General features: G+C 59.3%; 41 protein-coding genes, 2 tRNA genes and 1 pseudogene (1 of these 44 running past the window's edge). 17 read left to right on the top strand and 27 right to left on the bottom strand.

Annotated features, from left to right (window positions below; genetic code table 11):
- Positions 1-214: 214 nt before the first annotated feature.
- From JJD74_RS17830 to JJD74_RS17820, 3 genes are read left to right on the top strand one after another with little or no spacing between them, the layout of a single operon-like run.
- Entirely contained in the window at positions 215-874 is a 660-nt protein-coding gene (locus JJD74_RS17830; protein WP_042561077.1) for a paraquat-inducible protein A, read from the top strand.
- Positions 861-1,484 carry a paraquat-inducible protein A gene (locus JJD74_RS17825; protein ID WP_047303177.1) on the top strand — a complete coding sequence of 208 codons (624 nt, stop codon included), beginning with the start codon at positions 861-863 and terminating at the stop codon, positions 1,482-1,484. Before JJD74_RS17830 ends, JJD74_RS17825 begins: the two co-directional genes overlap by 14 nt.
- Positions 1,477-3,780, top strand: coding sequence for a PqiB family protein (locus JJD74_RS17820; protein ID WP_200616251.1), 2,304 nt, complete (start codon positions 1,477-1,479; stop codon positions 3,778-3,780). Before JJD74_RS17825 ends, JJD74_RS17820 begins: the two co-directional genes overlap by 8 nt.
- Before the next feature lie 218 nt (positions 3,781-3,998).
- Here the strand turns inward: JJD74_RS17820 and mksF are convergent, their stop codons facing one another.
- From mksF to mksB, 3 genes are read right to left on the bottom strand one after another with little or no spacing between them, the layout of a single operon-like run.
- Entirely contained in the window at positions 3,999-6,839 is a 2,841-nt protein-coding gene (gene mksF, locus JJD74_RS17815; protein WP_042561075.1) for an Mks condensin complex protein MksF, read from the bottom strand.
- A complete protein-coding gene (gene mksE, locus JJD74_RS17810; RefSeq protein ID WP_042561074.1) occupies positions 6,836-7,537 on the bottom strand; it encodes an Mks condensin complex protein MksE in 702 nt (233 codons plus the stop codon). The genes mksF and mksE overlap by 4 nt, the downstream gene beginning before the upstream one ends.
- The gene (gene mksB / locus JJD74_RS17805; protein WP_162184590.1) at positions 7,527-8,807 is read right to left on the bottom strand and encodes an Mks condensin complex protein MksB; all 1,281 of its coding nucleotides are present in this window, start codon (positions 8,805-8,807) and stop codon (positions 7,527-7,529) included. The genes mksE and mksB overlap by 11 nt, the downstream gene beginning before the upstream one ends.
- A gap of 245 nt (positions 8,808-9,052) precedes the next feature.
- Here mksB and JJD74_RS17800 point away from each other — a divergent pair, with 245 nt between their 5' ends.
- Both JJD74_RS17800 and rimI read left to right on the top strand, forming a co-directional pair.
- Entirely contained in the window at positions 9,053-9,799 is a 747-nt protein-coding gene (locus JJD74_RS17800; protein WP_200616255.1) for an energy transducer TonB, read from the top strand.
- The gene (gene rimI / locus JJD74_RS17795) at positions 9,792-10,244 is read left to right on the top strand and encodes a ribosomal protein S18-alanine N-acetyltransferase (protein ID WP_042561071.1); all 453 of its coding nucleotides are present in this window, start codon (positions 9,792-9,794) and stop codon (positions 10,242-10,244) included. Before JJD74_RS17800 ends, rimI begins: the two co-directional genes overlap by 8 nt.
- A gap of 139 nt (positions 10,245-10,383) precedes the next feature.
- Here the strand turns inward: rimI and JJD74_RS17790 are convergent, their stop codons facing one another.
- Positions 10,384-10,788, bottom strand: a complete 405-nt coding sequence (locus JJD74_RS17790) for a hypothetical protein (protein WP_047303171.1) — start codon at positions 10,786-10,788, stop codon at positions 10,384-10,386.
- A gap of 141 nt (positions 10,789-10,929) precedes the next feature.
- Here JJD74_RS17790 and can point away from each other — a divergent pair, with 141 nt between their 5' ends.
- Complete coding sequence (gene can / locus JJD74_RS17785; RefSeq protein ID WP_042561069.1) at positions 10,930-11,574, top strand: carbonate dehydratase; 645 nt, start codon at positions 10,930-10,932, stop codon at positions 11,572-11,574.
- A 22-nt stretch (positions 11,575-11,596) separates the two neighbouring features.
- Here the strand turns inward: can and JJD74_RS17780 are convergent, their stop codons facing one another.
- The 3 genes from JJD74_RS17780 to JJD74_RS17770 form a co-directional block, all read right to left on the bottom strand.
- Entirely contained in the window at positions 11,597-12,121 is a 525-nt protein-coding gene (locus JJD74_RS17780) for an SET domain-containing protein-lysine N-methyltransferase (RefSeq protein ID WP_047303168.1), read from the bottom strand.
- A 182-nt stretch (positions 12,122-12,303) separates the two neighbouring features.
- Positions 12,304-13,476 (bottom strand): hypothetical protein, encoded by a 1,173-nt coding sequence (locus tag JJD74_RS17775; RefSeq protein WP_200616246.1) that lies wholly within the window; start codon positions 13,474-13,476, stop codon positions 12,304-12,306.
- A gap of 182 nt (positions 13,477-13,658) precedes the next feature.
- On the bottom strand, positions 13,659-15,077 hold the full coding sequence (locus JJD74_RS17770; protein WP_042561066.1) for a short-chain fatty acid transporter: 1,419 nt from the start codon (positions 15,075-15,077) through the stop codon (positions 13,659-13,661).
- A gap of 349 nt (positions 15,078-15,426) precedes the next feature.
- Between JJD74_RS17770 and JJD74_RS17765 the strand changes: the two genes are divergently transcribed.
- The 4 genes and pseudogenes from JJD74_RS17765 to JJD74_RS17755 all read left to right on the top strand — a co-directional run bounded on the left by JJD74_RS17765 (position 15,427) and on the right by JJD74_RS17755 (position 18,939).
- Positions 15,427-16,740: an MFS transporter gene (locus JJD74_RS17765; RefSeq protein WP_042561065.1), complete on the top strand. Its 1,314-nt coding sequence runs from the start codon at positions 15,427-15,429 to the stop codon at positions 16,738-16,740.
- Positions 16,741-16,808: 68 nt separating this feature from the next.
- A pseudogene (locus JJD74_RS31490) lies at positions 16,809-17,633 on the top strand (PAS domain-containing protein); the annotation flags it as partial.
- Positions 17,613-18,173: a methyl-accepting chemotaxis protein gene (locus JJD74_RS31485; protein ID WP_442793285.1), complete on the top strand. Its 561-nt coding sequence runs from the start codon at positions 17,613-17,615 to the stop codon at positions 18,171-18,173. The pseudogene JJD74_RS31490 and the gene JJD74_RS31485, both read left to right, overlap by 21 nt.
- A gap of 166 nt (positions 18,174-18,339) precedes the next feature.
- Positions 18,340-18,939, top strand: coding sequence for a flavin reductase family protein (locus JJD74_RS17755; protein WP_200616243.1), 600 nt, complete (start codon positions 18,340-18,342; stop codon positions 18,937-18,939).
- A 12-nt stretch (positions 18,940-18,951) separates the two neighbouring features.
- On the opposite strand, the gene ggt is transcribed toward JJD74_RS17755, so the two are convergent.
- From ggt to JJD74_RS17740, 3 genes are all read right to left on the bottom strand, one after another.
- Positions 18,952-20,784, bottom strand: coding sequence for a gamma-glutamyltransferase (ggt, locus tag JJD74_RS17750; RefSeq protein WP_200616241.1), 1,833 nt, complete (start codon positions 20,782-20,784; stop codon positions 18,952-18,954).
- A 625-nt stretch (positions 20,785-21,409) separates the two neighbouring features.
- Positions 21,410-21,486 (bottom strand) — tRNA-Met (locus JJD74_RS17745).
- A gap of 114 nt (positions 21,487-21,600) precedes the next feature.
- On the bottom strand, positions 21,601-23,658 hold the full coding sequence (locus JJD74_RS17740) for a methyl-accepting chemotaxis protein (protein WP_200616238.1): 2,058 nt from the start codon (positions 23,656-23,658) through the stop codon (positions 21,601-21,603).
- A 333-nt stretch (positions 23,659-23,991) separates the two neighbouring features.
- On the opposite strand from JJD74_RS17740, the gene JJD74_RS17735 reads away from it, so the two are divergent.
- Entirely contained in the window at positions 23,992-25,209 is a 1,218-nt protein-coding gene (locus JJD74_RS17735; RefSeq protein ID WP_042561060.1) for an MFS transporter, read from the top strand.
- A 94-nt stretch (positions 25,210-25,303) separates the two neighbouring features.
- On the opposite strand, the gene ychF is transcribed toward JJD74_RS17735, so the two are convergent.
- From ychF to JJD74_RS17695, 8 genes are all read right to left on the bottom strand, one after another.
- A complete protein-coding gene (gene ychF / locus JJD74_RS17730) occupies positions 25,304-26,404 on the bottom strand; it encodes a redox-regulated ATPase YchF (protein ID WP_042561059.1) in 1,101 nt (366 codons plus the stop codon).
- Positions 26,405-26,426: 22 nt separating this feature from the next.
- Positions 26,427-27,011, bottom strand: coding sequence for an aminoacyl-tRNA hydrolase (pth, locus tag JJD74_RS17725; protein WP_003228164.1), 585 nt, complete (start codon positions 27,009-27,011; stop codon positions 26,427-26,429).
- A gap of 171 nt (positions 27,012-27,182) precedes the next feature.
- A complete protein-coding gene (locus JJD74_RS17720; protein ID WP_042561057.1) occupies positions 27,183-27,785 on the bottom strand; it encodes a 50S ribosomal protein L25/general stress protein Ctc in 603 nt (200 codons plus the stop codon).
- A gap of 141 nt (positions 27,786-27,926) precedes the next feature.
- Positions 27,927-28,868, bottom strand: coding sequence for a ribose-phosphate pyrophosphokinase (locus JJD74_RS17715; protein WP_003171603.1), 942 nt, complete (start codon positions 28,866-28,868; stop codon positions 27,927-27,929).
- Positions 28,869-28,913: 45 nt separating this feature from the next.
- Positions 28,914-28,988: transfer RNA gene (locus tag JJD74_RS17710), tRNA-Gln, on the bottom strand.
- A 36-nt stretch (positions 28,989-29,024) separates the two neighbouring features.
- Positions 29,025-29,876 (bottom strand): 4-(cytidine 5'-diphospho)-2-C-methyl-D-erythritol kinase, encoded by an 852-nt coding sequence (gene ispE / locus JJD74_RS17705; RefSeq protein WP_042561056.1) that lies wholly within the window; start codon positions 29,874-29,876, stop codon positions 29,025-29,027.
- A 3-nt stretch (positions 29,877-29,879) separates the two neighbouring features.
- Positions 29,880-30,497, bottom strand: coding sequence for a lipoprotein insertase outer membrane protein LolB (lolB, locus tag JJD74_RS17700; RefSeq protein ID WP_200616231.1), 618 nt, complete (start codon positions 30,495-30,497; stop codon positions 29,880-29,882).
- A 3-nt stretch (positions 30,498-30,500) separates the two neighbouring features.
- On the bottom strand, positions 30,501-32,225 hold the full coding sequence (locus JJD74_RS17695; protein WP_115148149.1) for a tetratricopeptide repeat protein: 1,725 nt from the start codon (positions 32,223-32,225) through the stop codon (positions 30,501-30,503).
- Between the two features lie 182 nt (positions 32,226-32,407).
- On the opposite strand from JJD74_RS17695, the gene hemA reads away from it, so the two are divergent.
- The 6 genes from hemA to JJD74_RS17665 all read left to right on the top strand — a co-directional run bounded on the left by hemA (position 32,408) and on the right by JJD74_RS17665 (position 37,767).
- Positions 32,408-33,694: a glutamyl-tRNA reductase gene (gene hemA / locus JJD74_RS17690; RefSeq protein WP_042561053.1), complete on the top strand. Its 1,287-nt coding sequence runs from the start codon at positions 32,408-32,410 to the stop codon at positions 33,692-33,694.
- Positions 33,691-34,773, top strand: coding sequence for a peptide chain release factor 1 (gene prfA / locus JJD74_RS17685; RefSeq protein ID WP_042561052.1), 1,083 nt, complete (start codon positions 33,691-33,693; stop codon positions 34,771-34,773). The genes hemA and prfA overlap by 4 nt, the downstream gene beginning before the upstream one ends.
- On the top strand, positions 34,774-35,604 hold the full coding sequence (gene prmC, locus JJD74_RS17680; protein ID WP_200616228.1) for a peptide chain release factor N(5)-glutamine methyltransferase: 831 nt from the start codon (positions 34,774-34,776) through the stop codon (positions 35,602-35,604). It begins immediately after the preceding gene.
- Positions 35,598-36,353 carry a molybdopterin-synthase adenylyltransferase MoeB gene (locus JJD74_RS17675; protein ID WP_042561050.1) on the top strand — a complete coding sequence of 252 codons (756 nt, stop codon included), beginning with the start codon at positions 35,598-35,600 and terminating at the stop codon, positions 36,351-36,353. The genes prmC and JJD74_RS17675 overlap by 7 nt, the downstream gene beginning before the upstream one ends.
- Complete coding sequence (murI, locus tag JJD74_RS17670; protein WP_200616226.1) at positions 36,346-37,137, top strand: glutamate racemase; 792 nt, start codon at positions 36,346-36,348, stop codon at positions 37,135-37,137. Before JJD74_RS17675 ends, murI begins: the two co-directional genes overlap by 8 nt.
- 111 nt (positions 37,138-37,248) lie before the next feature.
- Complete coding sequence (locus JJD74_RS17665) at positions 37,249-37,767, top strand: acyloxyacyl hydrolase (RefSeq protein WP_042561048.1); 519 nt, start codon at positions 37,249-37,251, stop codon at positions 37,765-37,767.
- 120 nt (positions 37,768-37,887) lie between these two features.
- Here JJD74_RS17665 and JJD74_RS17660 read toward each other — a convergent pair whose 3' ends face one another.
- From JJD74_RS17660 to phrB, 9 genes are all read right to left on the bottom strand, one after another.
- Positions 37,888-40,632, bottom strand: a complete 2,745-nt coding sequence (locus JJD74_RS17660; RefSeq protein ID WP_200616222.1) for a leucine-rich repeat domain-containing protein — start codon at positions 40,630-40,632, stop codon at positions 37,888-37,890.
- Between the two features lie 415 nt (positions 40,633-41,047).
- Positions 41,048-41,353: a YkgJ family cysteine cluster protein gene (locus JJD74_RS17655; protein ID WP_200616219.1), complete on the bottom strand. Its 306-nt coding sequence runs from the start codon at positions 41,351-41,353 to the stop codon at positions 41,048-41,050.
- A 53-nt stretch (positions 41,354-41,406) separates the two neighbouring features.
- Positions 41,407-41,898 (bottom strand): DUF2878 domain-containing protein, encoded by a 492-nt coding sequence (locus JJD74_RS17650; protein WP_200616217.1) that lies wholly within the window; start codon positions 41,896-41,898, stop codon positions 41,407-41,409.
- The gene (locus tag JJD74_RS17645; protein ID WP_115148156.1) at positions 41,891-43,156 is read right to left on the bottom strand and encodes an SAM-dependent methyltransferase; all 1,266 of its coding nucleotides are present in this window, start codon (positions 43,154-43,156) and stop codon (positions 41,891-41,893) included. Before JJD74_RS17645 ends, JJD74_RS17650 begins: the two co-directional genes overlap by 8 nt.
- Positions 43,143-43,958, bottom strand: coding sequence for a DUF1365 domain-containing protein (locus tag JJD74_RS17640; protein WP_115148157.1), 816 nt, complete (start codon positions 43,956-43,958; stop codon positions 43,143-43,145). The genes JJD74_RS17645 and JJD74_RS17640 overlap by 14 nt, the downstream gene beginning before the upstream one ends.
- On the bottom strand, positions 43,955-45,202 hold the full coding sequence (locus JJD74_RS17635) for an NAD(P)/FAD-dependent oxidoreductase (RefSeq protein ID WP_047303142.1): 1,248 nt from the start codon (positions 45,200-45,202) through the stop codon (positions 43,955-43,957). Before JJD74_RS17635 ends, JJD74_RS17640 begins: the two co-directional genes overlap by 4 nt.
- The gene (locus JJD74_RS17630) at positions 45,199-45,981 is read right to left on the bottom strand and encodes an SDR family NAD(P)-dependent oxidoreductase (protein WP_042561041.1); all 783 of its coding nucleotides are present in this window, start codon (positions 45,979-45,981) and stop codon (positions 45,199-45,201) included. The genes JJD74_RS17635 and JJD74_RS17630 overlap by 4 nt, the downstream gene beginning before the upstream one ends.
- Positions 45,978-46,400 carry a nuclear transport factor 2 family protein gene (locus JJD74_RS17625; RefSeq protein WP_042561040.1) on the bottom strand — a complete coding sequence of 141 codons (423 nt, stop codon included), beginning with the start codon at positions 46,398-46,400 and terminating at the stop codon, positions 45,978-45,980. Before JJD74_RS17625 ends, JJD74_RS17630 begins: the two co-directional genes overlap by 4 nt.
- On the bottom strand, positions 46,393-46,607 hold the 3' portion of the coding sequence (gene phrB / locus JJD74_RS17620; protein ID WP_200616212.1) for a deoxyribodipyrimidine photo-lyase. The gene runs 1,231 nt beyond the window's last position; 215 of the gene's 1,446 nt are visible here — the last part of the coding sequence; its start codon lies off the right edge, out of view; it ends in the stop codon at positions 46,393-46,395. Before phrB ends, JJD74_RS17625 begins: the two co-directional genes overlap by 8 nt.

Genomic DNA, 46,607 nt, shown 5'->3' with positions numbered 1-46,607 from the left:
AGTGAAACGATGCATCGCCGATGGTAGTGTGGGGTTTCCCCATGTGAGAGTAGGTCATCGTCAAGATTAAATTCCGAAACCCCAATTGCGAAAGCAGTTGGGGTTTTGTTTTGCCCGCAGGAAAGTTTTTGTTCGCACCACCGAACAAATTTGCACAGTTATTTTCGTATCAGAACACTAGAATAGCCCCATCTTTTTCGGAGCCAGAGCCTTTATGTCAGATCCGGTTGACGCCCCAGGGCTGTCAGATTTACCACTGGAAGACCTGGTGGCCTGTCATGAGTGCGACTTGCTGATGCGCAAGCCGAAGCTTGCACACGGCGAAAAGGCCCTGTGCCCACGCTGCGGTTACGAGTTGTACGCCCACCGCCACAATGTGGTGCAGCGCAGCCTTGCCTTGGTCATAGCGGCACTCTTGCTCTACGTGCCAGCGAACTTTTTACCCATCATGCAGCTCAATCTTCTCGGGCAGTCGTCGCACGACACTGTCTGGAGCGGTGTTGTGGGTTTGTTCAACACCGGCATGCAAGGTGTTTCGATCGTCGTATTCCTGTGCAGCATGGCTATTCCGTTAATCAAGTTGCTGTGCCAATTGGCGGTATTGCTGACGATCCGCTTGAACCTTGGGCGCAGCTACGGCCTGCTGCTCTATCGCATTTACCACCACCTCAAAGACTGGGGAATGCTCGAGGTCTACCTCATGGGCGTACTGGTGGCGATCGTTAAACTGGCGGACATGGCGGCCATTACCGTCGGCCTCGGTCTGGCGTGTTTCATCGGCTTGCTGTTGATTCAGGTCTGGCTGGAGGTGGTGATGTCGCCGCATCAGATCTGGCAGGCGTTATCTGGAGAGGATGCTCATGCGGGCGATTGATGCGGGCATTCTGACTTGTACCGAATGCCACGAGTTGAACAGGCAAGAAACGGACACCGACGAGCAAACCTGCACGCGCTGCGGCGCACTTGTTCACCCACGCCGTCCGAACAGCCTGGCCAGAACCTGGGCACTGCTGATCACTGCAGCGATTATCTATATCCCGGCCAATGTGCTGCCGATCATGACTGTCAGTTCTTTGGGGCAGGGGGATCCGAGCACCATCATGTCCGGGGTGATCCAGTTGGTGCAGCACGGCATGATCCCTATTGCTGCGGTCGTTTTCATCGCCAGTATTCTGGTGCCGACTTTCAAACTGGTGGGCATCGCACTGTTGCTGTTTTCGGTGCAACGACGTCAGCCGTTGTCCGCGCGTCAGCGCATCTGGATGTACCGTTTTATCGAGTTCATTGGCCGCTGGTCGATGCTCGATATTTTTGTGATCGCCATCCTCGTGGCGGTCATCAACTTCGGCCGGCTTGCCAGTGTCGAAGCCAATCTTGGCGCCGTCGCCTTCGCCACTGTGGTGATTCTGACGATGCTTGCTGCAGTAACTTTTGATCCCCGACTGATTTGGGATAACACGGAGTCGGATGACGACCATGACTGATTTGCCTGTAGCGAAAACCCGACCGGCCTCGAACTGGTCTGCCATTTGGGTACTGCCTTTGATTGCGCTGATCATCGGCGGCTGGCTCGGCTGGCGTGCTTACTCCGAAACCGGTATCGAGATCCAGATTCGCTTCGAGAGCGGCGAAGGCATCCAGGCCAACAAGACCGAGGTCATGTACAAAGGTATGTCGGTCGGTAAGGTCAAGACGCTCAAGCTCGACGATGAAGGGAGCTCCAAAGGAGTGATCGCCACGGTCGAGATGAATAAAGACGTCGAGCCATACCTCAAGACCAGCACCCGTTTCTGGCTGATCAAACCAAGCGTGACCTTGGCCGGTATTACCGGGCTGGAAACACTGGTCTCCGGTAATTACATCGCCATCAGTCCCGGCGAAGGCGAGCCTTTGCGCAAGTTCAAGGCGCTGGCTGAAGAGCCTCCACTGTCTGATGCCAAGCCTGGTCTGCACCTGACCATCAAGGCTGATCGGCTCGGCTCGCTGAGCCGCGGCAGCCCGGTGTTCTACAAGCAGATCAAGGTCGGTCAGGTCAAAAGCTATCTGCTTTCGGAAGACCAGAGTACCGTCGAGCTCAAAGTTTTTATCGAGCCGACCTACGCCAAACTGGTGCGTAAACACACACGTTTCTGGAACGCCAGCGGCATCAGCATCGACGCCAACCTGTCTGGGGTAAAGGTGCGCAGTGAATCGCTGGCGAGTATTGTCGCCGGCGGTATTGCCTTCGCCACGCCAGAGAATCGCAAGGACAGTCCGGCGACCGATCCAAGCTTGCCGTTCCGTCTTTATGAAGACTTCGACGCCGCCGCTGCCGGAATCCGCGTGAAGGTCAAACTCAGCGACTTTGAAGGTCTGCAGGCCGGTCGTACGCCGGTGATGTACAAAGGTATTCAGGTCGGCAATCTGAAGGCGCTGAAGGTCGATGCGGATCTGAACAGCGCCACTGCCGAACTCACCCTTGATCCATTGGCCGAAGACTATCTCGTCGAAGGCACGCAATTCTGGGTGGTCAAACCGTCGATTTCCCTGGCCGGTATCACTGGGTTGGAAGCACTGGTGAAAGGTAACTACATCGCCGTGCGCCCCGGTGACAAAGGGGCTGCCCCGAAACGTGAATTCGAGGCCAGGCCAAAGGCACCGCCGCTGGACCTGCGTTCGCCGGGCCTGCACCTGGTGTTGTTCACCGATGCTCTTGGTTCGATTGAAGTCGGCAGTCCGATTCTTTACAAACAGGTCAAGGTTGGTTCGGTTCAGAGCTACCAGTTTTCCAAAACCCGAAAGCAGGTGGTTATCGGTGTTCACATCGAGAAGGAATACGAAAATCTGGTTAACGCCTCGACCCGTTTCTGGAATGTCAGCGGTATTACATTGACCGGTGGCCTGACGGGCGGCATTCAAGTGAAGAGTGAATCACTGCAGACGCTGATGGCCGGCGGTATTGCCTTCGAAACGCCACAGCCCAAGGCGCCATTGCAGAAACGTATTCCGCGCTTCCGCCTGTTTGCCAGCCATGACGACGCCAATCAAAAGGGCGATGTTGTGACGATAAAGGTTGATCGTGCCGATGGTTTGCGCAGCGGCACGCCAGTTCGCTTCAAGGGGCTGGATGTCGGCAAGATTGAAAGTGTCGATCTGACCGACGATCTGCAAGCGGTCATCCTCACCGCACGCATCACGCAAGTGCCGGAGAAAATTGCCCGGGTTGGCAGTCAGTTCTGGGTGGTCAAACCGGAGTTGGGGCTGATCAAGACTTCCAATCTGGAAACCCTGGTCACCGGGCAATACATCGAAGTGCAACCGGCGGCGAAGAACCTCGGGCCGCAAAAGAACTTTGTCGCGCTGGCTAATGCACCGGAAGTGACCAGGCAAGAGACGGGTTTGAGTCTGGTATTGAGCGCGGCTCGTCGTGGCTCGCTGAAACCGGGTGTGCCAGTGACCTACCGTGAAATCACCGTGGGCAAAGTTACCGGTTATGAACTGGGCCAGAGCGCTGATCGCGTGTTGGTGCACATTCTGATCGAGCCGAAATATGCGCCGTTGGTACGCAGTGGCAGCCGCTTCTGGAACACCAGTGGTGTGGGTTTCGATATCGGCTTGTTCAACGGCTTGACGCTTCGCACGGAATCGCTTGAAACGGCGATTCAGGGCGGGATTGCTTTTGCTACGCCGGATGGCGAGCGCATGGGTAATCCGGCGCGGCCTGAGCAGACGTTCCCGCTGTTCGATAAGTTCGAGGATGAGTGGCTGACGTGGGCGCCGAAGATTTCGCTCGGTAAATAACCCGTATTTGATGTGGCGTCTGAAAAGATGCTTTTGCGAGCAGGCTCGCTCCTACAGTGGATCGGCGGTAGACACAGATTCTGTGCCAACCATAAATCCCGGTGGGAGCGAGCCTGCTCGCGAAAAGGCCTCAGCGTTCAGCACACATCCCAAGCCATAAAAAAGGGCCGCGATCCAATCAGATCGCGGCCCTTTTTATTGCCTTCAGTTAACGCCGATCAAACCGCATCCAGCTCCGGCTCATCCGCTTCAACATTCACCGTGGCTTTGACCACATCATGGCGGCGGATGTACTTCCAGTCCGCCTCGTCGATGTAGATCCCCGCCGGGCCGCTGCCGCCTTCCAGGTCGATGGCGACACTGGCGCAGACCTGCGGCTTCACGCTCGCCAGAATCGGTACGAAGCCCAGTTGCAGGCTGGTTTCCAGCAAGGCTGCCTGGTTCTTCTCGTCAATGTCCGCCGCCTCATCGAGGTAGTACGGCAGGCGTACACGACCGGCCTGATCGCGGTCCATCAAGTGCAGCAACAAGTACATGTTGGTCAGCGCCTTGATGGTCATGGTGGTGCCGTTGGACGCCGCGCCGTCGATGTCGGTGTGGATAACCGGTTGGCCGTTGACCTTGGTGATCTCGAACGCCAGTTCGAACAAGTCCTTGAGGCCGAGCTGGTTGTGGTTTGCCGCCACCAACCGCGCCAGGTATTCCTTGGCCTCTTCGTTCTTGTTGTCCTGTTCGGCGCTCTGGCTGAGGTCGAACACCGACAGGGTTTCGCCTTCTTCGTACTGACCGGCGCTGTGGATGATCTGGTCGATGTGTTTGAGCGCTTCCTTGTTCGGCGCGAGGACGATACGGAAGCTCTGCAGGTTGGACACCTGACGCTTGTTGATCTCGCGGTTGAACAGCGCCAGTTGGTGCTCGAGGCTGTCGTAGTCGCTACGAATGTTGCGCAGGGTCCGGGCGATGTCGGTGACTGCCGCACGCCGCGCCTTGCCGAGGGTCAGCGCCTCGTCGGTACGGTGTGCGTAGGCGTTGATCAGCAGTGACAGGCGGCGCTCCATGTCGTCTTCGCTGTCGAACTTGGCCACGCCTTTGAGGCGCACTTGCGCGTACAACGCTTCGATCTGGCCATCGGCGCGCAGCAGACCCTGCCAGCTGTCCTGATAGTCGTTGAGCAGCGGCAGCAGGTTGTCCATCGAATCGTCGACCGGATCCATGAACGGCGTGCCGAACGGCAGGTCCGCCGGCAGCAACTGGCGGCGGCGCAGGGCGTCGTCGAGGGTCCGTTGCTTGGCTTCCATGTCGGCGATCTGCCGGCCAACCAGTTGCAGCTTGGCCGACAGTTGCTGGACGCGCTCGGTGAACGCGTCGCTGGAGCGTTTGAGTTCGTCCTGCGCGCCTTCCATCTGCGCCAGTTGCTCAAGCTTGTCGCCTTCTTCGGCGCTCAGGGTCTGGCAGCGACGGAAGTCTTCCAGCGCCTTTTGCGCATCCAGCACCTGCTGATACAGCGCTTCGGTCTGGGTCTTGCTCGCGGCGCGGTCGGCGGCCACGGCTTGCTGGGTTTTCAGTTGCTTGAGCTCTTTATCAAGACGCTCTTTCTGATCGCGCAGCGCGGCACGGTCGGCCAAGGCTTGCAGGGCCGGTGGCTCGATGTGCGAGAGGTCGATCGACAGGCCCGGCACCTCGAAGCGCTCGCCTTTGAAGCCATCGAGAATCAGCTCAACCGATTTGACCCACTCGCCATTGTCGTCGAGGGTGATGCCGTGCTCGCCCAGCGGCAAGCTGAACAGCGCGCTGTTGAACAGACGCATCAAACGCTCGACGTCGGGCTGCGAGAACTCTTCGCGCAGACGGGCGTAGCTGTTGTTGTCGGCGTGATCGAGTTGCTGCTTCACCGACTTCAGGCGTTTTTCCAGATCGCGCAGACGCTCTTCCAGATCTTCGGCGCTGAACTGACGCGATTGCGCCAAGGCACCGGCCAACTCGTCGTGAGCGTCTTTGGCGGCGAGCAATTGTTGCTCCAGCACTTTGACGTCATCGACCAGCGCAAAGCGATTTTTCAACACCGACAATTCACCGAGCCAGCGCTGGATGCCGGAAATTTCCCGTTCCAGACGCATCAGTTCTTGTGTACCGCCACGCTGATTGTTTTGCAGTGCATCCTGCTCGCCGCGGTAGTGATCGGCCTGAATCGTCAGCTCTTCCTTGCGCGCACCGGCGTAATCCGACCAGGTGCCGAGCAGCGAATCGAGCAGCGGCGACAGGCGGTGCAGTTTGCCGCGCAGCACGTCGCGCTGTTTCACGCCATTGGCCAAGGCTTCGACCAAGGGACCAGCGGCGACCAGCGAGTTGTAGTCCTGTTCCATGCGGCGTACGTCGCGGAACGCTTCTTCGCACGCAGCAATGTAATCAACGCTACCCGAACGCAAGCTGTGCTCAAACGCATCGAGGAACAGTTGCTTGAGTTTGGCCGCGGTGATTTCGCGCATGTGCAGCAGGTTGATGAACAGTGCGCGGAACGTCTTCAGGCTCTGCTCACTGGTGGAGCGCAGCGGGATCAGGGTCAGGTCCAGCGGGATCGACGTGTGACCGCCAACCAGCAAGCGACGCAGTTCGTCAGGCTTGAGTTCGTAGGCTTTCAGGCCTTCTTTCTCAAGGTTGCTGAACAGCTCTTTCTGGCGCAGGCAAGTGTCGTTTTTCTGGTAGTGGGCCAGATCGAGTTTGCCGGCGTAGGCAAAGAACTGGTGACCGAAACCACCGCCCGGGCCGCGACCGACCACGCCGATAACGTGCGGGCCGTGGGGCAGGCTTACTTCGACAAGGATGTAACTGGTGTCGGTCGCGAAGTAGAAGCGCCGCGATTGTTCCAGGCTGTATTTGCCGAAACTCATGTCCGACATGCGCGCCAGAATCGGGAACTGCAAGGCGTTGATCGACGCCGATTTACCGAGGTTGTTCGCGCCATAAACCGACAGCGGTTCTTCCAGCGGGAACAGGCCGAGGCTGTAACCGGCGGTGTTCAAAAGGGCAAAGCGGCGGATGCCGTAGCGTTCCTGGCTCATGCGTCGGACTCCTGTTCTTCGGCAATGGCGCGGGCCAGTGCGTCTTCTTCACTCTCTTCGTCAAATTCCGAGAGATCGAGCGGATCGTCGGTTTCGAGGAATTTGGCTTCGGCAGCTTCGTCGATCAGCACTGGCGCTGGCAGCGGCAGAACGCTGTGCACGCTGGCGGCCAGGTCGCGGTCTTGCTGAACCGACAGGCACACATCGAGGAATCGGTGCATCGGCGGCAGGAAACGGTACACACCGTTCTCTTCGCCGGCGAAGCCGAGCTGGGTCATGCGGCGCATGATCTTTTCTTCCAGCTCTTCAACGGTCTGTACTTCGGCCTGAATAAACAGATCGCGGTACTTCTCCAGCAACGATGGCAGCTCTTCGCGGCCGAGGCTGCCACCATCAAGCACAGCAATCGGGTCGCGGCCCTGATCGGCCAGATGCTCGACGAGGATGAAGGTAAACAGGGCCAGACGCTGGGCCGTCTTGTTCACCGCCGCAGCAGCCAGGTCCGGTACGAAATAGTAGAAACCACGGGTGTCGCAGACCAGTTCAAAGCCCAGGGCCTTGAACAGCGTGCGGTACTGATCCTGAAAGTTCGACAGTTGCGCGTACAGCTCCGGATCACGGCGGCTGACGTGGTAGCCCTTGAACAGTTCGCGGAAGATCGGCGCGAGTTGAGACAGTTCGGAGAGATCAAGATGCATTTGGGATGCTCGCAGAATCCTCGGCGGCGGTGTCGCGGGCCGAGAGCAGGGCGAAGGAGCGCAGGCTGACCTGGTGCTCGTGAGTGTGGTATTCGCGGCGTTCCAGACGTTCGCGCTTGAAGCGTTTTTCCCGCGACAGGCGCGAGAACCAGTAAAGCAATTCGTCGGTGGCGCCGTCCGGTTCCTGCTCCAGCAGCCAGACCATAAGGTCCGGCATCGGCAGGGCGTCTTCGCAGCGATCGAGCATTTCGCGCACCGTGCGAGGCGCACGTGGAGCTTCGCCACCTTTTTGGGTTTTGTGGGCCTTGGGGAAACGCGCCGGCTTGGGCTCGAAACGCGCCAATGCATAAACGTAGGCTTCGACCTGACTGGCGCTGCCGAGGAAGGTGCTTTGCGGCCGGGTGAACAGCGGCATCGCCGCTTGCGGCACCGCATCGATACCTTTGCGGCGGATCGCGGCCAGCGCCAGTGCGGCGCCACGGGTCACGGCGTTGTGCCGTCGCGCTTCTTCACGCAGCGGCAGCAGCAGTTCGCGGGCATGACGCAGGGTCAGTTGGGCGCTGGTCTGCATTTCGAGGATGCGCGCGTGGGTGCGCAGCAGCATGTCGTCATCGACCAGATGGCCGAGGCGTTGCTGTTCGCTGAGCATCTTCAGCAGTACGGTTTCGACCTTGCGCACGCCTTGTTCGAAGGCACCGTCGGCGTTGACCAGATCGATCATCGGCTCGACGTATTCGTCCCAGGTCGCCAGAACTTCGGCGTAACGCTGACGCAGTGGAATCTGTCGGTCGCTGGTCTTCGCGCGCTCGGCCACGGCCACCAGCGCCTGCTCGTCGTTGTCGAGCTTCTTCAACACGTCGCGTACGCGCATGTCGAGCAAGCGCAACTGGCGGGCCAGGTCGTGGCCATCGCGGATGTCGAATGCGTCCTGAATATAACCAGCCAGGCGTTCGAGATGCCGCAGATACGCTTCGATTTCCAGGCACAGGCCCAAACGGTGCTCACGGCGCAGGTAGGCGAGGAAGTCGTGAATCTGCGCATTGAGCTCGAAACGGTTCGGGCTTTTCGCCACGGGCACCAGAATGTCGAGGCGAATCCACACGTCGAGCAGACTGGTGATGTCCTGCGGCGTGCTGTCCAGTTGTTGGGCGGCCAGTTGCGTGCGCAGTTCGTTGAGGCTCAGTGTGCCTTGGTCGAAGTGCTCGCACAGTGGCTCCAGAAGTGCCCAGTGTTCAGCGAGGGCGCGCAAGACGCGCTTGGGTTCGATCATCGGAATGGCCGGCTGGTTGGCGATTAAAAGCCGCGATTGTACTGCATCACGAAGGATGCGATTCACTCTCGGGACGGGCTGTCGCTTTTTTCAAGGTAAAGAGCATGGATAAAGCGCCAGGCTCAAGACTATCGATCAACAGCGAGCGATCTTGAGCGAAGGGCGGTAGAATCGGCGCACTTCAGTTATCCACAAGTGGCCGACCTTTGCTTATCGAGTCCCGCCGCCGCGCCTATTTGAACGCCATGCAGGTGGTCAATTGGCTGCCGCGCACCGAATTGCCCTTCGCTGCCCCTTCGCGGCCCGAGCTGCTGGACATGCCCGAGCCCGAAATCGAGGCGCCGGTTGTGGCTGCGCCTCAGGCCGAAACCCCGGTGCAGCCTGCCGTGCGCCCCACCGAGCGGCAGAAGATCGAAGTGCCGCGACCTTCGTCGCCGAGTACTCGAGCCAGCACAAAACCGGTCGAGGAGGCGGACGACACGCCGGTGGTCGCCAAACCTGCGCCAGTGCCCCCCCCGCGTTTCGCCCTGCAACTGCTGCGCGCCGGGCGTTGCCTGCTGCTGGTGGAGTTACCCACAGGTGAATCCTTCCAGAGCCGCGATCCGGCGTATCTCTTGCTCAAGGACATGTTGCGTGCCGCCGGTCTGCCGGATGCGCCGCAGATCGTCGGCGAGCCGGTGCGCTGGCCGTGGTTGAATCGCGGCACGATGGATCAGGGGCCGGAAGCTGCGCGCGACTTCGTGCAAGGTTTTCTTTCGGTACAAATGGAAGCGGCGCCGTGCGCCTGCCTATGGCTGATCGGCCTGCCGGCGGTGCGTTTTGCCGGTGAAGCTGACGCCGAAGCGTTCAATCGTGAATTGCAGATCGAAGGTCTGGGCCCGGCCTGGGCCATTCCCGGTCTGGAATTGTTAATGGAAGAGCCACAGCGCAAAGCCGCTGTGTGGCAAGCCATGCGTCGGCTGATGGCGCGCTGGAAAGAATCGAATGAGTGACGCTGTAACGTTCCGCCCGATGACCGAGGCGGACCTGGACGCTGTACTGAAGATTGAGTTCGCCGCCTACAGCCACCCGTGGACCCGTGGGATTTTTCTCGACGGCCTGGGCAAATACCAGATCTGGTTGATGTTCGAAGGTCAGCAGCAGGTCGGTCACGGCGTGGTGCAAATCATTCTGGATGAGGCGCACCTGCTCAACATCACGGTTAAACCGGAGAATCAGGGGCGTGGGCTGGGGCTGACGTTGCTGGAGCATCTGATGTCGCGGGCTTATGCCGCCCAGGCGCGCGAGTGTTTTCTGGAGGTGCGTGACAGCAACCAGTCGGCGTTCCGTTTGTATGAGCGTTATGGCTTCAACGAGATTGGCCGGCGTCGGGATTATTATCCGGCGGTGGGTGGGCGTGAAGATGCGGTGGTCATGGCCTGCACCTTGGTTGACTGATCCCACTCATGTATGGCTGAGCCCCCTGTAGGAGCTGCCGAAGGCTGCGATCTGTTGATCTTGCTTTGGATGTTGAACAACAAGATCAAAAGATCACAGCCTTGGGCAGCTCCTACAGGGATTGCGTTACTGCAGGTAATCAGCGATTGCCATCCAACGGTTCGCGCCGCGCCAGCTCTGCTTCATCCAGACCATTGCCGCCGCCGATATCGTCTTCATCAACCACGCTCAAATCCCAGTCCGCAGGATTGTCTTCACCGGATTCCTTCGCATCCCGTGCGCCATCCTCATGAATCAGCGTTTCCGGGCTCATGTCATCGTCGGTCGGCTCATGGTCGGCAGTCGACGCGCCAGTGAGACCCGCTTCACGCACGCGCTCTTCTGGCATCAGTTGCTTGCGCTCCTGCTCCGGCAGTTCGTCGCCGATTTTCGCGCTGGGCTGTTCGTCGTCGAAATCCAGCTCGTGCATCGAACCCATCCGATCTTCGTTATCATCGATGGGTTCCGGTTGCACCGCATCGTAAGGGCGTCGTGAATCAGTCATGGCAAATCCTCATAGTGTGGGCCTTACTAAGGTGGACTCGCCGGGCACACGAGAATTCCAACAAAAACACTTGCGATCCTTTCGTGACCCCGACTGACGGTCGTCTGTCAAAGCAGCGCATCTTTCTTGAGGCCTTACAGCATGCATGACTTACAAGACCTGATTGATAACAACGAGCGTTGGGCTGACGCGATCACCAAGGAAGACCCGGATTTCTTCGCCAAGCTGGCGCGTCAGCAAACCCCTGAATATCTGTGGATCGGCTGTTCCGACGCACGGGTGCCGGCCAACGAAATCGTCGGCATGTTGCCGGGCGATTTGTTCGTACACCGCAATGTCGCCAACGTCGTGCTGCACACCGACCTCAATTGCCTGTCGGTGATCCAGTACGCGGTCGATGTGCTCAAGGTCAAACACATTCTGGTCACTGGCCACTACGGTTGTGGCGGTGTGCGGGCGTCGATGCAGGATCGTCAGCTCGGTCTGATCGACGGCTGGCTGCGCTCGATCCGTGACCTCTATTACGACAAGCGTGACGAACTGGCCAAGCTGCCGACCGAAGAAGAGCGGGTCGATCGCATGTGCGAGCTCAACGTGATCCAGCAAGTGGCCAACGTCGGCCATACCAGCATTGTGCAAAACGCCTGGCATCGCGGGCAGAGCCTGTCGATCCACGGTTGCATCTACGGCATCAAGGATGGGCGCTGGAAAAGCCTGAACGCGACCATCAGCGGTTTCGAGCAATTGCCGCCGCAGTATCGCTTGCGTCCTGTCGGGGCGCCGTAGCCGCCGAAGGTTGCCGCGCGGATCAGCGTGAGCCTTGCCGTCGCCAGCGCTGTAAAAAGTGCTGGCCCTCGATGCTCGGGGGTTCGTTGTAACCGGTGATCCACCCACGGCAACGTACAGAACCGCAATCGCAGGCAAACTGACGCAGCAGTTTGTCTTCGGTGGCGGCGTAATCCATGGTCAGCCGCTCACCCCTGTGGATATCTTTCAACGCCCACAGCCACAGTTCGCTCATGTCGAGAAATACGTTCGGGTCGCAGGCGTGTTCGAGTGCTCCGCAAAAGCGTGGATCGTAGACGTGGATACCGTTCAACAGCTGTCGGGTCTGTCGACAGCGGTAGGGCAGTAACTGTCCAGACACCCTGCACATTCGGCAGGTGCGCTGAAATTCCCGACGCGCCGCGACGCCTGTCGGGGTGCCGTGCTCATCGTGGAAGACTTCGAAGTCGGCGCTGGACGGAAACCCGAGGCGCACCGGGAGGCCAGCGAAGGGATAGATACCTTCGGTATCGCGTGGAACAGATCCAGCAATCGCATGGGTATTCATAACAGTCCTTGTTGCAAGGAGGGCGCGACTTCCTTTATCTGACGTCCTGTCAGCGCGGCGCCACTATTCTTTGGATCCAATGTAGTTGTAATAGGTATAGACGGTCTACTGTCAGATCTGACAGGCGAGATAGACGCTTTCCCGCGTCAGTCATGGCTGACACGGGAATGACATCAACGCGATTACAGGTGTGGAGCGGGGGCCGCAGTGGCGGGCAGCGGGGCTTTGAGCTGTTTCAGTTGAGCCTTGACCGGTGGTGTGGCGCACTGGGTGGCGGCTTGCTCCGGGGTCAGGTTGCGAATGGAGGTGTAGAACAACTCGCAGGTTTTGACCTTTTGCGTGACTTGCCAGGTCTGCGTGCACGTACTGAGCGTGCTCTGCGCATCGCTGTCCGGTTTGCTGCCCATGTCGGCCTGCCAGCAGGCGGCGCTCAAATCCTGCCCCATTACCCTCAGGCCTGCCGCGTCAGCCTTGGCTTGCGCATCGTCGCCGGTGTAGCTTTTGGGATCGGCGGCGTACCAGATGTAGCTGGGGTGGTTCGAACCCAGCACCGGCACGTTCACCCCTGTGCTGGGGCTGATGGTCGCCAGGCCGAGGACGCTCACGGTCGGACCGTATTGCTGCTTGATCCAGTTCCTCACCGGTGCACCGAACGCCACCATCGGCAGCGTCTTGCCGCTGGCGGTCTGGCTGAACTGCTTGACCAGCGTGGTCTGGTAGTCCTTGAAGTAGTCATAGACACCCTCCAGGTCACTGCCGGCGTTGGACGGCGCGGCGATCGGGGCGATGTCGATGATGGTCTGATAGGCCGGGGTCTGATCGGCGGGGATGCTATTGACCGTCAACAGCGTTGCCCAGCGGTCGGTGGTATTGGAGCGCAGATAATCCTGAGCCTGGGTCAGCGAGTAATCCGGCGGAAAGTGCAGCAATTCGACGCTTTTACGATTCTCCAGGGCCATGCCCAACGGCAGGAACAGATACCAGCTGTACGCCCATTTGCCATCGGCGTTGAGCTTGCTGGCGCCGGTGTAGGCCAGATCTCCCGCGTCCAGCAGCGCCGACAGCGGTTTGTCGTAGCCCTGCGGCACGCCGCTGATTTCCGCGTAGATCTGGTCGTTATCGGTTTTGACCAGAACCTTCGCATTGGCATAGCCGTCGCGTTGCACGCTCTGGGTCAGGTAATGCGCGACGGTCTGCTCCAGCGTCCAGTTGCGGAAGCAAATCACGCTGCAGTTGTTGGGGTAGGCGAACAGACGTGTGACGCGCTCGGTGCTGCCCAGTTTCAGGTCGACATCGGCGTGGGCGGCGGCGCTCAGTGTCAGCGCGGCGAGGGTAAGTCCTGCGAGTTTGAACATGCTCAGATCCTTTTCAGCGTGGTTCCCGGTTGCGGGGCGGGTACATACTGAAACCACGGGTGTCGCGCGGTCTAGTGGGCAGTAGAAAAGTTATCGAGTGAGTCGTTGCAAACGTGGGAGTGAGCCTGCTCGTGATAGCAGGCTCACTCCCACATTGGTTTTATATGGTGAGGTCGAACGCTTTACGGCATCACCGGCGGCGTATACGCCAGTGTCGTCCCGAGCGCCCACAGCAACAGCAGCACCAGCGGTGTATGCACCAGCAATTGCACGAACGAGAAACCGATCAGGTCCCGCGCCTTCAAGCCGAGCACGCCCAATAGCGGCAGCATGTAGAACGGGTTGATCAGGTTCGGCAAGGCTTCCGCCGCGTTGTAGATCTGCACCGCCCAGCCGAGGTGGTATTGCAGATCGTTGGCGACTTGCATCACGTACGGCGCTTCGATGATCCACTTGCCGCCGCCGGACGGGATGAAGAAACCGAGAATCGCCGAGTACACGCCCATCAGCAGCGCGTACGTGTCGTGCGAGGCGATGCTGACGAAGAACGTCGAGATGTGGTGGGCCAGGGTTTGCGCGTCGGCGCCTTTGACGGTGGTCATCAGCGCGGCAATCGAGCCGTACAGCGGAAACTGGATCAGCACGCCGGTGGTGGTCGGCACCGCGCGGGCGACTGCATCGAGGAAGCTGCGCGGACGCCAGTGCAGCAATGCGCCGAGCATGATGAACAGGAAGTTATAGGTGTTGAGCCCGGAAATCGCGGTAATCGCCGGTTTCGTCGAGAACTCGTGGAACAGCCATCCCGCCGCCAGCAGCACCAGCACGATGATCAGCAGCGGACTGTGTTCCAGCCATTCGCCAGGGCGCGTGCGCGGTTGCAGCGGCGGCAGGTTGAAGGCCGGGTCGATACCGCAGGCCTCGGCGCTGCGCGCAGAGTTCGGGCCGGGGGCGGTGGCGTAGGCAATGATGATCGAAACCACGATCAGCGCCAGCAACATCACGCCGGACTGCCAGAGGAAAATGGTTTCGGTGAACGGGATAACGCCAGTGATCGACAGAATCGACGGCGGCAGGCTGCCGGGGTTGGCCTGCAACTGCGCCGCCGACGACGACAGCCCCAGCGCCCACACCGCGCCAAGCCCCAGATACGCGGCGGCGCCAGCTGCACGGTAATCCATTTTCAGATCGGTGCGGCGGGCGAGGGCACGGACCAGCAAACCGCCGAATACCAGCGACAAGCCCCAGTTCAGCAACGAGGCAACCATCGAGATCAACGCGACCCAGGCCACGGCAGAGCGGCCGTTTTTCGGGATACGCGCCAAGCGATCAATCAGTTTAACGGCAGGCGGGGAACTGGCGACCACGTAGCCGCCGATCACCACAAAGGCCATTTGCATGGTGAACGGGATCAGGCTCCAGAACCCGTCGCCAAATGCCATGGCGGCGGCGGTGGGTTTGGCGCCCATGGCCATTGTGGCCAGCGCAACGATGATCACGGCCAACGCCGCGAATACCCAGGAATCGGGAAACCAGCGTTCGGCAAAACTTGAACAGCGCAGGGCAAAGCGTGCAGAGCGGCTATCTTCGATATCAACGGCCACGGGAGTACCTCGGATTTTTTATGGTTATTGTGGTCCGCGGGAGCCGCCGCCCATCTCCACAGCAAAGAGATCCCCAGTGGAAGCGAGCCTGCTCGCGAAGAGGTCGGCACAGTCAACATCGAGGTTGCCTGAACTGACGCTTTCGCGAGCAGGCTCGCTCCCACATGGGGTTCGCTGCGGTTGGTCGGCGTTGCGTCGTCCCTCTGGACAGGCCTGAACAGTAATTCAAGCCAAGCCATTTTGTGAGCAGGTTTTTGCAAAATCGGGACTATGGTCTAACGGGTTGTCCATCGACGCATTTGCGTAGACCATGTGCGCCTTGGTTTTTTGCCTGCCAGAGTTCTTTGCCATGACTGCCCAAAACACGGCCAAACCGGTGCCGTTCAGCCGCTCCGACTACAAGACCCTGGGCCTTGCGGCCCTTGGCGGGGCTCTGGAAATCTACGATTTCATCATCTTCGTATTCTTCGCCCTGACCCTCAGCCAGTTGTTCTTCCCGCCGGAAATGCCCGAGTGGCTGCGTCTGCTGCAAAGCTTTGGAATTTTCGTCACCGGTTACCTGGCGCGGCCGCTGGGCGGGATTCTGATGGCGCATTTCGCCGACCGGATGGGCCGCAAAAAAGTCTTCAGCCTGAGCATCCTGATGATGGCGCTGCCATGCCTGCTGATCGGAATCATGCCGACTTACGCCCAGATCGGTTATTTCGCTCCGCTGCTGTTGTTGGCGCTGCGCATCTTGCAAGGCGCGGCGGTTGGCGGTGAAGTGCCGAGTGCCTGGGTATTCGTCGCCGAGCACGCACCGACCGGGCATCGCGGTTATGCCTTGGGCTTCTTGCAGGCCGGTTTGACCTTCGGCTATCTGATCGGCGCGCTGACCGCGACATTCCTGGCACAAGTATTCACCCCGGCGGAAATTCTTGATTACGCCTGGCGCTATCCGTTCCTGCTGGGCGGCGTGTTCGGTGTGATCGGTGTCTATCTGCGCCGCTGGTTGAGCGAAACCCCGGTGTTCATGGCGATGCAGGCGCAGCGCGAGGCACGGGTCGAGCTGCCGCTGCGTACAGTGCTGCGTGAACATCGACTGGCAATGCTGCCAGCCATGTTGCTGACCTGCGTGCTGACATCGGCAGTGGTGGTGTTCGTGGTCATCACCCCGACCATGATGCAGAAAACCTTCGGCATGACCGCCAGCCACACTTTTGCGCTCAGCGCCCTGGGCATCGTCTTTCTCAACATCGGTTGCGTGATCGCCGGGTTGCTGGTGGATCGCATCGGTGCCTGGCGCACGGTCATGCTGTATAGCGTGCTGCTGCCGCTGGGCATTGGCGTGCTTTACAGCTGCTTGATCATGGGGGGCGGTTGGATTGGTCTGGCGTACGCGGTGGCCGGTCTAGCCTGTGGCGTTGTCGGTGCAGTGCCGTCGGTGATGGTCGGGTTGTTCCCGGCGCGTATTCGGGTCTCCGGTATTTCCTTCACCTACAACATTGCCTACGCCGCTTGGGCGAGTATCACGCCGTTGTTGCTGATCGGTCTGATGCCATGGAGCCCGTGGATCTGCGTAATCTTCTGCGCGGTGATGGGCGCAGTGGGTGTGCTGAGTGCGGCGTACTTTGGCGCGCGGATGCCGCGCACGGGGCCATGTCAGGTTGCCGGAACTGCCTGACTCGCAGAGCCCGAACTATTTTTGACTGACGAGTCTCAATCGCTCTTCAGAAAAGCTGTCCAAGGCCGATGGTTAGGCTGTATCCCGCTTTCCACCCTGCCCATCGGTGCTTTCCCATGTTCAATAAACGCTTGAAGCAAGAGCTGGCTGCTCTTCGTGAAGAACTCTCCAGCCTTGTGCAAGTAAAGGAAAGCCTGGAAAGCGAGATGATGGTGCTGACCCTCGAGCCGGATGGACGGGTTCAGTCGGTCAACCAGAACTTCCTCGACGAGATGTTCTACAAGAGCCATGACCTGATTGGCCGGGCCATCGATGACATCGTCCCGGCCCATGTGAAATCCGACGAATTCCATCAGCGCTTCAAGAGCGCCATGACTCGCGGCGAGCATTTCGCTGGCGCTGTGCGACTGCTGCGTGGCAATGGTGACGAGGCCTGGTTGCGCTCGATCGTGCAGCCGGTACGTTCTTCGGATGGGCGGATCAAGCACATCTCGATCTTCTCCAGCGACCTGACCCGCACGATCGAAGCCTCCCGCGAGCATGAAAACCTGATCGGTGCACTGGTGCGTTCCACCGCGGTGATCGAGTTCGATTTGAACGGTAACGTGCTCAACGCCAACGAACGCTTTCTCAGCGGCATGGGTTACAGCCTGGCGCAGATCAAGGGCAAACATCACCGCATGTTCTGCATGCCCGAAGAGTACAACAGTGCCGAGTATCAGAATTTCTGGCGTCGTCTGAACAACGGCGAGTTTGTAGCTGCCCGTTTCAAACGTATCGACAGCCATGGTCGTACAGTGTGGCTGGAGGCCTCCTACAATCCGGTGGTCGATGCCAACAACAAACTGTACAAAGTGGTGAAGTTCGCCACGGTGATTACCGATCAGGTCAATCGCGAACAAGCTGTCGCCGACGCGGCCAGCATTGCCTACAGCACCTCGCAACAAACCGACAGCACTGCCCAGCGCGGCACGACTGTAGTGACCGAAGCGGTCAACGTGATGCGCGATTTGTCGCGGCACATGCAGGCCGCCGGTGAAGGCATTGAAGCGCTGAACGAGCAGTCGCTGGTGATTGGCACGATCGTCAAAACCATCAGCGGCATCGCTGAACAGACCAACCTGCTGGCGCTCAACGCCGCGATCGAAGCGGCCCGCGCCGGTGAGCAGGGCCGTGGTTTTGCCGTGGTAGCCGACGAAGTGCGGCAACTGGCCTCGCGCACTAGCCAGGCGACCGAAGAGATTGTCGGCGTCGTGCGGCAGAACCAGGAAATGGCGCGTAACGCCGTGGCGCTGATGACCGACGGCAAGCTCCAGGCCGAGCAAGGGCTGGCGCTGGCGGCGGAGGCCGGAACGGTGATCGTTGAGATTCAGGATGGCGCGCAGAAAGTCGTGAATGCCGTCGGCCAGTTCGCCAATCAACTGTCTAACTGACCTGCACTGATCCAATGTGGGAGCGAGCCTGCTCGCGAAAGCGTCAGTTAACTCCGTAGGGATGTTGACTGACACACCGCTTTCGCGAGCAGGCTCGCTCCCACCGAATCTGTGTTTCTTCAGTGACAGCGCTACAATCAGCTCCTTTTTCCCGGAGCAGATCCCCATGAGCGACTCCCACCGCCGCCCGGTTGCCCTGAACAAAGCCTACCGCCTGCTCAATCACGGCCCGACCGTACTGGTCAGCGCCGCCCATGACGGCCAACGCAACATAATGGCCGCCGCGTGGGCGATGCCACTGGACTTCGAACCGCCGAAAGTCGCCGTCGTCCTCGACAAATCCACCTGGACCCGGCAGTTGCTCGAGGCGTCCGGCACCTTCGTACTCAACGTTCCTTGCGTCAATCAGGCCGATATCGTGCAAACCGTTGGTTCGACCTCGGGTCTGGAAATCACCCAAAGCCAAGGGCAGGACAAGTTTCAGGCCTATGGCTTGCAAACCTTTAGCGGCGACAAGGTTGAAGCGCCGCTGCTCGAGGGATGCGTTGCCTGGCTCGAATGCCGCTTGCTGCCGGAGCCGCGCAATCACGATCAATACGACCTGTTCCTCGCCGAAGTCATTGCCGCCCATGCCGATGAACGGGTGTTCAGCGAAGGACGCTGGCATTTCGAAGGGCACGACGGCCTGCGCACTTTGCACCATGTGGCCGGCGGGCACTTCCTGACGATAGGCGCCCCGGTGGACGGCAAGACGCTGGCGGTGTGAGTTTCGTTGATCTCAATCGCCCAGCGCTTCTCCCTCGCGCCGTGGATCTGCTCCACCTTCCAGCGATGCATTTCCCTGCGCATCCTTGACCCGCACGATGGCTTGGGTGCCGCTGGTCATGTCGATCTCATTCACCGCGTGCCCCTTGTCCTTCAGCGCTTGAATCAGTGCCGGGCTGAACTGGCCTTTTTCCAGTTCGGTTGGGCCGTTGCGGCTGCCGAAGTTGGGGAGGCTGATGGCGCTTTGCGGGTCGAGGTTCCAGTCGAGCAGGCCGACGGTGGTTTTCGCCACGTATTCGATGATTTGCGAACCGCCCGGCGAGCCGACGCTGGCGAGGAATTCACCGCTGTTGCGGTCGAAGATCAGCGTGGGTGCCATCGATGAGCGCGGACGTTTGCCGGGTTCGACGCGGTTGGCGACTTTCTGCCCGTTCTCTTCGGGGATAAACGAGAAGTCGGTCATCTGGTTGTTCAGCAGAAAGCCCTGAACCATCAAGTGCGAACCGAACGCCGCTTCGATGGTGGTGGTCATCGACACAGCGCCGCCGAGATCATCCACCGCGACCACTTGCGAGGTCGAGATGCGCAGTGGCGAACGGTCAGGCGCGTAGGCAACCTGCACGCCCGGCGGTGTGCCCGGTTTGGCGCTGCCCATGCTGCGTTCGCCGATCAGGCTGGCGCGGCTGGCGAGATAGGCCGGATCGACCAGGCCTTTGACCGGCACCGGCACGAAGTCAGTATCGGCGACGTATTGCGCACGGTCGGCATAGGCCAGGCGTTCAGCCTCGGCGATCAGGTGCACGGCTTGCGGCGCCGGTTCGAAGCCGGCGGGTTTGTCGGTCTTCAGCGGTTTCAACGGTGCCAGCGCCAAGCGCGGATCGCGGGTCTCCAGTGCCTGCAAGGTGCCGAGGATCTGCGCCACGGCGATCCCGCCCGATGACGGTGGCGGCATGCCGCAGACCTGCCAGCGTTTGTAGTCAGTGCACAAGGGCGCGCGCTCCTTGGCTTTGTAACCTTGAAGATCGTTCAACGACAGGCTGCCGGGATTGGCGTGGCCCTGCACCTTGGCGACGATCTCCTCGGCGATCGGGCCTGTGTACAGCGCATCGGCACCTTCGCTGGCAATGCGTTTGAGCACGGCAGCCAAGGGCGGGTTTTGCAGTCGAGTGCCGACGGCTTTGACGCTGCCATCGCCATTAAGAAAGTAAGCAGCCATGTCTGGCGAGCGGCGGATCACCGGATCGGATGCCAGCAGCGAATACAGGCGCGGGGAAATCGCAAAACCTTGTTCGGCCAGTTTGATCGCCGGTTCAAACAGCTTGGCCCAGGGCAGGCGACCGTGCTGTTTATGCGCCATCTCCAGTGCACGCAATACGCCCGGTGTACCCACTGAACGCCCGCCGATTTGCGCTTGCGGGAACGGCATCGGTTTACCGTCCGCTTGCAGGAACAGTTTCTCGGTGGCGCCGGCCGGCGCGGTTTCGCGGCCGTCATAAGTGCGCACCTGTTTGCCATCCCACAACACAATCATCGCACCGCCACCGATGCCGGAAGATTGCGGCTCCACCAGCGTCAACACCGCTTGCATCGCAATCGCAGCATCAATCGCCGAACCGCCCTGACGCAGCATTTCCCGACCCGCTTCCGCGGCCAGCGGATTGGCCGCGGCCGCCATGTGTTTGCTGGCGTGACGGGTTTGCAGGTCGGTGCGATAACCGGAGGCGGCTTCCGGTGCCAGCGGCAGGGTCGAGGAGGGCGGGGCGTTGCACGCGGTGAGTGACAGGGCGCTGATGATCAGCGTCAGGGCAGGCAGGCGAAAGCGGCTCAAGGGCAAGGCTGAAAACACGCGGGCTCTCCGTCCGTGGATAAAAAGTCTGAGGGACTTTATCGACCGACCGGTCGCGACGCAAACCGGTGGACATTATTGTCTTTCTTTTCAGAGCGGATGTTCGCTAGGGTCAATGTCAAATTCATCGAACTGAAACAAGCCCCTGTGGGAGCGAGCCTGCTCGCGAATACGGTGTATCAGCCAGCCTTGATATTGAATGAAACACCGCTTCGCGAGCAGGCTCGCTCCCACAAATACAAAACCTACAAGAGGCCAGTAATGCACAGCGAGTTCCCCACCGAGTCCAGCTACCGCGACCATGATCTTGCCAAAGTTGCTGGCGGGCTCCGTTGTCCTGCCGGATCCCTGCGGTCCAGGAGCCGCCGCCGTGCGGATGCTTCCAAGGCCAGTCTTCGTCGAAGAGGGATTTGAATCGAGCCGGGGGAGCTTGTCGGTCAATAGGGGAGTGGGGCGAACCGAACGATTGAGTTACAGGCGCCTGGCTTCACGAAAAATCCAATTCGTACCAGGATCGAATCCGTTTCCTGCGGCGCTTTCTCGGCCTGGCGGAACAGGAGATTACCGAGACTTTTCTACAGGCATAAAAAAACGGCCTACCTTTCGGTAAGCCGTTTTTAGTACTTGGTGGCTACACAGGGACTTGAACCCCGGACCCCAGCATTATGAATGCTATGCTCTAACCAACTGAGCTATGTAGCCAAGTGGCGCGCATTATTCCCCTGAAATGGAAAAGCGTCAAGCGTAAATTTAAAATATTTCTTCTTATTTTCAACCGCTTATCCTCCGGCCCCGAAAATCGTGCCGGGCAGGGCATCAACGAAGCTGAAATCTCGCGGTGTTGGTACTCAAGGCATGACTGCCCTGACTCAAGGTGTCCGCCGCCAGATTCACAGCGCGCGCGCCTTCGAGCAATCGCACTGCTGCCTGATCGACTTGCTGAATACTGCTGCTGACCTCGTCGGCGGTGCTCGCTTGCTCTTCAACCGCCGTGGCGATCTGCGCCAGGGTGTCGGTGACGCTTTGCACGGCGCTGGCAATTTCCCCCAGGCGTTCGCCCAGCCCGGTCACGGCTTCGGCGTCCGTTTGTGCCTGGCCACAGGCTGCTTCCATCAGGCTCACGGCTTCGTTGACCGTGGCACGCAGGCTGTCGACCGTGCCGGCGATCTGCGCGGTGGACGATTGCGTGCGTTGCGACAGGCTACGCACCTCATCGGCGACCACGGCGAAACCGCGACCCTGTTCCCCGGCGCGCGCGGCTTCGATGGCTGCGTTGAGCGCGAGCAGGTTGGTCTGCTCGGCCACCCCGCGAATGGTGTCGACCACCAATTGAATCTGCTGCCCTTGCTCACTGACCCGGCCTAGCGCGGCTGCGGTGTCGTTCAAGCGTTGGTTGAGCTGCTGAATGCTCGCTGTGGTGCGCTGACTGTCGCGGCTGCTGTCGGCGGCGATACGGCGGGTGTGTTGAGCGCTGCCAGAGGCCTGCTCGCAGCTCTGTGCGACGCCTTGGGAGGTCGCGGCCAGTTGTGTGGCCGCAGCGGCGATCTGACTGATTTGCAACTGCTGTGCTTCGACTTCGCTGAGGGCACCGCTGGAATGATCGTTGAGGCTGCGAACCGCGTTGCTCAGTTGTGAAGTCTCGTGATCGACGCCGATCATACTGGTGCGCAATTGCACCACGGCGACGTTGAGTGCGGTGCTGATCGCCGCCAGTTCGTCGTGTCCCACGACCGGTACTTGCAGGCTCAGATTGCCGTCGCGCAGGGCTTCGGCAAGTACGGTGATGCCGCTGGCGCTGCGGCGGATCGAGGCTTGCAGGCAGATGAACAGGTACAGCGCCACCAGCAGCAGACAGCCGAATATCGCCGCGACGATGATCAGCTGGCGAACCGCCGAGCCGTGATGGTCTTCGAGGCGCTGATCCAGCGACATCAGCGATTGCTGGCGCAGAGAGGCGAGGTCAGCCAGCAACGCATCAAGGCTGCGCTCGAAGTCTTCCGGTTTGAGATTGATGCTGCCACCGAACACCCCGTCGTCCAGCACTTTGAGGCCGTTGTCCAGGCGCTTGAGGCTGTCGTGGTATTGGCTGGCCCAGGATTGCAGGCCTGTGGGCAGGCGCGCTTCCAGCAAGCCTGCGGTTTTCACCAACTGCTCACGGGCATCGCCGATGCGGCTGCGCAGGTCGCGCAACTGCAAGCGACTTTGCAAAGTGAACTGACCGGACACCACCGACGCCTGACCGACCGCCGCGAGGCGCCCGACCCGTTCGATCAGGTCCGGTGCATGCTGCGTGGAAATCTGCGTCAGCAGATAGGTTTCCAGCCATGGCGCGAGGGTCAGGCGATTGTCCATGACGATTTGCTCGCGCAGTGCTTGCAGGGCGCTGAGGGCGTTGGTGAAACGGTCGTAACCGTCCGGCCACCAGCCGACGCCGCTGAGGCTTTTCGAGTCCAGGCCGCCGAGCGCGGTTTGCAACGCCTGATAACGGGTGAGGGTTTCGCCTTCGGCGCCCTCGTTATTCAGCGCATTGCCCAAGTCAGTGGTGGCTTGCTGGACAGCTGGCTGCACAGCATCGAACGCAGCCATGGCGGCGAGCGTCGCGGGTGTCGGCTGACGATTGGTTTCCGTGGCACGCCAACGCGCTGCGCGGTCGCGCTGGGCCGCGAGCAGGTTGTCGAGCGCATCCAGCGCGAGCAACTGACGCACGCCGGCACGTTCGCCGGAAATCAGATTGAGTTTGTCGCGATAGTCCTGGCCGATCATCAACAGGCTGCCGGCCAACGGCAAAATGAATAGCAGAAACAACAACTGGAATTTACGTGCGAAGCCAAACCGCCCCAGCAACTTGATCCCCGGTGAAAGGAAAGCCTGCATGCCCCATGACTCCTCTGGACACCACGCACCAATGGCGTGCATCGCGGTCGGTCGACGTTGATGTTGTGCCCTGCTAAAAGGCCTCGAAAGTTCACTCTCGTTCGCTCTGTGGGCAAACTTTGTAGCGAAACTTCCCATTGTCGATCACCTTTGTAAGGCGACCGCGTTCAAGCCAAGAAGCAAGGCAAGATTCAGACCATGGCGTTGCGCTATCACCTGGTCAATGACGAACAGTCAGTTAGTTAGCTGGCTAAGGGGATAGCCTTGGCGCACCGAAAAATGGCACATTGACGCACCTGCCTGCGTGCACCCATCTGCTGTCCGGAAATTTCCATGGCTATCAGCAACGCTCCGACCGCCACTGTTTCGGCGTCCGCTCCACCCCAAAGCAGCCCACTGGTGATGCGCATCATCGGCGCAGTGGCACTGGCGCATCTGATCAATGACTTGATCCAGTCGGTTTTGCCGTCGATCTACCCAATGCTGAAGGCCAGCTACGGCCTGACCTTCACCCAGATCGGGCTGATCACTCTGACCTTCCAGCTGACCGCTTCGCTGTTGCAGCCGTGGGTCGGGTATCACACTGATCGGCACCCGAAACCATGGCTGTTGCCGGCGGGCTCCATTTGTACGCTGATCGGCATCGTGATGATGTCGGTAGTCGGCAGTTTTCCAATGATTCTGCTGGCGGCGGCGCTTATCGGCATCGGCTCCTCGACCTTTCACCCCGAGGCGTCGCGGATCGCGCGACTGGCCTCGGGTGGGCGCTTTGGTCTGGCGCAATCGACCTTCCAGGTCGGCGGTAACGCCGGTTCCGCGTTCGGTCCATTGCTGGCGGCAGCAATCATCATTCCGTTCGGTCAGGGCAATGTGGCGTGGTTCGGTTTGTTCGCGGTGTTTGCGCTGTTCGTGCTGTACCGCATCAGTCGCTGGTACGCCCATCACTTGAACCTTTTCAAACTCAAGGCGGGCCAGGCGGCGACTCACGGGCTGTCAAAGGGCAGGGTGACCAGTGCGCTGGTGGTACTCGGCCTGCTGGTGTTCTCCAAGTACTTCTACATGGCCAGCCTAACCAGCTATTTCACGTTCTACCTGATCGAGAAGTTCGACCTGTCGGTGGCCAGCTCGCAGTTGCACCTGTTCCTGTTCCTTGGTGCGGTGGCGGCGGGCACGTTCTTCGGCGGGCCGATTGGCGACAAGATCGGGCGTAAGGCTGTGATCTGGTTTTCGATTCTTGGAGTGGCACCGTTTACGCTGCTGATGCCTCACGTCGATCTGTTCTGGACCAGTGTGCTCAGCGTGATAATCGGCTTTATCCTCGCTTCGGCGTTCTCGGCGATTGTGGTGTACGCGCAAGAGTTGGTACCGGGGAATGTCGGGATGATTGCCGGGATCTTTTTCGGTCTGATGTTCGGTTTTGGCGGGATTGGCGCTGCGTTGCTTGGGCATCTGGCGGATGTGCACGGGATTGAATACGTGTATTTCCTGTGCTCGTTCTTGCCGTTGTTTGGGGTGTTGGCGATTTTCTTGCCGCGCACCAAAAAGCCCTGATTTACGCATTACCCATTGCAGGAATGTGTTGGGCCATAAATTTCAGACACAAAAAAGCCGCGTATCAAACGCGGCTTTTTCATGGGTGCAGATTTTATACGTTGAAGCGGAAGTGCATCACGTCGCCGTCTTTGACGATGTAGTCCTTGCCTTCCAGACGCCATTTACCGGCCTCTTTGGTGCCGGCTTCGCCCTTGTACTGGATGAAGTCGTTGTAGGCGATCACTTCGGCGCGGATGAAGCCTTTTTCGAAGTCGGTGTGGATCACGCCAGCAGCCTGAGGTGCAGTGGCACCGACTTTGACGGTCCAAGCGCGGACTTCTTCGACGCCGGCGGTGAAGTAGGTCTGCAAGTGCAGCATTTCGTAACCGGCGCGAATGACGCGGTTCAGGCCAGGCTCTTCCAGGCCCAGGGCCTCGAGGAACATGTCCTTCTCTTCACCGTCTTCGAGCTCGGCGATCTCTGCTTCGATCTTGTTGCAGACCGGAACAACGATGGCGCCTTCTTCTTCGGCGATGGCGCGGACAACGTCCAGGTGCGGGTTGTTCTCGAAACCGTCTTCAGCGACGTTGGCGATGTACATGACCGGCTTGGTGGTCAGCAGGTGGAAGCCTTTGATCACTGCTTTTTCGTCAGCGCTCATGGACTTCATCAGGCTGCGCGCAGGCTTGGCTTCGGTGAAGTGAGCGATCAGTTGCTCCAGCAGAGCCTTCTGAACGACCGCGTCCTTGTCACCGCCCTTGGCATTGCGCGCGACTTTCTGCAGTTGCTTCTCGCAGCTGTCGAGGTCGGCGAAGATCAGTTCCAGGTCGATGATTTCGATGTCGCGTTTCGGGTCGACGCTGTTGGAAACGTGGATCACGTTTTCGTCTTCGAAGCAGCGCACCACGTGAGCGATGGCGTCGGTTTCGCGAATGTTGGCGAGGAACTTGTTGCCCAGGCCTTCACCTTTCGAGGCGCCGGCAACCAGGCCAGCGATGTCGACGAATTCCATGGTGGTCGGCAGGATGCGCTTGGGATTGACGATGGCCGCCAGTGCGTCCAGACGTGTATCGGGCATCGGCACGATGCCGCTGTTAGGCTCGATCGTGCAGAAGGGGAAGTTCTCGGCCGCGATGCCGGATTTGGTCAGCGCGTTGAACAGGGTGGACTTGCCGACGTTAGGCAGGCCGACGATGCCGCAATTGAATCCCATGGTGTTTCCCCTCGGATAAGAGTCAGGCCTTCTGGCTGTGCAGGTTTTTCATCGCACGGTTCCATTCTCCGGCGAGGATATCCGGCAGCACGCCGAGGGCAAAGTCGATGCTGGCATCGAGTTTTTCCTGTTCGGCGCGTGGCGCACGACCCAGGACGAAATTTGAAACCATACTGGCGACGCCCGGGTGGCCGATGCCAAGCCGCAGACGGTAGAAAGTATTCTGATTGCCCAGTTGCGCGATGATGTCGCGTAACCCGTTGTGACCGCCATGGCCGCCGCCCTGCTTGAGCTTGGCGACGCCCGGAGGCAGGTCGAGTTCGTCGTGCGCCACCAGGATTTCTTCAGGCTTGATGCGGAAAAAACCGGCGAGTGCCGCCACGGCCTGGCCGCTGCGGTTCATGTAGGTGGTGGGAATCAGCAGACGAACATCCTGACCTTGATGCGAATAGCGCCCGGTCAGGCCGAAATATTTGCGATCGGCGACAAGGTTCACACCTTGTGCGGCGGCGATGCGCTCAACAAAAAGGGCCCCTGCGTTATGCCGGGTCTGTTCGTATTCAGCGCCTGGATTTCCCAGGCCAACGATCAGTTTGATGGCAGTCACGATAGGGGCCCTTCCTTGGAGTGGTGGATAACATCGCCGCAATCAGGGAGAGCGGCGAAAGTGGACGAAAAAAGCTCATTTACCATAGATGTAAACTCCGCGTTCTCGCCCGCTTTCTCGCTACGTTCCAGTCCGCGATGTTACTTGATCACTCCGGCGTCACAGAGTGAATTACTCTGCTGCGCCTTCTTCGGTAGCTTCTGGAGCAACACGTGGAGCGTGGACGTTGGCAACAGCCTTGTCATCGCCGTGTGCCAGAGCAACGAACTCAACACCTTTAGGAGCTTTGAGGTCCGACAGGTGAATGATGGTGCCGATTTCTGCTTTCGACAGGTCGACTTCGATGAACTCAGGCAGATCTTTCGGCAGGCAGGTCACTTCGATTTCCGAAGTAACGTGCGAGATTTCGCCGCCTTTCTTCACTGGAGCTTCTTCACCAACAAAGTGCACAGGCACGATAGCGGTCAGTTTCTGACCTGCTACAACGCGTACGAAGTCAGCGTGCAGAACGTGGCCTTTCGACGGGTGACGTTGCAGAGCTTTGATGATGACGTTCTGCTTGGTGCCACCAACGTTCAGCTCGATGATGTGGCTGTAAGCCGCGTCGTTTTCAAGCAGTTTGGCAACTTCTTTGGCCAGCATGCTGATGGATTCAGGGGCTTTTTCGCCACCGTAAACAACAGCTGGAACCAGAGCGGCGAGACGACGCAGGCGGCGGCTCGCACCTTTCCCCAGGTCGGAACGCACTTCAGCATTCAGAGTAAAATCGTTCATTTTGTATCTCCAAAATAGCCATGACCGAGCGGCGTTTGCGACCAGCGCCTAACACGGTATGGGCAAAAAAGCCCCGCCCCGACAGGAATGCCGGGGCGGGGCGCTTTTCGTCAACGAGACATTTCGAGAAGGGCAGGGCCCTTAGCGGAACATCGCGCTGATCGATTCTTCATTGCTGATGCGGCGAACCGCTTCGGCAACTACCGGTGCAATATCCAGTTGACGGATACGTGCACAGGCTTGTGCTGCAGCGGACAGCGGGATGGTGTTAGTCACCACCAGCTCGTCCAGCACGGAATTTTCGATATTCTCGATGGCCCGACCCGACAGCACAGGGTGTGTGCAGTAGGCAAAGACCTTGGCTGCGCCATGCTCTTTCAGGGCCTTGGCCGCGTGGCACAGAGTGCCGGCGGTATCGACCATGTCATCGACCAGAATACAGGTACGCCCTTCGACATCACCGATGATATGCATCACTTCAGAGTGATTGGCTTTCTCACGGCGTTTGTCGATGATCCCGAGATCAACACCCAGCGACTTGGCAACAGCACGTGCACGCACGACGCCACCAATGTCAGGGGAAACGATCATCAGGTTTTCGAAGCGCTGATCTTCAATGTCATCCACCAGAACCGGGGAGCCGTAGATGTTATCTACCGGAATATCGAAGAAACCCTGAATCTGGTCAGCATGCAGATCAACCGTGAGAACACGGTCGATGCCGACTACGGTAAGCATGTCAGCGACGACTTTCGCGCTGATAGCCACACGTGCGGAACGCGGACGGCGATCCTGACGGGCATAACCAAAATAAGGAATAACAGCAGTGATACGAGTAGCCGAGGAGCGGCGGAAGGCGTCAGCCATCACTACCAGTTCCATCAGGTTATCGTTGGTCGGAGCGCAAGTCGGCTGAATAATGAAAACGTCTTTACCACGAACATTTTCATTGATCTCGGCAGTAATTTCGCCGTCGGAAAATTTGCCGACAGAGATGTCACCGAGAGGGATATGCAGCTGACGTACAACACGCCGAGCCAGATCGGGGTTAGCGTTCCCCGTAAAGACCATCATCTTGGACACGCGCAGTACCTAGAGGCTGAGGGTAACCTGGATGAGTATGGAAAATGGCAGGGGCGGCTGGATTCGAACCAACGCATGGCAGGATCAAAACCTGCTGCCTTACCGCTTGGCGACGCCCCTGTATCTGTTGCATCAAGTGCCGAGCACCTGGTTCCTTTAGAGCAGACTTTGCAGCTTGCGATGCAACATCGAAATGTTGCTTCCTTTCGCTACAAACCCTGTAAGGGTCTCTGTCAGAAGGGCCGAGACTTTATCAGCTTCAGCTTTGTTTGGGAAGCCCCCAAACACACAACTTCCAGTTCCGGTGAGCTTTGCTTCGGTAAATTTACCTAACAAATCCAATGCGTTACGTACCTCTGGATAACGCCTTGCAACCACCGGCAAGCAGTCATTTCGACTGTTTCCCTCGGGAACGGGGCGCACTTTAATGGGCGGCGTGTTACGTGTCAACAAAGGATCGGAAAAAATTTCTGCCGTACTTACAGAGACTTGCGGCACGAGCACCAGATACCACGGTTCTTCAGGGTTCACCGGAGTGAGTTTCTCGCCCACGCCCTCGGCAAACGCCGCGTGACCACGGACGAAAACCGGAACATCGGCGCCTAGCGACAAACCCAGTGCCGCCAGCCGATCTTCATCCCAGCCCAGTTGCCACAGATGATTGAGACCCAGCAAAGTCGTCGCGGCATTTGAGCTGCCGCCACCAATGCCGCCGCCCATGGGCAGAACCTTGTCGATCCAGATGTCGATGCCCAGCGCACAGCCGGACTGTTGCTGAAGCATTTTCGCCGCACGCACGATCAGATTGCTGTCATGCGGCACGCCGGCAAATTCGGTATGCAGTTGAATCACGCCGTCATCGCGTACGGCAAAAGTGATTTCATCGCCGTAATCGACAAACTGAAACAAGGTCTGCAACTCGTGATAACCGTCTTCACGGCGACCCAGAATGTGCAACATCAGATTGAGTTTGGCCGGCGAGGGCAGGGTCAGGCGTGCAGCGGTCATGCGTTATTGCCCCAACTTGCGCGGTTGCCAGGTCTTGATCACCAGCGTCACATCGAGGTCGGTGCCGTGCATCTTGATGCGCTCGGGCAGCCAGTAACCGTTTTGTTCGGTGTAAGCGGTGTATTCGACTTTCCAGCCATCCTGTTCAAGGTTGGCCAGGCGGCTGTTGGCATCCAGATTCAGTCGGCTTTTGCTGTTCGGCGCAGGCAGGCCGCGGACCCACCAGGCCAGATTCGACACCGGCAATTTCCAGCCCAACTGCTCTTCGAGCAAAGTCTCCGGCGATTGCGATTCGTAGCGGCCCTGATTGGCGACTTCCAGCGAAACTTTGCCCGGACGCCCGGTCAGGCGTGCCGCGCCACGACCCAGCGGGCCGGACAGGCGAATGTCGTAATAGTCCTGACGCTGTAGCCAGAACAGCGTGCCGCTACCGGAATCTTTCGGTGCCCGGATGCCGATCTTGCCGTCGATCTGCCAGCCGTCGAGGCCGGTCAGCTGTTGTTTGTTCGCCGCCCATTGGGCCGGGCTGCCGTGGCCTTCGACCGATTCACGAGCGCCGAAACCCGCGCAACCGGCGAGCAGGGCGATAAAGCTGAAAACAATAACGTGGCGCAAAAACATGAGTTAAAGAGTCTCGGATCCGGTCAGGCGCTTGATGGTGCTGCGCAGAATGGTGCTGTCGGGCTGATCCTTGAGGAATTTGCCCCAGACTTGTTTGGCTTCACGCTGGTTGCCCTTGACCCACAATACTTCGCCCAGGTGTGCGGCGACTTCGTGGTCAGGGAAACGCTCCAGCGCTTGGCGCAGATATTTCTCGGCGTCGTCCAGATTGCCCAGGCGGAAATTCACCCAGCCGAGGCTGTCGAGTACCGCCGGGTCTTCCGGATTGATCTGGTGTGCCTGCTCGATCAGCGTCTTGGCTTCAGCGTAGCGGGTCGTGCGATCAGACAGGGTGTAGCCCAAAGCGTTCAGCGCCATGGCGTTGTCCGGGTCGCGCTTGATGATCAGGCGCAGGTCTTTTTCCATCTGCGCCAGGTCATTGCGTTTTTCCGCGAGCATGGCCCGGGTGTACAGCAGATTCAGATCGTCGGGGTATTGCAGCAAGGCTTGTTGCAATACCTTCCAGGCCTTGTCGTCCTGTTTGTTGGCAGACAGGGTTTCCGACTCGATCAGATACAGCTGAATCGCGTAATCCGGTTGTTCATCGCGTTCGGCCGCCAGTTTGCTTTGGGCTTCGGCGGTCTTGCCGTTGTTCATCAGGATATCGGCCTGACGCAGCTGTGCCGGCAGATAGTCGTTGCCCGGGCCTACCTGGGCGTACTCGATCAATGCGCCCTGCGGGTCGTTGCGTTCTTCGGCGATGCGCCCCAGGTTCAGGTGCGCCGAATCGACATGGCTTTCCCGAGCGATCAGGTCTTCCAGATAGCCTTTGGCCTCATCCCAGGCCTTGGCTTCCAGGCATACCAGCGCCAGCGAATAACGCAGTTCGTCGTCTTCCGGGTACTGCTGAACGAGGCTGGAGAACTCGGCCTTGGCGTCGTCCATCCGATCCTGCTCAACCAGCATCCGCGCATAAGTCAGGCGCAGACGTTTGTCGTCCGGATATTTCCTGATGCTTTTTTGCAGCAGTGGCAGGGCTTCGTCGCCACGGTTCAACAGCTGAAGCAGACGGGCGCGCAGCAGAATCGGGGCGATTTCGCCATCCTCTGGCGTATTGTCTTCGAGCAGTGCCAGCGCCGCTTTGTTGTCGCCATCCTGTTGCAGGAGCAGGGCCTTGCCGAAAATCAGCTGACTGTTGTTCGGGTGACGCTGCAACAAGCGGTCAAAACTTTTCATCAGACCGTTGCGGGTTTCCTGATCGGTATCAGCCGCCGACAGCGCGAGGAAGTCGAAATGGGTGTCGCCCTTGCCTTGCAGGACTTTCTCCATATAGACCATCGAATCGTCATAACGCCCGGCACGCGCCAGTTGCACGGCGGCGGCGCGTTGCGCTTCGAGGTCGTCCGGCGCGTTTTTCGCCCAGATCAATGCAGTATCCAGCGCAGGCTGATCCGCACCGAGGTATTCAGCGATGCGGAACGCGCGCTCGGAGACGCCCGGATCCTGGGTATTGATGGCCTGAGTCACGTAGTTGTCCAGGGCAATGTCGAAACGATTGCGCTGGCCGGCGAGCTCGGCGCTCAGCAGGCTGAACACGGTTTCTTCACTGAACGAGCTGTAAACCTTGGGTTTTTCAGGCGCAGGGGTGGTGTCTTCAACCGGCGGCGTACCGTCCGGCGACACGGGGGCCAAGGCCTGGCAGCCGCTGAGGAAGACAAATGCGAGGAGCAACGCGGAGGATCTATTCATATAGGAAGAGGACGACTAACCTGCGGTCGGATCATCATGACACAAGCCTTCGGCCAAACATAACCGAGTCTCAATTGTGCCCATTATAGGGGCCGACAATTGGGACAATAGTCTGCGGTAGTTGTTCTGAATCTGACGAAGGTGGACAATTGCCGGCTTCACGTCACCATCAGCGACTTTGAATGGCCTTCCTTGCACTCGGTATCAACCACAAGACTGCTTCAGTAGACGTCCGCGAGCGCGTGGCCTTTACCCCTGAGCAGCTGGTTGAGGCGTTGCAGCAGCTCTGCCGACTTACCGACAGCCGCGAAGCTGCGATCCTCTCCACCTGCAATCGCAGTGAGCTTTATATAGAACAGGATCAGCTGTCGGCAGATATCGTGCTGCGCTGGCTCGCCGACTACCACCATTTAAGCCTCGAAGAGCTGCGCGCGAGTGCTTATGTGCATGAAGATGATGCGGCAGTTCGTCACATGATGCGCGTCGCCTCCGGGCTCGACTCGCTGGTGCTGGGCGAACCGCAGATTCTTGGCCAGATGAAATCGGCCTACGCCGTGGCCCGCGAGGCTGGCACCATCGGTCCGCTGCTCGGGCGTCTGTTCCAGGCAACCTTCAATGCCGCCAAACAGGTGCGTACCGACACCGCCATCGGTGAAAACCCGGTGTCCGTGGCGTTTGCGGCGGTCAGTCTGGCGAAACAGATTTTCAGTGACCTGCAACGCAGTCAGGCTTTGCTGATCGGCGCCGGCGAGACCATCACCCTGGTCGCCCGCCATTTGCATGAGCTGGGGGTCAAGCGCATCGTTGTCGCCAACCGTACGCTGGAGCGCGCAAGCCTCCTGGCTGAGCAGTTTGGCGCCCACGCGGTGTTGCTGTCGGACATTCCGGCGGAACTGGTGCGCAGCGATATCGTTATCAGTTCGACCGCCAGTCAGTTGCCGATCCTCGGTAAAGGTGCGGTCGAGAGCGCATTGAAGCTGCGCAAGCACAAGCCGATCTTCATGGTCGACATTGCCGTTCCCCGGGATATCGAGCCGGAAGTCGGCGAACTCGACGACGTTTACCTCTATAGCGTCGACGATCTTCACGAAGTGGTCGCTGAAAACCTCAAGAGTCGTCAGGGCGCAGCACAAGCGGCCGAAGAAATGGTTTCGGTCGGCGCCAGCGATTTCATGGTGCGCCTGCGCGAACTGGCAGCGGTTGATGTGCTCAAGGCCTATCGTCAACAGAGCGAACGCCTGCGCGACGAGGAGCTGCAAAAAGCCCTGCGCCTGCTGGCCAACGGCGGCAACGCCGAAGATGTGCTGGGGCAACTGGCCCGCGGCCTGACCAATAAACTGTTGCATGCGCCCAGCGTGCAACTGAAAAAGCTTTCTGCCGAAGGCCGCCTCGATGCGCTGGCCATGGCTCAGGAACTCTTTGCCCTCGAGGGCTCACCGGATAGCTTTTCGGATAAAAAACCGCAATGAAAGCGTCACTGCTCAATAAGCTGGACATCCTCCAGGACCGTTTCGAGGAACTGACCGCGCTGCTCGGCGATGCCGAAGTCATTTCCGATCAGACTAAATTCCGCGCCTATTCCAAGGAATACGCCGAACTTGAGCCGGTCGTACACGCCTATAAAAAACTGCTCAGCGTACAAAGCGATCTTGAAGGCGCGCAGGCGCTGCTCAAGGACAGCGACCCGGACATGCGTGAAATGGCTGTGGAAGAAGTCCGCGAAGCCAAAGAATCGCTGATCACGCTGGAAGGCGATCTGCAACGCATGTTGCTGCCCAAGGATCCCAACGACGGGCGCAACGTGTTCCTCGAAATTCGCGCCGGCACCGGTGGCGACGAGGCGGCGATCTTCTCCGGCGATTTGTTCCGCATGTACTCGCGTTACGCCGAGCGACGTGGCTGGCGTGTGGAGATCCTGTCGGAAAACGAAGGCGAACACGGTGGCTATAAAGAAGTCATTGCGCGCATTGAAGGCGACAACGTTTACGGCAAGCTGAAATTCGAATCCGGCGCGCACCGCGTACAGCGTGTACCCGCCACCGAATCCCAGGGCCGTATCCACACCTCGGCCTGCACCGTGGCGGTGTTGCCCGAGCCGGACGAGCGTGAAGCGATCGAGATCAACCCGGCGGATTTGCGCGTCGACACGTTCCGCTCCTCCGGGGCCGGTGGTCAGCACGTCAACACGACCGACTCGGCGATCCGCATCACGCACTTGCCGACCGGCACCGTTGTCGAGTGCCAGGAAGAGCGTTCGCAGCACAAAAACCGTGCGCGGGCGATGGCCTGGTTGTCGGCCAAACTCAACGATCAGCAAACCGCTGCCGCGGCAAATGCCATCGCCAGCGAGCGCAAATTGCTCGTCGGTTCCGGTGACCGTTCCGAGCGGATTCGCACCTACAACTTTGCTCAGGGCCGTGTGACCGACCATCGCGTCAACCTGACCCTGTATTCGCTTGATGAAATTCTCGCCGGTGGCGTGGAGGCGGTTATCGAGCCGTTGCTGGCCGAATACCAGGCCGACCAACTCGCGGCGATAGGTGAATAAATGACCATCATTGCCAGCCTGTTGCGCGCCGCCGACCTGCCGGATTCACCGACCGCACGTCTGGACGCCGAATTGCTTCTGGCCGCGGCGCTGGGCAAATCGCGCAGCTTTCTCCACACCTGGCCCGAGCGCATCGTGCCGACTGACGCCGCGCTGAAGTTTGCCGAGTACCTGCAACGCCGCCGCGCAGGTGAGCCGGTGGCTTACATCCTCGGCCAGCAGGGTTTCTGGAAACTTGATCTGGACGTCGCACCGCACACGCTGATCCCGCGCCCGGACACCGAGTTGTTGGTGGAGGCTGCGCTGCAATTGCTACCCGCGACACCGGCCAAAGTCCTCGACCTCGGCACTGGCAGTGGCGCGATTGCCTTGGCCCTGGCCAGCGAGCGTCCAGCGTGGCAGGTCACTGCCGTGGATCGCGTGCTCGAAGCCGTGGCGCTGGCCGAGCGTAATCGCCAACGCCTGCATTTGAACAATGCCAAGGTGCTGAGCAGTCATTGGTTCAGTGCGCTTGAAGGTCAGCGTTTTCAGCTGATCATCAGCAACCCGCCGTACATTGCCGCGACCGATCCGCATCTGATCGAAGGCGATGTGCGCTTCGAACCCGCCAGTGCATTGGTGGCCGGTGAGGACGGGCTCGACGATCTGCGTCTGATCGTCGCCCAGGCCTCGGCGTATCTGGAGGCCGGTGGCTGGCTGATGCTCGAACACGGCTATGATCAAGCCGAAGCCGTGCGCGATCTGCTGCTCTGTCGCGGTTTCGAAGAAGTCCACAGCCGCACCGATCTGGGCGGCCATCAACGTATCAGCCTGGGGCGCCTGCCGTGCTGAATGATCAGGAATTGCTGCGCTACAGCCGGCAGATTCTGCTGCAACACATCGACATCGACGGCCAGTTGAAGCTCAAGGACAGTCGCGTCCTGATCGTCGGCCTCGGTGGTCTCGGCGCGCCGGTTGCGTTGTATCTGGCGGCGGCGGGTGTCGGTGAGCTGCATCTGGCGGACTTCGACACGGTCGATCTGACCAACCTGCAGCGCCAGATCATTCACGACACCGACAGCGTCGGCATGAGCAAGGTCGACTCGGCGCTCAAGCGTCTGGGCGCGATCAATCCAGAGATTCAACTGATCGCCCATCGTCAGGCGCTGGACGAGGATTCCCTCGCGGCGGCGGTGGCGGCGGTGGATCTGGTGCTCGATTGTTCGGATAATTTTTCCACACGCGAAGCCGTCAACGCCGCGTGCGTGGCTGCGCGCAAACCCTTGGTCAGCGGCGCGGCGATTCGCCTCGAAGGGCAACTGTCGGTGTTCGACCCGCGTCGCGCCGAGAGCCCGTGCTACCACTGTTTATACGGGCACGGCAGCGAAGCCGAACTGACCTGCAGCGAAGCCGGCGTGGTCGGGCCCCTGGTGGGACTGGTCGGCAGTCTTCAGGCGCTTGAGGCATTGAAGGTGCTGGTCGGTTTTGGTGAACCGCTGGTAGGCCGCTTGCTGCTGATCGATGCCTTGGGTTCGCGCTTTCGTGAACTGCGCGTCAAACGTGATCCGGGTTGCAGCGTCTGTGGATCGCAACATGCGTGAGGCGCCGATCGGCGTGTTCGATTCCGGTGTCGGCGGTTTGTCGGTACTGGCTGAAATTCAGCGCTTGTTGCCCAATGAGTCGCTGCTGTACTTCGCCGATTGCGGGCACATTCCGTATGGCGAGAAAACCCCGGAATTCATCCGTCAGCGTTGCAATGTGATGGCCGGTTTTTTCCGCGAGCAGGGCGCCAAGGCGTTGGTGGTTGCCTGCAATACCGCCACCGTGGCGGCTGTTGCCGATCTGCGCCGCGACTTTCCCGACTGGCCGATTGTCGGCATGGAGCCCGCGGTCAAACCGGCCGCTGCCGCTACCCGCAGCGGCGTGGTCGGTGTGCTTGCCACCACTGGCACCTTGCAGAGTGCCAAGTTCGCAGCCTTGCTCGACCGCTTCGCCACCGATGTACGCGTGATCACCCAGCCGTGCCCCGGTCTGGTTGAATTGATTGAAAGCGGCGATCTGCACAGTGCCGAGTTGCGCACGTTGCTGCAGGGGTATGTCGATCCGCTGCTGGCCAGCGGTTGCGACACGATTATTCTCGGCTGCACGCACTACCCCTTCCTCAAGCCGATGCTCGCGTCGATGATCCCCGAGACCATCAGCCTGATCGATACCGGTGCCGCTGTAGCGCGACAACTCCAGCGCCTTTTGGCCGAACGCGATCTGCTCGCCGCAGGGCCTGACCAACCAGTCAGATTCTGGACCAGTGGTGAGGCGAAGCATTTCAGCCAAACCCTGCCCCTGCTGGGGCAAACCGCGTTCGACGTGCAAAAATTCAGTTTGTAAAAAAAATGTGAAATAACTGAAAATCAGCTGAACTTCTGATCAAGCGCTGGCTTCTATAGCGATGAGTTATCCAGAAAACCGAACGATCGTTCCGTAAAGGGAAGTTTCAAAGTGAAGCGACTATTCTGCTTGGCCGCGATTGCGGCCGCATTGATGGGGCAAAGTATTACCGCACAGGCTGCCGGCGTTGAATTCGCCGTTGGCGCTACCAGCGATTCGACCATGACGTATCGCCTGGGCATGAATTTCGACTGGGACAAGAGCTGGCTGCAGAGCGACGTCGGTCGCCTGACCGGTTACTGGAGCGGTGCTTACACCTATTGGGAGGGTGACAAGACCTCCAGCAACAACAGCCTGTCGTTCTCGCCAGTGTTTGTTTACGAATTTGCCGGTGAGTCGGTGAAGCCGTACATCGAGGCGGGGATTGGTGTTGCAGCGTTTTCCAACACCAAATATGAGTCGAACAATATCGGCGGTTCGTTCCAGTTCGAAGACCGTATCGGTGCTGGCGTGCGCTTCAATGGCGGGCATGAGATCGGGATTCGTGCCACGCACTATTCCAACGCCGGCCTGTCCAGCGACAACGATGGTGTAGAAAGCTACGCGCTGCATTACACGATGCCGCTGTAAGCGCACCGTGCGCCGGGCTTGCCCGAGTTTGCGCTGTGTCAGTTGGCATCAATGTTGATTGACACAGCGCTTCTGCGAACAAGCCCGGACACCGTTAGTTTTTTTACCTCAACACACCGTTCAGTCAAACCCCGGCCGTTTGGGCAAGTGATGCGCAGGCTGGTTTTGCCACGTCGGGTCAAATTTCTTTAAAGCGTCTTCCAGCCTGTCCAGCATTTTTCCTGGACTGGGTTCAGTCCTCATAATCGTGCTCAACTGAATCCGTTCATCCGGCTGCCCCCTCCTGAATCTCTCAAGAAACGCCCAGACGCGGCGCTGCAACAGTGCACGTTCGATCCTGAACTCCGGCGTCATACTCAGTCGACGAATGTCCGCGATGGTGTCTGCCGGCAAGGTGGCCCAAAGATCTAGTCTTTCGCGTGTGAGTGCTGGCGGCACGCTCTGTAACCAAAGGTTCGCCGTTTTGTCGGGATCTATATTTCCGAGCCAGATATCGGTGCCTGTCTGGCGGCGCGCTGCAATAAAACGCCGTTGGAAAGCTGCATCGAAAAGCGGATTTCCCGCCAGATTGATGCCCTTCCTGAGCTCCAGGGATTCGGGAATCGATGAGATGAAGTTGTCGGCAAGATTCAACGCTGTTTTTGGAATCTCGGACGTGACTCCATCCGGAATACTGTCGATATGCGTAGAGTGAAGATCCACTTCCCGTAACGCGGTCATTCCTCTGAACGACGGCGCAACAAATAGCGGATTGGCACTCAGATTCAATATCTCCAAATGCAGTGGACCGTTCTGCGGGCCAATCTCGGCAGGCAACCGGGTGATGCCGGTATGTGCCAGATCCAATTCTCGCAAGGCTCTCATGCCTCTTAGCGAAGGGGCATCATCGAGGTTGTTTCTGGCGAGCTTCAATATTTCGAGGCGCATCGGACCGTCCGGCGTACCCAGTTCGGTCGGTAGTTGAGTGATTCCAGTGCCTGTCAGATTCAACTCCCGCAAGCCTGTCATGCCATTGAGCGAAACGCCGCCCGTCAGTTGAGTATTTTCGCATCTCAATACCTCAAGCCGCGCCCGCCAGACATTCGCGTTTAATCCAGCAAGGCGTCCGCTCAGTGTGTTGAATGACAGATCCAGCTCGCGCAAATAGGACATATTGGTAAAGTCAGGCAGCTCTTCCAAATACACGTTATTGCTCAGATCAAGCACTTGCAGGCGTGACGGACCGGGGCTCTCGGTGAGTCCCCTCGGTGAAAACTGCATGTTGCTGTGGCGGATTCTCAATACCTGCAACTCGGTCAGGCCGCGCACCGAAATAGTATGGTGGACACTGCATTCCATCAGGGTCAGCTCGCGCAGGCGGGGCAATCCAGAGAAGCTCGTAAATTCATGTGTCCACGGGAGCGTGCATTGATGAAGCTCCAGTACTTTCAGCTCGGTGAGCCGGTTCATTGCGCCAAACAGTTCTTTGCCTTCGCCCGCCAGGTTCCGGACTTCGAGTGCTTCAACATGAGAAAACGCCGAAAACAGTGCATCCAGTTTCTGCACGGCAGTTCCCTTCAAACCCAGAGACACAATTGAGTCGACTCGAGTGGAAAGAATCGGCGGCTGCAGATTGGCGCGACTGCCCAGGTCCAATTCAAGCTTGAAGCCAATCAGTTGCCCATCGCGATAGACTTTTTCCGAAGCGTCGCCTTGCCATTTGTACAGTCGATGCAACGTCTCACTGATTGCAAAGCGTCTGATGAGCTCGTCGTTATCGGCCCCTCTATAAGCCGCTACCCAGGCGCTGAGTTCGCGAACCAGTCCAGGCAGCCCAAGTCGAAGCCGCTCCAGCTCTGCTTCTGCCTGCACCGAATCACCAAATCGCGCGATGAAGTCATCGGCGTGTTGATCAGTCGCTTCGGGAAAATAGCGTTTGACCTGCGCTCGCGTGGTGCCAATAACGGCCGGGGGTTGCCTGCCTGAGGGGCCTGGCGTGGTGTCGAGCCAGGGGCGGTGCAAATTGCCCGGGTTGGCCGGCCCGGGCTCATTGCGCCGCATGCCTCCCCTCAACCCCACGAAGATAGAAATCCAGGCGTTGTCCTCGTTGCGAGTAATGGCCAGGCTCTCGCCGCTTCGGCTGGCGCGGTAGATGTTGGCACTATCGCTGGCAACGGGATCAGTGGGTTTAACAATGCGCCACACCTTATTCGAGGGTGTGGACGCATCAAGATCATGCAGCGCCCGATACGCGTGATTGAAGATTACTGCGTAGCGCTTGCCGTCGTGGCGATACAGACCGTCGCTATCGGCTTCGGCCGAGCTGAAATCCAGCTCGGTGCGAAACGCCTGCAGACGGGTTTCAGTCAGTGGTGCGGTGTCTTGCGCAGCGTCATTGCGCACATGCCAGCGGCCGGTATCGGGATTACGCTGCAGCTCAGGGCCGGACGGCTGCAATTCGTTTGCGCGTCGGGCTCGGTACAGGCCAGTTTTGGCGTCGAGTGCGACAAGAACGATGCCGCCGTCGGCCAAATCCACATACTGGCGTTTGTTGTACACCCTGAAGCCATCACTGTCGGCATGCGGCAGTTTTATCTGCGCATCGATCAGGTAGTGCTCCAACAGCGGCTGCGTGGAGGGACGGGTTTGAGTTGCCATTGAAGTCTGCTGCACCGTGACAACCGCAGCCGGCAGAATTGCATCAAGGTCGATCTCATTCACGGAGCTGGGCCGCGTTGCCGAGTCCACTTTGAACGTCAAGGGATCGAAGCCGTTTTGATTCAGCCCGTCAGGATCGGCTGAGTCCCCTTGTGATTTCCGGTTGGGGCTGACGTGGACATCGGCCTCTACGTGGGTTTTGCCACCGCGAGGTGGTTTTGCTGCCATATTTCTTCATCCTTGAAAAATTGCCCTCGGCGCTTGCGAGGCTCGGTGTTTCGGCATCCTGCCGATTGACGTGTTGGGAGCGATTCTGCTGTCGATCGTTTCGCACCAGACGGGCAAGCAATCGACCAGCCTGCTCAAACTGATACCGAGATAAAGCCGTCGAATATCGGCGTTATTTTGCGGTGGGTCTTGACGCAATCAGCACCCTCGAACGAGGACGTGAACGATATCGACTGGAGATACTGAATGAGATCAGAAACGCAGACAGGGGCGGCAGGAAATGACGGCAACACGCGTAGGAACTGATTGACCTGCAGGGCAGCAGGTTTTTGCCTGGTTCATTTGCCACCAGCGGTCATCGACCTGAAACAGGTGGCTGAGCGATGGCGGTTCATCGCACAGGCTCGTTGAAAGATCAGCGATATACCGTGGCAATGCCCCGGCGTTCTTCGATGCACTCCGGTGCGCCCATTTCGAACTCGCGACAGATCAGCGGACGCTTCTCATAGATCGTGCACATCATCGTGTCGCGATCCAGCGCCGCACACCAGCCGTCGTCCAGACGCAGCATCACTTCGCCGCCCCATTCATCGGTATCGATAAAACGATCAGGCACGCCGGTGTCGGTGATCAGCATCACTTCGAGCTGGCAGCAGCAGGCTGCGCAGGTCGAACAGGTGGCCGCCGGTTCGGCGATTTGTTGGTGGGGAATGGTCTTCATGGGCGGCAGTGTAAGGCAGTGGATGCTGCGTGTGTGAACGCTCTGACAGACGCTCAATGAGCCAAGCGTCGAGCCATCAGGTGCAGCAGCGGGAACAGCAACGCCCAGAGCAGGCCGATGCCGATCAGACTGGGGAGCTCGCCGTAGGGAAATTGCACGCCGGCCAGGCGCCCACCGCCGTAATACGACAGCGCACCACCGACGGCCCCCAGCACGCTGGCCAGCCACCATGGCCGGGCGGTCCATTGCAGACAGTGGCGCAGCGTGGTCGCCAGCAACGCCCATAGCAGCATCAGCCACAACGGAATCAGCGGTGACGAATCCTCGAACGCGAACACACCGAGGCTGCGCAAAACGCTGTCCACCGCCGTACCGACAATCACCACGCTGAGAATCAAACGTCCCTCCGCCGCCCAACTGCTGATCCAGAGCAGATGAATCACCAGCACCGCCAGCGCCAGCAACAGCCACAAACTGTTGCCGCCGAGCACGCAGGCCAGCCAGCCGATCTGGAACAGCACGGCATTGGCGATCCGCTTAAGCATCGAAGCGTCCGAGCAGCGGCGCGGGCATGGCGGCCGGTTTGGCCAGCAACAATTGCGCGGTGCCGATGGTGCGCTCCAGGAAGCCACCCTCGCAGTAGCACAGGTAAAACTCCCACAACCTGAGGAAGTAATCGTCGTAGCCCAGTTCGCTCAAGCGGCCATGGGCGCGGCGAAAATTCTCGTGCCACAGGCGCAGGGTTTTGGCGTAGTGCAAGCCGAAATCTTCCATGTGCAGCAGGTTCATGTCGGTGTCGCGGCCAACGATTTCGAGCATCTTCTGCACGCAGGGCAGGGCGCCGCCGGGGAAGATGTAGCGCTGGATGAAGTCCACGCCGCGCTTGGCTTGCTCATAACGCTGCTCGCGGATAGTGATCGCCTGTAGCAGCATCAGGCCGTTGCTCTTGAGCAACTGCGCGCATTGCTTGAAGTAGGTCGGCAGGAAGCGGTGGCCGACCGCTTCGATCATCTCGATCGACACCAGTTTGTCGTACTCGCCGGTGAGGTCACGGTAATCCTTGAGCAACAACGTCACTTGATCCTGCAGGCCCAGTTGTTCGATGCGTTTTGCGGTAAACGCGTACTGCTCTTTCGACAACGTGGTGGTGGTCACGCGACAGCCGTAATTTTGCGCCGCGTAAAGCGCCATGCTGCCCCAGCCGGTGCCGATTTCCAGCAGGTGATCGCTGGGTTTGAGCGCGAGTTTCTGGCAGATGCGCTCCAGTTTGTTCAGTTGCGCCTGTTCCAGGTTGTCTTCGGGGGTCAGGAACTGCGCCGCCGAATACATCATGGTCGGGTCGAGAAACTGTTCGAACAGCTCGTTGCCGAGGTCGTAGTGCGCGGCAATGTTTTTCTGGGAGCCTTTGCGCGTGTTGCGATTGAGCCAGTGCAAGCCTTGCACCAGTGGTCGGCCGACACGAGCCAGCCCCCCTTCCATCGCATCGAGAACTTCAAGGTTGCTGACGAACACTCGCACCACGGCGGTCAAGTCCGGCGAGCTCCAATAGCCGTGGATAAACGCCTCGCCTGCACCGATCGAGCCGTTGCTGGCGACCATGCCCCAGGCGGCGGCGTCGAGTATGTGGATCTCGCCCACCAAGGCACTGCCGGGTGCGCCGAACAGCATCCGTTCGCCATCCTCGACCACCACAAGCTGACCATGTTTGAGCCGGGCCATTTGCCGTAGCACGCCACGACGCAGCAGCGAACCGGTCAAGCCGTTGGCACTGAGCCGACTGACCGACAGACTAGAGGATTTCATGGCGGTGTTCCTTGGTAGGCACGGTGGCGGTTTGAAAGCTGCCGTCAGCAGCCTGATGAGAAAAGATCGGAGCGCGTTTGAACAGCAGACGTACGGCTTGCCAATAAATCGCCAGAGCGGTTTTCGCGGTCATCCACGGGAAGCGTCGCAAGTAGCGGTGCAGGCTCTGACGGTCGAGCGTTTCGCGTTGCAGGTTGAGCGTGGCGTCGAACAGTTTGTGCTCGCCCTGCCAGTCGGCCATGTGTACGCCGAGGGTTTGTGCGGCGGGGCTGAAGCTCATGCGGTATTCGAGATCGCGCGGCAGAAACGGCGAGACATGAAAGGCCTTGGCTACCGCAAAATGCTGATGAGCGCTCTGCGGATCGATTGGCGCGCGCGCAGGCAACACATAGTGATAGCGCTCGCGCCACGGTGTGTTGGTGACTTCGCAGACAATCGCCGCCAGTTGCCCGTCGGTCTCATGGCAATAAAAGAAACTCACCGGATTGAACGCCAGCCCCCAGCTGCGCGGTTGCGTGAGCAGGCACACCGACCCTTGCGGTTCATGGCCGATGGCGATGCCGACCTGCTGGCGCACGGCGTCGATCAAGCGCATGCCGGTGCCGGTGAAGGCCTTTAGGTAGTCGGTCTCGCGAAAGGAAAACGGCGCAAAGCGACTACGGCTGGCCAGCGCCGACAGGCCGAACAACGCGTCCTGTTCTGTCAGATCGAGGTACAGCAAACCAATCCGGTAACGAAATTCGTGTCGGCGCGGGGAGAAGCGCCGATGGCCGATCCAGCCGCTGTAGAGGGCGCTGTTCATAGGGTTTCCCCGAACGCGGCCGCCACGCGCAGTGCGCTGACCACACCGTCCTCATGAAAACCGTTGGCCCAATAAGCACCGCAGTAGTGCGTGTGCTGGACGCCATCCAGTTCGGCCCAGCGGTTCTGCGCCGCCACCGCCGCGAGGCTGAACTGCGGATGGGCATAAGTGAAGCGGGCCAGCACTTTGTTTGGGTTGATGCCGGCGCTCTGGTTGAGGCTGACACAGAACGTGGTATCGCTTTCGATGCCCTGGAGAATGTTCATGTCGTAAGTGACGGCCGCGTGAGTATGGCCAGCACCGCTCAGGCGATAGTTCCAGCTGGCCCATGCCAGTTTGCGCGTGGGCAACAGTTGCGTGTCGGTGTGCAACACCACTTCGTTGTCGGCGTAGGGCAGGGCACCGAGGATCGCGCGTTCGGCCTCGCTCGGGCTGGCCAGTATTTGCAGGGCCTGATCGCTGTGACAGGCGAACACCACTTTGTCGAAGTGTTCGATCCCCGCCGGGCTGTGGATAACCACGCCGTGTTCGTCGCGGTCCACTCGCTTCACCGGACAATTGAGGCGAATCCTGTCCTTGAACGCGGCGGTCAGTGGCGCGATGTAAGCGCTGGAACCGCCCTCGATCACTTGCCATTGCGGCCGGTCACTGACTGACAACAAGCCATGATTCTTGAAGAAGCGCACAAAGAATTGCAGCGGAAAATTGAGCATCTCGGCCATCGGCATCGACCAGATCGCGGCACCCATCGGCACGATGTAATGCAGGATGAAACGCTCGCCGTAGCCGCCGGCCTTGAGGTAATCATCCAGGGTCATGTCGGCGTCGATGCGCAGCTCGTTGAGGTCGCGCTGGGCTTCTTTATTGAATCGCAGAATGTCGCGTAGCATGCCCCAGAATCCCGGCGACAGCAGATTGCGCCGCTGGGCAAACAGGCTGTTGAGGTTGTTGCCGTTGTATTCCAGGCCGCTGTCCGGATCGTTGACCGAGAAGCTCATTTCGGTCGGTTTGAAGCTCACGCCGAGCTGGCCGAGCAGGCGGATGAAATTCGGGTAGGTCCAGTCATTGAACACAATGAAACCAGTGTCCACGTCATATTGGCGACCTTCGACGCTGACCTGCACCGTGTGCGTGTGGCCACCGACCCAGTCGCCGGCCTCGAACACCGTGACGTCATGTCGGCGATTGAGCAGGTGGGCGCAGGTGAGTCCTGCGATACCGCTGCCGATAATGGCAATTTTCATACTGGATCTCGCTGCGGTGGCGGTTTGCGCACCATGCGTTTACCGATTGCCAGTTGCAGACCCGTTGGCAGTTTCGACAAGGGCCACAGCGCGGCCATGAACAGCGCCGGGAAAGCAATCTCCAATGGTCGATCCTTGAGCTTGGCGAAGATATGCCGCGCAGCTTTATCCACAGGCCAACTGAGCGGCATCGGGAAATCGTTCCTGGCGGTCAGCGGTGTTTCGACAAAACCGGGGCTGATGACCGTGACTTCGATGCCCTCATCCGCCAGGTCGATGCGCAACGATTCGAACAGATAGCGCAGCCCGGCCTTTGACGCGCCGTACGCTTCTGCCCGTGGCAACGGCAGGTAAGTGACCGAACTCGCCATCCCCACCAGATGCGGCGCGGTGCCTTTGCGCAGTAGCGGCAGGGCGGCTTCGATGCAGTAGGCGCTGGCGAGCAGATTGGTGCGTACCACGTGCTCGACGATGGAAGAATCGAATTGCCGGGCATCGACATATTCACAGGTGCCGGCATTGAGGATCACTGTGTCCAGCGACCCCCAGTCCTCAGCGATCTGCTCACCGATTTCACGCACGGTCTGGCTATTGGTCAGGTCACCCGGCACCACCAGAACTTGTCCCGGATAGCGTTGCGACAACACTTTGAGCGCGGCGACCTGGCGCGAACTGACGGCCAGGTGCGCGCCGGTGGCGAGGATGCTCTCTGCCAATGCTGCGCCAATGCCACTGCTGGCACCCGTCAACCAATAACGCCGTGGAGGTGTACGACTCATCCCATTCTCCTTTTCAGCCAGGCGATCACCCGGCCCAATATTGGCAAGTGCTCATACAGCAACGCCCCGGCATCGAAATAATCCCGGTGACGATAAACCTTGTCGCGCCACAGCAAGTGCGAGCAGCCGCCGACGCGGATCTCCCGACCACTGGCCAGACGCGGGTGGCGATAACTCATGACCCAGCGCAGGTAGCCTTCACCCTCGCCAATCTGGTCGTAGCCGTGAAAATCGAAACGCAGCTCGCTGACGTTGGCGTACAGCTCACCGAAGTAATCGCGTAGCTGCGCCAGCCCCTGAACTTCATGCAACGGGTCGGTGAAGTGAATGTCATCGCTGTACAACTCGCCCAGACGTTGCAGGTTGTCTTTGTTCAGCGCTGAAAATTGCCGGGCGAAGCTGCGCAGGAATTCACTCATGATCGACCCCGGCTGGTTGGCGGGAGGGCAGGTTCTTGAACGCAGTCAGCGCCCGCTCCCGCGATGCACTGAGGTTGACGATCGGCTTCGGATAATCCGCCACGCCGAACAAGCCACCGGCACTGGCCGGGTCATGCACCTGTTTTTTGTCGAGGTCGGCGAGTTCTGGCAGCCAGTGCTTGATGAACAGGCCCTCGCTGTCGAATT

This window comes from Pseudomonas sp. MF6776 (assembly GCF_016613125.1).
In the GTDB taxonomy this organism is placed as follows: domain Bacteria; phylum Pseudomonadota; class Gammaproteobacteria; order Pseudomonadales; family Pseudomonadaceae; genus Aquipseudomonas; species Aquipseudomonas iridis.
This window is presented reverse-complemented; position numbering and strand designations above follow the sequence as displayed.

Bases quoted from the DNA above. Each gene is read 5' to 3' on its own strand.
- JJD74_RS17830 (WP_042561077.1), top strand. From the start codon at position 215: ATGTCAGATCCGGTTGACGCCCCAGGGCTGTCAGATTTACCACTGGAA.
- JJD74_RS17825 (WP_047303177.1), top strand. From the start codon at position 861: ATGCGGGCGATTGATGCGGGCATTCTGACTTGTACCGAATGCCACGAG.
- JJD74_RS17820 (WP_200616251.1), top strand. From the start codon at position 1,477: ATGACTGATTTGCCTGTAGCGAAAACCCGACCGGCCTCGAACTGGTCT.
- mksF (WP_042561075.1), bottom strand. From the start codon at position 6,839: ATGAGCCAGGAACGCTACGGCATCCGCCGCTTTGCCCTTTTGAACACC.
- mksE (WP_042561074.1), bottom strand. From the start codon at position 7,537: ATGCATCTTGATCTCTCCGAACTGTCTCAACTCGCGCCGATCTTCCGC.
- mksB (WP_162184590.1), bottom strand. From the start codon at position 8,807: ATGATCGAACCCAAGCGCGTCTTGCGCGCCCTCGCTGAACACTGGGCA.
- JJD74_RS17800 (WP_200616255.1), top strand. From the start codon at position 9,053: ATGCAGGTGGTCAATTGGCTGCCGCGCACCGAATTGCCCTTCGCTGCC.
- rimI (WP_042561071.1), top strand. From the start codon at position 9,792: ATGAGTGACGCTGTAACGTTCCGCCCGATGACCGAGGCGGACCTGGAC.
- JJD74_RS17790 (WP_047303171.1), bottom strand. From the start codon at position 10,788: ATGACTGATTCACGACGCCCTTACGATGCGGTGCAACCGGAACCCATC.
- can (WP_042561069.1), top strand. From the start codon at position 10,930: ATGCATGACTTACAAGACCTGATTGATAACAACGAGCGTTGGGCTGAC.
- JJD74_RS17780 (WP_047303168.1), bottom strand. From the start codon at position 12,121: ATGAATACCCATGCGATTGCTGGATCTGTTCCACGCGATACCGAAGGT.
- JJD74_RS17775 (WP_200616246.1), bottom strand. From the start codon at position 13,476: ATGTTCAAACTCGCAGGACTTACCCTCGCCGCGCTGACACTGAGCGCC.
- JJD74_RS17765 (WP_042561065.1), top strand. From the start codon at position 15,427: ATGACTGCCCAAAACACGGCCAAACCGGTGCCGTTCAGCCGCTCCGAC.
- JJD74_RS17755 (WP_200616243.1), top strand. From the start codon at position 18,340: ATGAGCGACTCCCACCGCCGCCCGGTTGCCCTGAACAAAGCCTACCGC.
- JJD74_RS17740 (WP_200616238.1), bottom strand. From the start codon at position 23,658: ATGCAGGCTTTCCTTTCACCGGGGATCAAGTTGCTGGGGCGGTTTGGC.
- JJD74_RS17735 (WP_042561060.1), top strand. From the start codon at position 23,992: ATGGCTATCAGCAACGCTCCGACCGCCACTGTTTCGGCGTCCGCTCCA.
- ychF (WP_042561059.1), bottom strand. From the start codon at position 26,404: ATGGGATTCAATTGCGGCATCGTCGGCCTGCCTAACGTCGGCAAGTCC.
- JJD74_RS17720 (WP_042561057.1), bottom strand. From the start codon at position 27,785: ATGAACGATTTTACTCTGAATGCTGAAGTGCGTTCCGACCTGGGGAAA.
- ispE (WP_042561056.1), bottom strand. From the start codon at position 29,876: ATGACCGCTGCACGCCTGACCCTGCCCTCGCCGGCCAAACTCAATCTG.
- lolB (WP_200616231.1), bottom strand. From the start codon at position 30,497: ATGTTTTTGCGCCACGTTATTGTTTTCAGCTTTATCGCCCTGCTCGCC.
- JJD74_RS17695 (WP_115148149.1), bottom strand. From the start codon at position 32,225: ATGAATAGATCCTCCGCGTTGCTCCTCGCATTTGTCTTCCTCAGCGGC.
- hemA (WP_042561053.1), top strand. From the start codon at position 32,408: ATGGCCTTCCTTGCACTCGGTATCAACCACAAGACTGCTTCAGTAGAC.
- prfA (WP_042561052.1), top strand. From the start codon at position 33,691: ATGAAAGCGTCACTGCTCAATAAGCTGGACATCCTCCAGGACCGTTTC.
- prmC (WP_200616228.1), top strand. From the start codon at position 34,774: ATGACCATCATTGCCAGCCTGTTGCGCGCCGCCGACCTGCCGGATTCA.
- murI (WP_200616226.1), top strand. From the start codon at position 36,346: ATGCGTGAGGCGCCGATCGGCGTGTTCGATTCCGGTGTCGGCGGTTTG.
- JJD74_RS17660 (WP_200616222.1), bottom strand. From the start codon at position 40,632: ATGGCAGCAAAACCACCTCGCGGTGGCAAAACCCACGTAGAGGCCGAT.
- JJD74_RS17655 (WP_200616219.1), bottom strand. From the start codon at position 41,353: ATGAAGACCATTCCCCACCAACAAATCGCCGAACCGGCGGCCACCTGT.
- JJD74_RS17650 (WP_200616217.1), bottom strand. From the start codon at position 41,898: ATGCTTAAGCGGATCGCCAATGCCGTGCTGTTCCAGATCGGCTGGCTG.
- JJD74_RS17645 (WP_115148156.1), bottom strand. From the start codon at position 43,156: ATGAAATCCTCTAGTCTGTCGGTCAGTCGGCTCAGTGCCAACGGCTTG.
- JJD74_RS17640 (WP_115148157.1), bottom strand. From the start codon at position 43,958: ATGAACAGCGCCCTCTACAGCGGCTGGATCGGCCATCGGCGCTTCTCC.
- JJD74_RS17635 (WP_047303142.1), bottom strand. From the start codon at position 45,202: ATGAAAATTGCCATTATCGGCAGCGGTATCGCAGGACTCACCTGCGCC.
- JJD74_RS17630 (WP_042561041.1), bottom strand. From the start codon at position 45,981: ATGAGTCGTACACCTCCACGGCGTTATTGGTTGACGGGTGCCAGCAGT.
- JJD74_RS17625 (WP_042561040.1), bottom strand. From the start codon at position 46,400: ATGAGTGAATTCCTGCGCAGCTTCGCCCGGCAATTTTCAGCGCTGAAC.